At 63.5% G+C, this 57,671-nt stretch carries 49 protein-coding genes (2 of these 49 running past the window's edge); 19 read left to right on the forward strand and 30 right to left on the reverse strand.

Going from position 1 to position 57,671, the window contains the following annotated elements:
* Positions 1–140 carry the 5' end (the start) of a WD40 repeat domain-containing protein gene (locus IB277_RS17835; protein WP_090297962.1) on the reverse strand. The gene continues 850 nt to the left of window position 1, outside the view, so the window shows 140 of its 990 coding nt (coding positions 1–140); its start codon is at positions 138–140; its stop codon lies off the left edge, out of view.
* On the reverse strand, positions 140–1,255 hold the full coding sequence (locus IB277_RS17840; protein ID WP_090297959.1) for a GTP-binding protein: 1,116 nt from the start codon (positions 1,253–1,255) through the stop codon (positions 140–142). The genes IB277_RS17835 and IB277_RS17840 overlap by 1 nt, the downstream gene beginning before the upstream one ends.
* 187 nt (positions 1,256–1,442) lie before the next feature.
* Between IB277_RS17840 and IB277_RS17845 the strand changes: the two genes are divergently transcribed.
* Positions 1,443–2,534, forward strand: coding sequence for a glycosyltransferase family 1 protein (locus IB277_RS17845; protein WP_090297956.1), 1,092 nt, complete (start codon positions 1,443–1,445; stop codon positions 2,532–2,534).
* A gap of 15 nt (positions 2,535–2,549) precedes the next feature.
* Here the strand turns inward: IB277_RS17845 and IB277_RS17850 are convergent, their stop codons facing one another.
* The 3 genes from IB277_RS17850 to IB277_RS17860 all read right to left on the reverse strand — a co-directional run bounded on the left by IB277_RS17850 (position 2,550) and on the right by IB277_RS17860 (position 5,771).
* Positions 2,550–3,428, reverse strand: a complete 879-nt coding sequence (locus tag IB277_RS17850; protein WP_060517551.1) for a glycosyltransferase family 2 protein — start codon at positions 3,426–3,428, stop codon at positions 2,550–2,552.
* Between the two features lie 77 nt (positions 3,429–3,505).
* Positions 3,506–4,900, reverse strand: a complete 1,395-nt coding sequence (locus IB277_RS17855) for a hypothetical protein (RefSeq protein WP_090297953.1) — start codon at positions 4,898–4,900, stop codon at positions 3,506–3,508.
* Positions 4,901–4,979: 79 nt separating this feature from the next.
* Positions 4,980–5,771, reverse strand: coding sequence for a creatininase family protein (locus IB277_RS17860; protein WP_090297948.1), 792 nt, complete (start codon positions 5,769–5,771; stop codon positions 4,980–4,982).
* Positions 5,772–5,884: 113 nt separating this feature from the next.
* Between IB277_RS17860 and IB277_RS17865 the strand changes: the two genes are divergently transcribed.
* From IB277_RS17865 to IB277_RS17875, 3 genes are all read left to right on the forward strand, one after another.
* Positions 5,885–6,382, forward strand: a complete 498-nt coding sequence (locus IB277_RS17865) for a MarR family winged helix-turn-helix transcriptional regulator (protein WP_034786917.1) — start codon at positions 5,885–5,887, stop codon at positions 6,380–6,382.
* Positions 6,383–6,550: 168 nt separating this feature from the next.
* On the forward strand, positions 6,551–7,573 hold the full coding sequence (locus IB277_RS17870) for a LacI family DNA-binding transcriptional regulator (RefSeq protein WP_034786913.1): 1,023 nt from the start codon (positions 6,551–6,553) through the stop codon (positions 7,571–7,573).
* A 27-nt stretch (positions 7,574–7,600) separates the two neighbouring features.
* Entirely contained in the window at positions 7,601–8,566 is a 966-nt protein-coding gene (locus IB277_RS17875; protein WP_090297945.1) for a 2-hydroxyacid dehydrogenase, read from the forward strand.
* Between the two features lie 42 nt (positions 8,567–8,608).
* Here the strand turns inward: IB277_RS17875 and IB277_RS17880 are convergent, their stop codons facing one another.
* Positions 8,609–9,367: a gamma-glutamyl-gamma-aminobutyrate hydrolase family protein gene (locus IB277_RS17880; RefSeq protein WP_090298089.1), complete on the reverse strand. Its 759-nt coding sequence runs from the start codon at positions 9,365–9,367 to the stop codon at positions 8,609–8,611.
* Between the two features lie 429 nt (positions 9,368–9,796).
* On the opposite strand from IB277_RS17880, the gene IB277_RS17885 reads away from it, so the two are divergent.
* From IB277_RS17885 to IB277_RS17910, 6 genes are all read left to right on the forward strand, one after another.
* Entirely contained in the window at positions 9,797–12,106 is a 2,310-nt protein-coding gene (locus IB277_RS17885) for a bifunctional diguanylate cyclase/phosphodiesterase (protein WP_090297941.1), read from the forward strand.
* Between the two features lie 232 nt (positions 12,107–12,338).
* Positions 12,339–13,112, forward strand: coding sequence for a hypothetical protein (locus tag IB277_RS17890; protein ID WP_090297938.1), 774 nt, complete (start codon positions 12,339–12,341; stop codon positions 13,110–13,112).
* Positions 13,113–13,346: 234 nt separating this feature from the next.
* Entirely contained in the window at positions 13,347–13,571 is a 225-nt protein-coding gene (locus IB277_RS17895; RefSeq protein WP_034786900.1) for an aa3-type cytochrome c oxidase subunit IV, read from the forward strand.
* 387 nt (positions 13,572–13,958) lie between these two features.
* On the forward strand, positions 13,959–15,104 hold the full coding sequence (locus IB277_RS17900) for a Re/Si-specific NAD(P)(+) transhydrogenase subunit alpha (protein WP_090298086.1): 1,146 nt from the start codon (positions 13,959–13,961) through the stop codon (positions 15,102–15,104).
* Positions 15,104–15,514: an NAD(P) transhydrogenase subunit alpha gene (locus IB277_RS17905; protein WP_034786897.1), complete on the forward strand. Its 411-nt coding sequence runs from the start codon at positions 15,104–15,106 to the stop codon at positions 15,512–15,514. The genes IB277_RS17900 and IB277_RS17905 overlap by 1 nt, the downstream gene beginning before the upstream one ends.
* Before the next feature lie 10 nt (positions 15,515–15,524).
* Positions 15,525–16,925 carry an NAD(P)(+) transhydrogenase (Re/Si-specific) subunit beta gene (locus IB277_RS17910; protein WP_090298083.1) on the forward strand — a complete coding sequence of 467 codons (1,401 nt, stop codon included), beginning with the start codon at positions 15,525–15,527 and terminating at the stop codon, positions 16,923–16,925.
* Positions 16,926–17,037: 112 nt separating this feature from the next.
* Here the strand turns inward: IB277_RS17910 and IB277_RS17915 are convergent, their stop codons facing one another.
* The 3 genes from IB277_RS17915 to rpsU all read right to left on the reverse strand — a co-directional run bounded on the left by IB277_RS17915 (position 17,038) and on the right by rpsU (position 19,013).
* Positions 17,038–17,514 carry a DUF992 domain-containing protein gene (locus tag IB277_RS17915; protein WP_034786890.1) on the reverse strand — a complete coding sequence of 159 codons (477 nt, stop codon included), beginning with the start codon at positions 17,512–17,514 and terminating at the stop codon, positions 17,038–17,040.
* Positions 17,515–17,649: 135 nt separating this feature from the next.
* Positions 17,650–18,537 carry a tetratricopeptide repeat protein gene (locus IB277_RS17920; RefSeq protein ID WP_034786887.1) on the reverse strand — a complete coding sequence of 296 codons (888 nt, stop codon included), beginning with the start codon at positions 18,535–18,537 and terminating at the stop codon, positions 17,650–17,652.
* A 263-nt stretch (positions 18,538–18,800) separates the two neighbouring features.
* Positions 18,801–19,013 (reverse strand): 30S ribosomal protein S21, encoded by a 213-nt coding sequence (rpsU, locus tag IB277_RS17925; RefSeq protein ID WP_034786884.1) that lies wholly within the window; start codon positions 19,011–19,013, stop codon positions 18,801–18,803.
* 324 nt (positions 19,014–19,337) lie between these two features.
* Between rpsU and IB277_RS17930 the strand changes: the two genes are divergently transcribed.
* Genes IB277_RS17930 through soxG form a run of 4 tightly spaced genes read left to right on the forward strand, consistent with a single transcriptional unit; the run spans position 19,338 to position 24,471 of the window.
* A complete protein-coding gene (locus tag IB277_RS17930) occupies positions 19,338–20,591 on the forward strand; it encodes a sarcosine oxidase subunit beta family protein (protein WP_090297934.1) in 1,254 nt (417 codons plus the stop codon).
* A gap of 10 nt (positions 20,592–20,601) precedes the next feature.
* Positions 20,602–20,937 carry a sarcosine oxidase subunit delta gene (locus IB277_RS17935; protein WP_034786877.1) on the forward strand — a complete coding sequence of 112 codons (336 nt, stop codon included), beginning with the start codon at positions 20,602–20,604 and terminating at the stop codon, positions 20,935–20,937.
* The gene (locus IB277_RS17940; RefSeq protein WP_090297931.1) at positions 20,934–23,927 is read left to right on the forward strand and encodes a sarcosine oxidase subunit alpha; all 2,994 of its coding nucleotides are present in this window, start codon (positions 20,934–20,936) and stop codon (positions 23,925–23,927) included. The genes IB277_RS17935 and IB277_RS17940 overlap by 4 nt, the downstream gene beginning before the upstream one ends.
* On the forward strand, positions 23,920–24,471 hold the full coding sequence (soxG, locus tag IB277_RS17945; protein ID WP_090297929.1) for a sarcosine oxidase subunit gamma family protein: 552 nt from the start codon (positions 23,920–23,922) through the stop codon (positions 24,469–24,471). The genes IB277_RS17940 and soxG overlap by 8 nt, the downstream gene beginning before the upstream one ends.
* A gap of 67 nt (positions 24,472–24,538) precedes the next feature.
* Here the strand turns inward: soxG and nudI are convergent, their stop codons facing one another.
* From nudI to IB277_RS18015, 14 genes are all read right to left on the reverse strand, one after another.
* Entirely contained in the window at positions 24,539–24,988 is a 450-nt protein-coding gene (nudI, locus tag IB277_RS17950) for a nucleoside triphosphatase NudI (RefSeq protein WP_200949884.1), read from the reverse strand.
* A gap of 37 nt (positions 24,989–25,025) precedes the next feature.
* Positions 25,026–25,565, reverse strand: a complete 540-nt coding sequence (locus tag IB277_RS17955) for an N-acetyltransferase (protein ID WP_090297926.1) — start codon at positions 25,563–25,565, stop codon at positions 25,026–25,028.
* Positions 25,566–25,588: 23 nt separating this feature from the next.
* Entirely contained in the window at positions 25,589–26,077 is a 489-nt protein-coding gene (locus IB277_RS17960) for a MaoC family dehydratase (protein ID WP_034786863.1), read from the reverse strand.
* 74 nt (positions 26,078–26,151) lie between these two features.
* Positions 26,152–28,116, reverse strand: coding sequence for a glycogen debranching protein GlgX (gene glgX / locus IB277_RS17965; RefSeq protein ID WP_090297923.1), 1,965 nt, complete (start codon positions 28,114–28,116; stop codon positions 26,152–26,154).
* Between the two features lie 293 nt (positions 28,117–28,409).
* Positions 28,410–30,038: an alpha-D-glucose phosphate-specific phosphoglucomutase gene (locus IB277_RS17970; protein ID WP_034786858.1), complete on the reverse strand. Its 1,629-nt coding sequence runs from the start codon at positions 30,036–30,038 to the stop codon at positions 28,410–28,412.
* 6 nt (positions 30,039–30,044) lie between these two features.
* On the reverse strand, positions 30,045–31,487 hold the full coding sequence (gene glgA / locus IB277_RS17975; protein WP_090297920.1) for a glycogen synthase GlgA: 1,443 nt from the start codon (positions 31,485–31,487) through the stop codon (positions 30,045–30,047).
* Positions 31,488–31,494: 7 nt separating this feature from the next.
* Positions 31,495–32,757 carry a glucose-1-phosphate adenylyltransferase gene (gene glgC, locus IB277_RS17980; RefSeq protein WP_034786853.1) on the reverse strand — a complete coding sequence of 421 codons (1,263 nt, stop codon included), beginning with the start codon at positions 32,755–32,757 and terminating at the stop codon, positions 31,495–31,497.
* 112 nt (positions 32,758–32,869) lie between these two features.
* Positions 32,870–35,080, reverse strand: coding sequence for a 1,4-alpha-glucan branching protein GlgB (gene glgB / locus IB277_RS17985; protein ID WP_090297918.1), 2,211 nt, complete (start codon positions 35,078–35,080; stop codon positions 32,870–32,872).
* Positions 35,077–37,539, reverse strand: coding sequence for a glycogen/starch/alpha-glucan phosphorylase (locus tag IB277_RS17990; RefSeq protein WP_034787265.1), 2,463 nt, complete (start codon positions 37,537–37,539; stop codon positions 35,077–35,079). Before IB277_RS17990 ends, glgB begins: the two co-directional genes overlap by 4 nt.
* 207 nt (positions 37,540–37,746) lie before the next feature.
* Positions 37,747–39,069: a pilus assembly protein TadG-related protein gene (locus IB277_RS17995; protein ID WP_192371329.1), complete on the reverse strand. Its 1,323-nt coding sequence runs from the start codon at positions 39,067–39,069 to the stop codon at positions 37,747–37,749.
* Positions 39,070–39,247: 178 nt separating this feature from the next.
* Positions 39,248–40,126, reverse strand: coding sequence for a transglutaminase family protein (locus tag IB277_RS18000; RefSeq protein WP_034786844.1), 879 nt, complete (start codon positions 40,124–40,126; stop codon positions 39,248–39,250).
* Positions 40,127–40,128: 2 nt separating this feature from the next.
* Positions 40,129–42,537: a circularly permuted type 2 ATP-grasp protein gene (locus IB277_RS18005; RefSeq protein ID WP_090297912.1), complete on the reverse strand. Its 2,409-nt coding sequence runs from the start codon at positions 42,535–42,537 to the stop codon at positions 40,129–40,131.
* Entirely contained in the window at positions 42,538–45,864 is a 3,327-nt protein-coding gene (locus IB277_RS18010) for a DUF2126 domain-containing protein (RefSeq protein ID WP_090297909.1), read from the reverse strand. It lies immediately after the preceding gene.
* Between the two features lie 162 nt (positions 45,865–46,026).
* Positions 46,027–47,061, reverse strand: a complete 1,035-nt coding sequence (locus IB277_RS18015; RefSeq protein WP_034786838.1) for an aldo/keto reductase — start codon at positions 47,059–47,061, stop codon at positions 46,027–46,029.
* A gap of 129 nt (positions 47,062–47,190) precedes the next feature.
* On the opposite strand from IB277_RS18015, the gene IB277_RS18020 reads away from it, so the two are divergent.
* Complete coding sequence (locus tag IB277_RS18020; RefSeq protein ID WP_034786836.1) at positions 47,191–48,102, forward strand: LysR family transcriptional regulator; 912 nt, start codon at positions 47,191–47,193, stop codon at positions 48,100–48,102.
* Here the strand turns inward: IB277_RS18020 and IB277_RS18025 are convergent.
* From IB277_RS18025 to IB277_RS18040, 4 genes are all read right to left on the reverse strand, one after another.
* Positions 48,074–49,891 carry a GGDEF domain-containing protein gene (locus tag IB277_RS18025; RefSeq protein WP_110819347.1) on the reverse strand — a complete coding sequence of 606 codons (1,818 nt, stop codon included), beginning with the start codon at positions 49,889–49,891 and terminating at the stop codon, positions 48,074–48,076. The two genes, IB277_RS18020 and IB277_RS18025, sit on opposite strands and share 29 nt — an antisense overlap.
* A 452-nt stretch (positions 49,892–50,343) precedes the next feature.
* Entirely contained in the window at positions 50,344–51,111 is a 768-nt protein-coding gene (locus IB277_RS18030; protein WP_034786835.1) for a VOC family protein, read from the reverse strand.
* 129 nt (positions 51,112–51,240) lie between these two features.
* Entirely contained in the window at positions 51,241–51,717 is a 477-nt protein-coding gene (locus tag IB277_RS18035) for a DUF1579 domain-containing protein (RefSeq protein ID WP_090297903.1), read from the reverse strand.
* A gap of 100 nt (positions 51,718–51,817) precedes the next feature.
* Positions 51,818–52,546: a thioredoxin family protein gene (locus IB277_RS18040; RefSeq protein WP_110819348.1), complete on the reverse strand. Its 729-nt coding sequence runs from the start codon at positions 52,544–52,546 to the stop codon at positions 51,818–51,820.
* Between the two features lie 71 nt (positions 52,547–52,617).
* Here IB277_RS18040 and IB277_RS18045 point away from each other — a divergent pair, with 71 nt between their 5' ends.
* Positions 52,618–53,064, forward strand: coding sequence for a MarR family winged helix-turn-helix transcriptional regulator (locus IB277_RS18045; RefSeq protein WP_060517600.1), 447 nt, complete (start codon positions 52,618–52,620; stop codon positions 53,062–53,064).
* Between the two features lie 11 nt (positions 53,065–53,075).
* Here IB277_RS18045 and IB277_RS18050 read toward each other — a convergent pair whose 3' ends face one another.
* Positions 53,076–53,549, reverse strand: coding sequence for a MarR family winged helix-turn-helix transcriptional regulator (locus tag IB277_RS18050; protein ID WP_090298080.1), 474 nt, complete (start codon positions 53,547–53,549; stop codon positions 53,076–53,078).
* 95 nt (positions 53,550–53,644) lie between these two features.
* Between IB277_RS18050 and IB277_RS18055 the strand changes: the two genes are divergently transcribed.
* Both IB277_RS18055 and IB277_RS18060 read left to right on the forward strand, forming a co-directional pair.
* The gene (locus IB277_RS18055; protein ID WP_034786827.1) at positions 53,645–54,052 is read left to right on the forward strand and encodes a GFA family protein; all 408 of its coding nucleotides are present in this window, start codon (positions 53,645–53,647) and stop codon (positions 54,050–54,052) included.
* 141 nt (positions 54,053–54,193) lie between these two features.
* Positions 54,194–54,598, forward strand: a complete 405-nt coding sequence (locus IB277_RS18060; protein ID WP_090297897.1) for a GFA family protein — start codon at positions 54,194–54,196, stop codon at positions 54,596–54,598.
* Between the two features lie 18 nt (positions 54,599–54,616).
* Here IB277_RS18060 and IB277_RS18065 read toward each other — a convergent pair whose 3' ends face one another.
* Positions 54,617–55,045 carry a lipocalin-like domain-containing protein gene (locus IB277_RS18065; RefSeq protein ID WP_034786824.1) on the reverse strand — a complete coding sequence of 143 codons (429 nt, stop codon included), beginning with the start codon at positions 55,043–55,045 and terminating at the stop codon, positions 54,617–54,619.
* A gap of 160 nt (positions 55,046–55,205) precedes the next feature.
* Entirely contained in the window at positions 55,206–57,044 is a 1,839-nt protein-coding gene (ilvD, locus tag IB277_RS18070) for a dihydroxy-acid dehydratase (RefSeq protein WP_034786822.1), read from the reverse strand.
* Positions 57,045–57,345: 301 nt separating this feature from the next.
* Here ilvD and IB277_RS18075 point away from each other — a divergent pair, with 301 nt between their 5' ends.
* A protein-coding gene (locus IB277_RS18075) for a hypothetical protein (protein ID WP_034786821.1) crosses the window boundary here: on the forward strand, positions 57,346–57,671 show its 5' portion. 166 nt of this gene lie beyond the right edge of the window; the window shows 326 of its 492 coding nt (coding positions 1–326); its start codon is at positions 57,346–57,348; its stop codon lies off the right edge, out of view.

Here is a 57,671-nt window from a genome sequence, read left to right on the forward strand (position 1 = left end):
CCTTCGTGGACCTCCGTCGTCTTGTGGCCGAGGTCGAGGCGGTGGATGGCGCCGGTGGCTTCGGCGAAGAAGGGGACGCCTTTGAGAAAGGACACGCCGACGACGTGACCTTCGAGATCGAGGGGAGCGACAGTCGGCATCAGTTCGGCTGCGCCTCGCAGGCCTTGAAGGTGCGCTCGAGCTTTTCGCGGTCGAGGTCACGGCCGATGAAGACGAGGCGGCTTTCGCGCTTTTCGCCTTCCTTCCACGCACGCTGGTGATCGCCCTCGATGATCATGTGCACGCCCTGAACGACGTAACGCTCGGCGTCGCCAGCAAAGGCGATGATGCCCTTCAGGCGCAGGATGTTCGGGCCGTCCGTCTGGGTGATCTTCTGGATCCAGGGGAAGAAGCGATCCGGGTTCATCTCGCCGCCGCGCAGCGAGATCGACTGCACCGTCACGTCGTGGATCGGCGAGGGGGCATCGTGGTGGTGATGATGGTCGTGATCGTGGTCATGATCATGATGATGGTGGTCGTGATCATGATCATGGTGGTGATGGTGATGATCGTGGCCGCAATCCGGACCGCAGGTGTGATCGTGTTCGTGATCGTCCTGGTCGAGGAAGTGCGGATCGTTTTCCAGCGCCTTTTCGAGATTGAAGGCGCCCTGGTCGAGGACCTTGGCGAGATCGATCTCGGAGCGCTGGGTGCGATAGATGCGGGCCGACGGATTGATGACGCGCACGGTCGCCTCGATGCGCTCCAGTTCCTCGGGCGTGACGAGGTCGGTCTTGTTGAGCAGCACGACATCGGCGAAGGCGATCTGGTCTTCGGCCTCGCGGCTGTCCTTCAGCCGGAGCGGCAGGTGCTTGGCGTCGACCAGCGCGACGACGGCGTCAAGCTCGGTCTTGGCGCGCACGTCGTCGTCCATGAAGAAGGTCTGGGCGACCGGGACCGGGTCGGCAAGGCCCGTGGTCTCGACGATGATCGCATCGAAGCGGCCGGGGCGGCGCATCAGGCCTTCCACCACGCGGATCAGGTCGCCGCGCACGGTGCAGCAGACGCAGCCGTTGTTCATCTCGTAGATTTCCTCGTCGGATTCCACGATCAGGTCGTTGTCGATGCCGATCTCGCCGAACTCGTTGACGATGACCGCGTATTTGCGGCCATGGTTCTCGCTGAGGATGCGGTTCAAAAGCGTCGTCTTGCCGGCGCCGAGATAGCCGGTGAGCACGGTGACGGGGATCGGCTTCTGCGGGGATGTTTCGGTCATGGGAACCTCTGGGATTTCCGGATGCGGGAGCAGGCATCCTAGTCGCGTCTCATATAGGAGATGCGGCGGCGATGCGCAAATGGCGCAGGCGATTTTGCCGGTCGGGCGGCGTTGATCGCTGCGATCCCGATAACCCTCCTTTCATCAAGATCGGCGAGAGTGCGGGGCACATCGAAGGGGTGCGCACGTGAAGACGATTTCCATCAACGGCCGGTTCCTGACCCAGCCGCTTACGGGCGTGCAGCGCTTCGCCCGCGAGATGACCCGGGCGCTCGATCAGCGCATCGCTTCGGGTGCGGTGCCGCATGCGCTGAAGGGCGTGCGCTGGCGGCTCCTTGCTCCCGGCAAGGCTGTCGACGATCTCGGCCTCAAGGCGATTTCGGTGGAGCGCTTCGGCTCCGGCCCGGGCCATCTATGGGAGCAGGGGCCACTCTTCTGGCGGTCACGCCGCGACACGCTCATCGGCTTCGGCGGCAGCGGTCCGGTGCTGCATGGCGACCAGGCGGTAGTGATCCACGATGTCACGCTCTTTCGCCATCCCGCCTCGTTCGGGCGCGGATACCGGCTGTTCCACGGAACGCTCGGCTATCTTCTCACGCGGAGGGCCAAGATCGGCACGGTCTCGAACTTCTCGCGCAAGGAACTAGCCGACGTCTTCCGCGTGCCTTCGGCCGGTATCGATGTGATCTACAATGCGACCGATCACTTCGCCGGCCTTCAGCCGGACGACGGTGTCATCGCGCGGCTCGGGCTGACCGATACGCCCTTCTTCCTTCTGGTCGGCACGCTGAAACCCAACAAGAATGTCGAGTTTGCCGTGCGCGCCTTCGAGGCCTTGGGTGCCGGTGACCACAAGCTGGTCGTGGTGGGCGGCACCGATCCGTCGGTTTTTCGCGATATCGCGCCGACGTCGAAGGGCAACCTGATCTTTCCGGGGCGCCTGACCGACGCGGAGATCGCCGGGCTGCAGCGCCACGCCGTCGCCTTCGTCTTTCCGAGCCTCTACGAAGGTTTCGGCATCCCGCCGCTGGAGGCGATGACGCAAGGCTGCCCGGTGCTGGCCGCCGACATCCCGCCGGTGCGCGAGGCCTGCGGCGACGCGGTTCGCTATTTCGATCCGTTGAAGGCGGAAACGCTGGTCGAGGCAATGCGGATGATTTCGGCCGACGCGACTTTGCGTCGTGAGTTGACGCATGCCGGTTACGACAATGCCAAGCGCTTTTCCTGGGATGGAAGCGCGGTGGTGCTGCTCAACATGCTGGCTGCCAGCCGGGCTTGATGGCTGCGGAGGGCGTTAGAGGTCGAGCACGCGCATCGGGTCCAACCGTCCGCGCAGCATATCCAAGACGGCGATGACGTTGCCCTTCAGCCGACCGCGGCGGTCGACGAGGCCTTGCGACCTGACGCTGCCGAGGATGTTGGCAGCGACGTTGCCCCCCATCAGACGCAGCGCCCATTTGAGGCCGACCGTGCCCTTGTTGCGCAGATAGAGCGGATTGGCGACCTGCGAGTAGCCGAAACGCAAACCCGAGGTGCGGCCGCGCTTGTTGCCGAGATGGACGCCGCGCAATCTCGGCGACTTGACGATGCGCCCGCGTGACGCAAGTCGCCGGCAGAAATCGACGTCCTCCTGCCAGCCGTAGAGCGGCAGGCGCTCGTCGAAGCGGGTGTGCTCGACGGCGATCGCCGCAACACGGAAGGCCATGTTGCAGCCGTAGGCATTGAAGGCGGGTGTGATTTGATCCTCGGGCGCGGGACCGGCGTCGCCATCGAGGATCGCCTTCGCATCGGCCACCGAAATGCCGGGTCCGTGAATGCCGTCTGCCAGAACCAGGCCGGTTGCAACGACGATATCCGCCTCGCGCGCAAACAATCGCTCGGACTCTGCGAGAAAGTCGTGGTGTGGCAGGAAGTCGTCGTCGAAGAAGACGATTAGGTCGGCGGTCGTCGCGTGGTCGAGGATCGCATTGCGCTGCGCGCTCGAGCCTTTGCTGCCCTTAACGACGCGGACGTCGACTGCGAGGGCACTGAGGCGGTTTTCGTCGATGTCCTCGGGCGCGCTCGGGCAGACCAGGATGGAGTCCGGCAAGCGGGTCTGCCGCGTCAGATGCAGCAGGGTCTCCGAAAGGACTTCGCGGCGGCCTGCGGTCGCTATGCCGACGACGATGTTCATGGCGGACTCTCCGAACGTTTCGGCGGCGATCTAACCGGAAATTCGTGCAGTTTTTCTTAGCGCAATTGTTTCCAGCCCTATGGGGCCGGAGCCCGCATCATCAGCCGCAATTGGTTGAGTGCGAGCAGGCACAGGACGCCGCCCCCGAGGATGCCGGCGCCGATCGCGAGATAGCTGGTTTCGCCGGCGAGCGCGAAGGCGAAACCAGCCGTGGCGAGCCCTGCGGCGGCAAGAAGCACCGGCGACCAGGGGAGGTCGAAGGGAAGCACCGCCATCAGGCGCAGACCGAAGGCGGTCGCAAGGACCGCGCCGATCGCACCACCGGTCGCAAGCGCCGTATCGCTCGGGCCTGCGACAACCAGTGCCGCGAGCGCCCCGAGGTTCAGCAGCAGGCAGTCGATGACGGCGAGCAGAAGGATCAGCGCAAGACGCTGCTTCAGGTGCAGCGGCGTCGGCAACATGATCTGCGTCAGCGTGCGGGCAAGCGAAATGAGGATGATCGCGGGCGCCGTGGCGAGGAACCCCTGCTGCAGGTCCGGGCTGATGACGACCCACGTGACCGGCAGGAGCACTGCAAAGATGCCGGCCGCCATCATCAGCGCGAAGCTGGCAAGCAGGGCATAGTATTGCCCGAGCGTCCGGGCGAGGTCCGCGCGGTTGTCGGTCCGGTCGTGGGCGGCGACGATTTCGGGGTACTGGATCGCCTGAAGCGCCGAAACGATGAGCACGAAGGGCCGCTGCAAAAGGTCGAGCGCCAACAGCGCGCCGGCGGCACCCGTCGCTCCGAGAACGGACGTCAGCAGCGTCTTGAGGGCGAGCGGCGCGAACATGGCGGCCGTTGCAGCGCCGGCCGAAACGCTGCCATAGACGAGGTGCTTGCGGAAGCGCGCAGTCTCCAGTGCAACGGTCGGTCGCGCTGCCGGGCTGCGGGAAAGAACCGAGGCGAGCAGGCCGTAGGCAGCGTAGCCGGCCAGAAGCCCCGTGACCGTTGAGAGGAAGGTGGGCGAGGCCAATGCCCCGGCGAGCGTGCCGACTGCCAGAATTGTGGCGCGTGATCCCTGCAACACGGAAAAGGCGCGAAAGTCCTGACGAAACCGCAGCATCGTCAGATGCAGGTCGCTGCCCCCTTGCGCGATCGACACCAGACCGCCGACAAGGGCGACGACCGCCGGCACGCCGAAGAACACGGCTATCGAGGCTGCGGCCAGGCAGAGTGCTGCGCAGACCGTCGCTTCAACGAGGATCGTGCGCCGCTCAGCCGCCTCGCTGTCAGCGTCCGGCCCCGGATAGAAGCGGGTGCAGGCGAAGCGCACCCATTCGAAAGCGGCGATCGCTGCGAATTGGCAGATCGAGATGAACAACGAATAGCTGGCGTAGTCCGCAGGCGCCAGCCAATGGGCGACGATGATCAGCAGGCCGAAGGCGATGACGGCCTGATAAAAATAGGCGCCGAGCGCTATGATCTTCGCCATGGGTTCTCTGCTCTTCCAACGGACGTCCTTGATAGCGCAAAACCGCAAAGAAAGTGTTTGCCGGGCGTCGGTTCACGCGTCAGGCGAGTTCAGACGGGTCGAAATCCCTGACGTCTTCGAGCAGTTCGACAAGGCCTTTGACGGCATAGGCAAGCAGCGCCTCGCCGCGCGCAGCCGTTGCGGCTGACGCGTTGCCGGCAACGCCATCGGCGTTGAGGTCGCGCATCTTCCAGCCGAAGGCATGCGGGCCGTAGGCACGCAGATGCTTGAAGCGACCGGCAAAGTCGCGCTGACGCGAGGGGAAATCGGACGCTTTTGTCGTGTCCACCTTGTCGGGATGCAGCGCCAGCATCACCGAAGTCTCGATATCGCCGCCGTGAATGTCGAAGGCCTTGTCTTCTGGCGCGATCCAGCCGTCCGGCTGGCCGAAGCGGGTCCAGCTGGTCGCGACCGCCAGCATGTTCAAGCGCACGCGCGCTTCGGTCGCGACGATCGTCATCAACGGCGAATTGCCGCCGTGGGCGTTCAGCATCACGAGCTTGCGAATACCAAGGCCATGGAGATCCCCGGCGATGCCGAGCCAGCGCTCGACCGCCTCGCTGTAGCCAAGCGTGCGGCTGCCGGCGACATCCATGTGCTCGATCGAGTAGCCGACCGGCTCGACCGGCAGGAAGGTTACAGGCAGATCGGCGGGAAGCGCGGCGATGGTGCGCGAGACGATGCCTTCAGCAATCAGCGTGTCGGTTTCGAAGGGCAGGTGAGGTCCGTGCTGCTCATGCGCGCCGAGCGGCAGCACCGCGATCCAGTCGCGGCGGGCGTCAGGCGGAAGGTCGGCCGGATTGTCCTGCCATCGCGGCTCGGGCATCGACATTTCTCTTCGATCCTCCACGTCAATTGTCGTAAAATTGTTATTTGAGTCATACAGTTCGTAATCGCAAGCTGTATTGTTATAAGTGTTCGAGACGGGATTCGGCAGGAGGTCCAATGGGCAAGAAGAACAAGGCCGAAAAGAAGGGCAAGAACGGCAAGAAGAAGGACGAGCTCCTGATCGAGCCTCACGATCTTGCCGCCGTCCTTGTCCAGGCTGCGCGGTCGATGCGCACCGTGCTCTCCCGCAATCTGCTCGAAAGCGGCCTCTATGCCGGACAGGATGGCGTCATGCTGGCGCTGGCCGAGACCGACGGTCTGACGGCCGGCGGGCTCGCGGTCAAGCTCGGCGTCAAGGCGCCGACCATGACCCGCACCATCGGCCGCATGGAAGCGCAGGGCTTTCTCGAGCGGCGTCCGGACGACGATGATGCACGGCTCACCAAGGTCTATCTCACTGAGCCCGGCCGCAACCGGCTGCAGACGATCGCCGAGGCCGGTCAGCATTCTGAAAAGCTCGCGACCCGTGGTCTGACCGACAAGCAGGTTCGCACGCTGATGAAGCTGCTGCGCGCCGTTGACAGCAATCTCCAGGCTGCGCGCGCGGCCGATTGAACCTGATTTGCCGCATATTGCCGCGGCGATTTAAACAGTTTAAATAGGGATTTAAATTTATGGCACGCGTGCCGTCTCAAAGGCGCGCGAAGGATGTCGAACGGCTTGACGCACCGCTCCTGGCTGGGGTTCGTGCGGATGGGGCGAAACAGGCTTACAGGGGGCATCGTGGCGCAAAAGGTCAAGCTTTCGACGATCGCGGAAACACTCGGTCTTTCGACGGCGACGGTATCCCTGGCCCTGCGTGACAGCCCGCTGGTGGCGACCGTCACCCGCGACAAGATCAAGGAACAGGCGCGCGCGCTCGGCTATATCTACAACCGCCGCGCCGCCAGTCTCAGGACATCACGATCGGGCATCATCGGCGTCGTCGTGCACGACATCATGAACCCGTTCTACGGGGAAATCCTGAAGGCGATCGAGGCCGAACTCGACCGCGACAAGCAGACCTTCATTCTTTCCAATCACTACGATTCCGTCGACAAGCAGCGCGATTTTATCGAGACGCTGCTGCAGCTCGGCGGTGACGGCGTCATCATGTCGCCGGCGATCGGCACGCCGCTGGAGGACATCCAGCTCGCCGAGGACAACGGCATGCCGGCGATCCTGATCGCCCGCTCGATCGAGGGCGTGGACGTGCCGATCTTCCGCGGCGACGACGCCTACGGCATCTCGCTTGCCGCCAACCACCTGATCGGCCTTGGCCACCGCTGCATCGCCATGGTCGGCGGCACGGACGAGACCTCCACCGGACGCGACCGCTACCAGGGCTACGTCAACGCGCTGCGCAAGGCCAACATCGAGGTCGATCCGGAACTGCGCATTCCCGGGCCCCGCACGAAGCAGGGCGGCTTCGAGGCCGCAGTGCACCTGCTTTCGCTGCCGCAGAAGCCGACCGCGGTCGTCTGTTGGAACGACCTCGTGGCGATCGGCATGATGAACGGCATCGCGCGCGCCGGTCTCGTGCCAGGCGTCGACATCTCCGTGACCGGCTACGACGACCTGGAAGAGGCGTCGATCGCGACGCCGGCGCTCACCACCGTCTGGAATGGGCAGGCCGATGTCGGCCGCAGTGCTGCCCGCGCACTACTCGACAAGCTCTCCGGCAGCCATGAGCCGGATGGAATTCACCTGATCAAGCCGGAGATGCGCATCCGGCAGTCGACCGGCCCCTTGCGGGTCATCGCCTGAGGTCCATCACCCGCAAGGAAAATTGCCATGTCTGCCTGCATTCGCGTTCTCGTGCCCGGAAAAATCAATCCGCGGGTGATCGATCGTCTGGCGGAACGGTTCGAAGTGGTGCGGATCGAAGGTGCCGATGCGACGCTGGTGACGCCGCAGATGCAGGACGTCAAGGCGATCGCCGTTTCCGGGCGCGTGCCGGCTGCACTGATGGACGCCCTGCCGCAGCTTGAGATCATCGCCAATTTCGGCGTCGGCTACGACGGGGTGGAGGTCGGGCATGCCGCGGCCAAGGGAATTGCCGTCAGCAACACGCCCGACGTCCTGACGGAAGAAGTGGCCGATACCGCGGTCGGGCTGCTGCTCAACACGCTCCGTCAATTGCCGCAGGCGGAGCAATGGCTGCGCCAAGGTCGCTGGAGCCGCGAGGGCGCCTTCCCGCTATCGCCGCTGTCGCTGCGGGGTCGAAGCGTCGGTCTTTACGGTCTCGGGCGCATCGGTCTTGCGATTGCCAAGCGGCTCGAAGCCTTCGGCGTATCGATCGCCTATCATACGCGCAGCCCGCGCGAAGGCCTTGTCTATGCCTACCATTCGACGCTGACGGGGCTCGCAGCTGCGGTCGATACGCTTGTTGTCATCGTACCCGGCACCGAGGCGACGCGGCGGACGGTCAATGCCGAGGTGCTTGCCGCGCTTGGCGGCAATGGGGTGCTGATCAATGTCGGACGCGGCTCGACGGTCGACGAACAGGCCTTGATCGCGGCGCTTCAGGCGGGCGTGATCGCCGGTGCCGGTCTCGATGTCTTCGAGAACGAGCCGCAGGTGCCGGAGGCGCTTGTGGCGCTGCCGAATGTTTCGCTCCTGCCGCACGTGGCCTCTGCCTCGGTGGTGACGCGCAACGCCATGGCCGACCTCGTCGCCGACAACGTCGTGGCGTGGTTCTCGACCGGCAAAGCGCTGACGCCCGTGCCGGAAACACCGTTCACGCGACGCGCGGACTAAGGCCCGACGTCGACGCGCCAGGCGCAAGGTCAAACAGATAGCTCAGGCGGCCAGACGAGCGGCGGCGTAGGTTCTGACCGCATCGCCGAACGCCTTGAACAGGCTCGCGGACGGCGTGTCCGTGCGCACCCAATATTCCGGATGCCATTGCACGCCGACGGCAAAGGCCTTGGAGCCGATCACCGAGACGGCCTCGATCGTGCCGTCGTCGGCAACCGCTTCGACCGCAAGACGGGGCGCGGCAGCGCCGATCGCCTGGCGATGGAGCGAGTTGACGCGGATGCGGCCGGCGCCGAGCACCGGCGCGAGGCAGCTTCCTTCCTTGACGATCACGTCCTGGCGGATGCCGTAGGCGACGTCGAGTTCCTTCACGTCGGGCTTGCGGTGATCCCAGATGCCCGGCAGGTCCTGAATTTCGGATGCGAGCGTGCCGCCGAGCGCGACGTTGAGTTCCTGAATGCCGCGACAGATGGCGAGAAGCGGCACGCCGCGCTCCAGCGCGCGGGTGATGAGCGGCAGGCTGGTCGCGTCGCGGCCGGGATCGAAGGGGCCGTCGCTCTCCTTGGCCTCGGCTCCATAGAGCGAGGGATGGACGTTCGAGCGGGCGCCACTTGCCAGCACGCCGTCGACCCGGTCGAGGATCTCGTCGATGTCGTTGCCGGTCTCGAGTGCCGGGATGAGGAAGGGCATGACGCCGGCGCCTTCGACGGCGGCGCGGACATATTGATGGGCAACGACATGCCAGACATTGCCGTCGAATTCGCGGAAATCGCACGGGATGGCAACGACAGGTTTCGACATCATCAGGCTCCGTTGGATGCTTGAGAAAAGCCTTGCCTTCAGTTGCAGATGAAAGTCAACTGAGAAGGTGGTGAGCGCGATCGTCGCGCCGATCCCGGGCAGCGAGACAGGAGGAGCGATCCGAAACGGCAGGAAATCGCAGGTATTTCTTCAAGAACGAGTAACCATCACAGGCGCAAGTTTGGGATCATCTACGGGCGTCGCAGAATTGTCGAAGTTGCGATCAAGCCGTTTCATTGTGTGAATGCCTATGTTTGGTTGTAGAAACCGAGTATTGTCCCGTGCGGTTCGCACTACTGAGTTGAACTCTTGGGCGATGCCGGCGAAGACCCGTGGTTTTGCTGGGATTCGGTACATTTTTCGGGGCGTTAGACGAAATCTTTCGTTAAGTGATCACCCCTAACAATCCGGTAAACCGGAGCTTGGTTCATGATGCGACTTGGACAGAGCGCTCTTCCGACTGACGTGTATCTGTCATCCGTGAGCTCGCTCTACGAACATCGCAAAACGCTGGTGATCGGCATGCTGTCGCATGTCGTGACGTTCCTGCTCGTCTATCTGAAAACCAGTGATCCGCTCTATCTCGCCTGCTCCGGTGTGATCTTCGTCCTCTGGGCGCTGCGCAATCTCGACATGGCGCGGTTCGACCGGCAGGATTTCTCCAATGCTGATCGGGCGATGGTCCGCAAGTGGGAGAACCGCTACATCGTCGGCGGCGTCAGCGTCACGCTCACCTGCGGTATTGCCTGTGGCTACGCCATCGCCATCAGCCAGGACTCCTTTTCCGAGCTCGCCACCATTTCGGTGACGCTTGCGTCGATGATTTCGCTCGTCGGTCGCAATTACGGCTCCGAGCGGGCCGTGCTCCTCTTGTCTTCCTCGGCCTGCCTGCCGATCGTCATCGGCCTGATCACGCTGCAGGACGTGTTCATGCTGGCGCTTGCCGTGCTGATCCTGCCCTTCATCCTGTCCACCTGGATGATGGCCAACAATGTGCGCGCCTTCCTCTATGAAAACGTGATGGCAGCGCGCGAGATCGCCACGATCGCCGGCCAGTTCGACACGGCGCTCAACAACATGACGCATGGGCTGTTCATGCTTGATGCCGATGGCCGGGTGGTCGTCGCCAACGAGCGGGCCTGCGAACTGCTGGCCCTCGGCGACCGCACCGAACTCAAGGGCTGGCTGCTCGATGATGTGATCCGGCGCGGCGCCCGGCGCATGCGGCTCGATCCGGACAAGACCAAGGCCATTTCGCGCCAGCTCGACCTTCTGCTCAAGGGCAAGCGGCCGCAGGTGCTGATCCCCGTCAGCGAAGAGCTGCATCTGGAATTTTCGGCGAGCCGCCGCGATAACGGCGACACGGTGCTGATTTTTGAAGACGTGACCGCGCGCGTCCAGGCGGAAAAGCAGATCCTGCATATGGTGCGGTTCGACAAGCTGACGCAGCTGCCGAGCCGCGACTATTTCGGGGAGCTGGTGCAGGCGACGGTGAGCGCGGACGACACGGCCGAACGGTTGGTCGGGTTGATGGTTCTCGACGTAACGGAATTCAAGCACGTCAATGACATGCGCGGCCATATCGTCGGCGACAGACTGCTTCATGCGATTGCCGGCCGGCTAAGGGTGCTTGCCGGTGACGATGCGATCGTCGCGCGGCTGATGGGCGACGAGTTCGTCGTGTTCATTCCCGATGGCAGTGACGCTATTGCACTCGAAGAGCGGATGCGCGGACTTCATGCCGATCTGCGCGACACTTACGAAGCCGGCGGCTTCACCTTCAGCATGACGATGAGCGCTGGCATCGTCATCGCTTCGAGCCTCGACCTCAAGCTCGAGGACTTGCAGATCAAGGCGGATCTTGCGCTTTCGGAAACAAAGCTGCGCAACCGCGGCGGCTGCACGGCCTTCGAGGCCGAGATGGATGCGCGCTACGTCGATCGCCAGAAGCTGAAGGCGGACCTGCGCGAGGCGATCAACGCCCGCTGCCTGACGCTCTCCTACCAGCCGATGTTCGCCCCGAACGGCGGGCGCGTGGAGTGCTGCGAGGCGTTGGCGCGGTGGACCCATCCGGAACGCGGGCCGGTGCCGCCGAACGTATTCATCCAGCTTGCCGAAGAGCTCGGGCTGGTCACGGAAATCACCCGCTTTGTTCTCGATCAGGCGTGCCGGGACTGCATGAACTGGCCGGGCGACGTATCGGTGTCGGTCAACCTGTCGGTGCTCGACCTTCGCAGCAGCGAAATCGTGGTCATGGTCACGGACGCACTTCGCGGAACCGGTCTCGATGCCGCGCGGCTGCATCTGGAAGTGACGGAAAGCTGCCTGATGGACGAGCCGCTGAAGGTGCAGGCGATCCTGCGCGAACTGCGCGGACTGGGCATCACCATCGCCATCGACGATTTCGGCACCGGCTACTCGAGCCTCAGCTATCTCGATGCCCTGCCGGTCGACATCATCAAGATCGACCGTTCCTTCGTGCGCAACATCCGCGAGGATTCTCGGCGCTTCAAGCTTCTGCGCGGGACCGCCAACCTTGCCCGCGCGCTCGGCCTGCGCATCGTCGTCGAAGGTGTCGAGACGGCGGACCAGCTACAACTTATCAACGAGCACAATTGTGCCGATCTGATACAGGGCTTCGTCTTTGCCGCGCCCATGCCGGCTTCGGCCATTGCTACGCTTTGCAAGAATGGTGTGCCAAAACGAGGCACAAAAACCACCAGCAAGCGCATCGCCTAACCCCTGAAATCTTCTTAAAACTGTCCTGTTTTGCTGCTGGTTTTCCGGTAGCAAGTCATTGATTAGGTGCGCCAAATTGATCCCGCTTTGGTGCGCTTGATTTCAAATCGAGCAAATAAGTTCACGAATTTTTATGGTTAACGAAAAGTTAACGGTGAACTGTTTCGATTTGCGGTTGCCGCCTCATCACCCGTCAATAGGTTAACGATTTGTTAACCATGAGGTGTTGAGTATGGGTGAGAAGGTTCACCAGGCTGAGCCTGGGCGCTTTTCTGAAAAACTGATGCAATTGCTCGATCGCGTCGAATACCGGCGGGTCGAAACCGGCGAGGACATGGAGGACATCGCGCGGCTGCGCTACAAGTCCTACAAGTCCGTCAATCTGATGGAGTTGACCGGCTCGACGCTGATCGACGATCTCGATTTCGACAGTCACGCCTATGTCTTCGGTCTCTATCTCGACGAAGTGCTTGTCAGCACCGTGCGCGTTCATCATGTGACGTCGGATCATCGCGCCAGCACGTCGGGCATGATCTTCGCTCCCGAGATCGACGCGTTCCTCGACGCCGGCATGGTGCTGGTCGATCCCGGCCGGTTGGCGGTCGATCCTGACGTGATCGGCGACGAGATGCGGGCGCTTCCCTATCTGACGCTGCGACCGGTCGCGATGGCGTGCGAGTATTTCGCTGCCGACCGCTGCCTGACGGCCTGCCGTCCGCGACACGCGGCTTTCTACAAACGCATCTTTGCGTCGGAGACGGTTGTCGCCAAGCGCGAGAACCTCGGTGTCTACAATGCCGACGGCGCGCTTCTGGTGGCACAGGTGCGGGGGCAGCGGCCGTCGATCCTCGACCGCTACCCGGTCTTCGATTCCGAACCGTTCGAACGCCGCATGATGTTTGCCGACCGCAGCGAGGTGCCGTTTGCGCCGCTGACGATCCTGCCGACCGCGCGCATGGCGCAGACCGGCTACGGCCGCTCCTACCGGACGTCCGTCTTCCGGTAAGCGGCCTCGATTGCGAATGCGAATTCGGGGCGCGTCGAGGCGCGCCGCACCTTGCTGTGTGGCGTGACATTTCGCCCCATCAGGTATGGCTAAAGAACGGGTTTTCGTTGCGCCAGCCGTGCGCATTGTGTAAGGGCAGCTATAAGGGTTTCGCGGCTTTTCGCGAGACCGTGCTTCGATAGGGCGGCGATGACCCCAAGGTGGCGCCGCGGCATTCAGGGAGAATTTTGAACGATGGCTGAGCATCATTCTGGACCGGTCGATGTGGGCGCTCCGATGGACTATCCGGAACACGAGAAGACCTACCTCATGTTCCTGAGTGCCTCGAAGTACGGCACGCTTTTCTGCGTCGCCCTGCTGATCGCGATGGCTGCCGGCTTCTTCACGACGATGGGCCTGATCTCCTCGATCGTGCTTTTCATTCTGATCAACGTCGCCGGTTTCTTCTTCCTTCGCTAATCGGCGCGACCAAACCGACCGTTGAGGGAGCGCAGACCGTGCTTCCTCGGCGACCGGGCGTTTGCCCGGAAGAAGTTGCATGTCGCCGGCTGGAGGTGCCGACGCATATGGCTTGAGGCCCGGATGCCCGTCGGAGGGCAGGGGCGGATAATCCTCACCCGAGTGAGGGAGGAGTGGACAGCAGGCCCGCAGAGCCCGGTTGCGGCTCGATGCCGGTGGATCGCCAAAGGTCCCGCATCCAGGCGATGGCTTGCTCCAGACGATTGCGCCGGGCACAGGTGTGCCGCGCACATGAGGGCGTGTCGGCCCGGTAGGCCACCCGCTTTGCAGTCGGAGAGAATGCCCGCATTCCGGCCCTGGCTCGATTGCGGCCAGGAGGGGGGACTTGTGAGCGAGATCGTCTTCGTCGCCAAGGAAACGGATCCGAACGAGGGTCGCGTTGCCGCATCACCGGATACTGTGAAGAAACTGAAAGGTCTCGGCTTCGACGTCGTCGTCGAGGCGGGCGCCGGGTTTCTGTCGCGCATTCCGGATGCCGAGTTCGAAAAGTCCGGCGCCCGGATCGGCACGACGGCAGACGCCAGGGCGGCGGATGTCGTGCTCAAGGTCCGTCGGCCGACGAGTGTCGAGATTGCCGGCTACAGGTCCGGCGCCATCGTCATCGCCATCATGGATCCCTACGGCAACGAGGCGGCGATCGCCGAGATGGCGAATGCCGGATTGACCGCTTTTGCGATGGAGCTGATGCCGCGCATCACGCGCGCGCAGTCGATGGACGTGCTGTCCAGCCAGGCCAACCTCGCCGGCTATCAGGCGGTCATCGACGCGGCCTACGAATATGACCGGGCGCTGCCGATGATGATGACGGCGGCCGGCACGGTTCCTGCCGCCAAGGTCTTCGTCATGGGCGCCGGCGTTGCCGGTCTGCAGGCGATCGCGACGGCCCGCCGTCTCGGGGCCGTGGTCTCGGCAACCGACGTGCGTCCCGCCGCCAAGGAGCAGGTCGCCTCGCTCGGGGCCAAGTTCATCGCCGTCGAGGACGACGAGTTCAAGGCGGCTGAGACCGCCGGCGGCTACGCCAAGGAAATGTCCAAGGACTATCAGGCCAAGCAGGCAGCACTTGTCGCCGAGCATATCGCCAAGCAGGACATCGTTATTACCACGGCGCTTATCCCCGGCCGCCCGGCGCCGCGGCTCGTTACCCGCGAGATGCTGAAGAGCATGAAGCCCGGTTCGATCGCGGTCGACCTTGCGGTCGAGCGCGGCGGCAACGTCGAGGGGGCAGAGGCCGGCAAGGTCGCCGAGGTCGAAGGCGTCAAGGTTATCGGCCATCTCAATGTGCCGGGCCGCATCGCCGCTTCCGCCTCCGGGCTTTATGCCAAGAACCTCGTCACCTTCCTGGAGACGATGGTCTCCAAGGAGACCAAGGCGCTCGCGCTCAACATGGAAGACGAGCTCGTCAAGGCGACGGCGCTCACCCATGGCGGTCAGGTCGTGCATCCGAACTTCGGCGCCAGCAAGGGGGACAAGTGATGGCGAATGAACTTCTCGACAAGGCGCTCGCCGATCTCGACCGGGCGGTAGAAGCGGTCCGCACCGCGGCCGAATACGTGCCGGATGCGGCCGGTGCCGTCGCCCATGGCGCCACCGGCGGTGCGATCGACCCCTTCGTCTTTCGCCTGGCGATCTTCGTGCTGGCGATCTTCGTCGGCTACTACGTCGTCTGGTCGGTGACGCCGGCGCTGCACACGCCGCTGATGGCGGTCACCAACGCGATCTCCTCGGTCATCGTCGTCGGCGCCCTGCTGGCGGTCGGCATTTCCGCCTCGGGCCTTGCGACCGGCTTCGGCTTCATCGCGCTGGTGCTCGCCTCCGTCAACATCTTCGGCGGCTTCCTCGTCACCCAGCGCATGCTCGCCATGTACAAGAAAAAAGACAAGTGAGGCCGGCCTGATGAACGCCAACTTCGCAGCCTTCCTCTACCTCGTCTCGGGCGTCCTGTTCATCATGGCGCTGCGCGGCCTCTCGCATCCGACCACCAGCCGCAAGGGCAATACCTACGGCATGGTCGGCATGGGCATTGCCATCGTCACGACGCTGCTGCTTGCCAAGCCGAGCTTCGGTGGCCTGATGCTGATCGTGCTTGGCCTTGCCATCGGCGGCGGCGTCGGTGCCGTGATCGCCCGTCGCATTGCCATGACGTCGATGCCGCAGCTGGTCGCCGCCTTCCACTCGCTGGTCGGTCTTGCCGCCGTCATGGTGGCGGCTGCCGCCATGTATGCGCCGGAAAGCTTCGGCATCGGTACGATCGGTGACATCCACGCGCAGGCGCTGGTCGAAATGTCGCTCGGCGTCGCCATCGGCGCGATCACCTTTACCGGCTCGGTCATCGCCTTCCTAAAGCTCGACGGTCGCATGTCCGGCAAACCGATCATGCTTTCGGGTCGCCATGCGATCAATGCCGGCCTGGCCGCCGCGCTCGTCGTGCTGGTGATCATGCTGGTCCTGACCCAGAGCACGACGGTGTTCTGGCTGATCGTCGTACTGTCGCTGGCGCTCGGCGTGCTGATCATCATTCCGATCGGCGGCGCCGACATGCCGGTGGTGGTCTCGATGCTCAACTCCTATTCGGGCTGGGCCGCGGCCGGTATCGGTTTCACGCTCGGTAACCTGGCGCTGATCATTACCGGGGCGCTCGTCGGTTCGTCCGGTGCGATCCTCTCCTACATCATGTGCAAGGGCATGAACCGCTCGTTCATCTCGGTCATCCTCGGCGGCTTCGGCGGTGAGACAGCAGCGGCCGCAGGCGAGGACGGTGTCCAGCGCACGGTCAAGCAGGGCTCGGCCGATGACGCGGCCTTCCTGATGGCGAACGCCTCCAAGGTGATCATCGTGCCCGGCTACGGCATGGCGGTCGCCCAGGCACAGCATGCGCTGCGCGAAATGGCCGATCAGCTGAAGGCGGCCGGCGTCGAGGTCAAATATGCGATCCATCCGGTCGCGGGCCGCATGCCCGGCCATATGAACGTTCTGCTGGCTGAAGCAAACGTTCCCTATGACGAAGTGTTCGAGCTCGAGGATATCAATTCCGAGTTCGCGCAGGCCGATGTCGCCTATGTCATCGGCGCCAACGACGTCACCAACCCGGCGGCGCGCGACGACAAGTCCTCGCCGATCTACGGCATGCCGATCCTCGACGTCGACAAGGCCAAGACCTGCCTGTTCGTCAAGCGTTCGCTCGGCTCCGGCTATGCCGGCATCGACAACACGCTGTTCTACAAGGACGGCACGATGATGCTGCTCGGCGACGCCAAGAAGGTGACGGAAGACATCGTCAAGGCGCTGCACGCCTGAGGGCTGCTCGCATCGACCGATAAAGAAACGCCCGCCTTTCGGCGGGCGTTTTGCGTTGAAGGACATGCGCGCGCCGTATGCGGCGATGTGTCGAGCTTTAGTCCAGGTCGACTTAGCCAGCCGGTGCCAGTGTCAGCTCGTCAATGCCGACGGCGAGGTTCAGGCCTTCCTGCACCTGGACATTGACCGGCTGTAGCATAAACGCCTTGTTGGTGCCGCCGCCGATCACCTTGGCGCCACCGCCGACGGCGAGACTCGCATCGGCGCCGACGCCGTAATACTCACCGGCAAGCGCGAATTCGCTGATCGGTGTGCCTGTCTTGGCAAGCACGTCCCAGATCATCGTGCTCTTTCCCGTCTTGCCGATGTCGATGCCGATCTTGCGGATCGTGCCGGCATAGACGGCCTTCGGTGCGCCATTGGTGGGCGTGAAGGTGCACATCAGGTTCTTGGTTGAGGTCAGGATCATGCCAGTGCCGCCTTCCGAACCACAAACGAGGCGGCCAAGGGCGACATAGTTTTGCGCGGCGGCCGGGCCCGTGGCAAGCGCGGCGAGCGCCAGCGCAGTGACGAGGGTTCGTTTGATCATGGCTAGTCTCCGTTCTTGATGCTTCAAGCAAACGGATGGCGGGCAGGAAGGTTCCGCTGTGCAGGGGGCAATGCCTGCAAACGAAAACGCCCGCGATGCGGTCGCGGGCGTTTCGAAATGCGTGATCGGGTTGGCTCAGGATGCCTTGACGCGGGCAAGGCCTGCGCGGGCCGGCTCGTATTTCGGGTCGAGCTGCAGCGCGTGCGAATAGGATTTCGACGCTTTGGCCTTGTCGCCCTTGCGCTCGTAGATCAGCGCCTGGTTGGCCCAGGATTCGGCGACCTTGCCGTTCAGGTTGATCGCGGTGTTAAAGTCGGAGAAGGCGTTGTCGTCGTCGCCTTGCGCGACATAGGAGATGCCGCGGCCGTTATAGGGTTCCGGCGAGCTCGGCGACAGCGAGATCGCGGTCGAGAAGTCTTCGATCGCCTGGCCGTGCTGGTTGCGTGCCTGGTAGATCAGGCCGCGATTGTGATAGGCGCGCGGATCGGTGGTATCGAGCTGGATGGCCTTGTTGAAATCGTTGAAGGCGGAATCGAGCTGGCCGGCCTGGCGATAGAGATTGCCGCGGCCGATATAAGCGACGTCGTAGTTGGCGTTGAGCTGCAGGGCCGTGTTGTAGTCGGCAAGCGCTGCCTGGGTATTGCCCATGTTGCGATGAACGAGCGCCCGGTTGGCATAGGCCTGGTAGAAGCGCGGGTTCAGCTTGATCGCCTGGTCGAAATCGGCAATCGCGCGGCGGTATTCGCCGGCGCGGCCGTAAGCCGAGCCGCGGACATTGTAGCCTTCCGGATCGCTCGGGTTGGAGGCGATGACGCTCGAAAGCGAGGCGATGTTTTCCTGCGAGCCCTGTTCGCGCTCGACCTTGTTGGTGACGGAGTCCGGACCGTCGGTCGTGCAGCCGGCGATGAGGAGGGCCGAGCCGAGAAGCAGCATGGCGGCAAGCCTCGGCTTGCGCTGGTGGCGGCGAGACGCCTCATGGACATTAAAACCGGAGACGTCCGCAGTCATGGCAGCAAGTGTCAAAGGTTGATCCCTCAAATCGACAAGGTCTCGAAAGCCATCGGCTTTCCGTTTCTGGAGCCGCTGAACTCCCCGCGGGCTCCTCAAGCCGGGCCAAAGTCGGCCTTGGCAGACCACCGGTCCAAACACTCCGGTCGGTCGTCCGTCGGTGGCAGCGTCGAGCACGCTAGCCTGTCGGCGGAAAAGATGTCCATACCAAAAAAAGGCGGTGGCGATATTTCGCCCCCGCCACGACTTACATCGAATAGCGTCGAAAAAACGACAAATCAGCGAGCCAGGAGGCCTTCGCGCTGTGCACGCTTGCGTGCCAGCTTGCGGACGCGGCGAACGGCTTCAGCCTTTTCGCGAGCGCGCTTCTGGGACGGCTTCTCGTAGTAGTCACGCATCTTCATTTCGCGGAAAATGCCTTCGCGCTGCATCTTCTTCTTGAGAGCGCGGAGCGCCTGATCGACATTGTTATCGCGGACTAGTACCTGCACGTGAATCCCGTTCCTTGGTTCGTGTTGTTTGCTGCTCCGTCAGGTGCGGAGGCAAAAGAGTGACATTCGCTAAGCTGGAAGCTTTACGATTAGATGAGCGGATACCAGATCATCAGGCGAAAGTCCAGCGACGACATGAGGCGGCGCTGAAAAAAACCTGAGATACGAGTGTCGCGCGACTTATCCCGCGCCGCTTAACCGATCCATAGTCATGTCGCAACTGCGCGCAAGTCCACGCAAATGCGTCGCAAAAGAAACGTTGCGCAGGTCTCGGATTTGCGATTTCTAACTCCAACGAGAATGATCACCGGGAGTAACGGGCCGATGCGCAAATATTCAGTTTTCGCCGTGGCGCGCGAGGCGCTGCGCGGCCACAAGGGATGGGGCCCGCACTGGGCATCGCCGGAGCCACGCAAGGAGTATGACGCCATCATCATCGGCGGCGGCGGCCATGGCTTGGGAGCAGCCTATTACCTTGCCAAGGAGCACGGCATCTCAAATGTCGCGGTGCTCGAAAAGGGATGGATCGGCGGCGGCAATACCGGCCGCAACACGACGATCATCCGGTCCAACTATCTCTATGAAGAGAGCATGGACATCTACGAGCATTCGCTGAAGCTCTGGGAAAACCTCTCGCAGGATCTGAACTACAACGTCATGTATTCGCCCCGCGGCGTGATGATGCTGTCGCACAACATCCATGACCAGCAGTCGTTCAAGCGCCACATCAATGCCAACCGTCTCTACGGCATCGACAACGAGTGGCTGACGCCGGAGCAGGCCAAGGCCTATTGCCCGCCGCTCGATATCGCCAAGACTGCGCGCTACCCGATCAACGGGGCGGCCCTGCAGCGCCGTGGCGGCACGGCCCGCCACGATGCGGTTGCCTGGGGCTATGCGCGTGCGGCCTCCGACCGCGGCGTGCACATCATCCAGAACTGCGAAGTGACCGGCATCCGCCGCGACGAGACCGGCCGGGTCGTCGGGGTCGACACCAATCGCGGCTATATCGGCGCCAAGAAGGTCGGCATTTCCGCCGCCGGCCACACCTCGGTGCTAATGCAGATGGCCGATGTGCGCGTGCCGCTGCAGAGCCAGCCGCTGCAGGCGCTGGTCTCCGAACCGCTGAAGCCGATCTTCCCCTGCGTCGTCATGTCGAACTCGGTGCATGCCTATATCTCGCAGTCCGACAAGGGCGAGTTCGTCATCGGCGCCGGCACCGACCAGTACAATTCCTATTCGCAGACCGGCGGCCTGCAGATCATCACGCACACGCTGGACGCCATCTGCGAGCTCTTCCCGATGTTCCGCCGTGTCAAGATGATGCGGCAGTGGGGCGGCATCGTCGACGTCACCCAGGACCGCTCGCCGATCCAGGGCGTCACGCCGGTTCCGGGCCTCTACCTGAACGCCGGCTGGGGTACGGGCGGCTTCAAGGCGACGCCGGGCTCGGCCCATCTCTTCGCCCATCTGATCGCCAAGGGCGAGCCGCATCGTCTCGCCGCAGGGCTGACGCTGGAGCGCTTCCGCACCGGCCGGCTCATCGACGAAGCGGCTGCCGCCGCCGTTGCGCACTGAGGATTTCGAGATGCTTCTGATCTACTGCCCCTATTGCGAGGAAGAGCGTTCCGAGCTCGAGTTCCGCGGTGCCGGCGACGCCCATATCGCCCGCCCGGAAAACATCGCCGACATCACCGACGAACAGTTCGAGGAATATTTCTTCCTGCGTCAGAACCCCAAGGGTCTGATCTTCGAACGCTGGCGCCACATCCATGGCTGCGGCCGATTCTTCAACGCCGCCCGCGACACGGTCAGCGACCGTTTCTACACCACCTACAAGGCTGGCGAACCGAAACCTGACATCGCCACCATTCTTCAAAGCGAGCAGGACAAGAACGGCCAGGATAAGGGAGCCGCGAAATGATGGGCGCCAATCGCATTCCAGGCGTCGGCCGCCTGACCCCCGCCCGCACCGCGCGCTTCACCTTCGACGGCCGCACGCTGACGGCGCTCGAAGGCGACACGGTCGCTTCGGCGCTGCTTGCCAACGGCATCCATCTCGTCGGCCGCTCGTTCAAGTACCACCGTCCGCGCGGCATTCTTTCGGCCGGTGCCGAGGAGCCGAACGCGCTGCTTGACGTCTCGCGGGATGCCGCCCGGCGCCAGCCGAACGTGCGCGCCACGGTGCAGGAAGTCTTCGACGGCATGAAGGTGGAATCGCAGAACCGCTGGCCGTCGCTCGCCTTCGACATCGGCGGTCTCAATGACCTGATGTCACCGTTCTTCGCCGCCGGCTTCTACTACAAGACCTTCATGTGGCCGAAGGCCGCCTGGCACGCGATCTACGAACCCTTCATCCGCCGTGCTGCCGGCCTCGGCGTTACGCCGACGGAAGCCGATCCGGATCACTATGCCAGCCGCTACGCGCATTGCGATGTGCTTGTCATCGGTGCGGGTGTTGCCGGTCTATCCGCAGCACTTGCCGCTGCCAAGGCCGGCGCCAAGGTGATCATCTGCGACGAGCAGCCGGAAGTCGGTGGTGCGCTTCGCTACGAGAGCGGCACGACCATCGACGGCAAGGATGGCTGGGACTGGGCGCAGGAGGCCGCCAAGACGCTTGCCTCCATGGACAACGTCACGGTGCTCACCCGCACCACCGGCTTCGGCTACTACAACCACAATTTCGTCGGCCTCGTCGAGCGCGTGACCGATCATCTGGCGGCCCTCGACAAGTCGCTGCCGCGCGAGCGACTTTGGCAGGTGCGCGCCAAGAAGGTGATCCTCGCCAACGGCCAGATCGAGCGGCACATGGTGTTCGCCAACAACGACCGCCCGGGCATCATGCTCGCTTCGGCCGGCCGCACCTATCTCAATCACTTCGGCGTCGCAGTCGGCTCCAAGGTTGGCGTCTACACGGCGCATGACTCGGCCTATGAGGCGGCCTTCGACCTGAAGCGGGCCGGTGTTTCGGTTCCTGTTATCGTCGACTGCCGCGAAAATCCGGGCGAGGCGGTGCTGGCGGAAGCGCGCAAGCTCGGCATCGAGGTGCTGACCGGGCATTCGGTGATCAAGGCCGGTGGCAAGCTCCGCGTCAACTCGATCAGTGTCGCCCGCAATGGCGGCGGCTCGGCCCGCAAGTTCGCCGTCGACGCGCTTTTGGTCTCGGCCGGCTGGACACCGTCGGTGCACCTGTTCTCGCAGTCGCGCGGCAAGGTGAAGTTCGATGCGGCGACGCAGCGCTTCCTGCCAGGCACGTACCTGCAGGATTGCCTGTCGATCGGCGCCTGCAACGGCACCGACGACCTGCAGGCAACCATCGACGAGGCGCTTGCGGCCGGCGAACTGACCGCGCGTGCGGCCGGTACAGAGGGCGGTGCGCAGGTGACGCTTTCGGGCGAAAACCGCTACGGCTGGACCGGCGGCATGATCGGCGCTGCAGAAGGCGCCGGGCCGGACACCACGGTCAAGGCCTTCATCGACTTCCAGCACGACGTCTGCGCCAAGGACATTCGTCTGGCGGTGCGCGAAGGCATGCACTCGATCGAGCACATCAAGCGCTTCACCACCAACGGCATGGCGTCCGACCAGGGCAAGCTTTCCAACATGCATGGTCTGGCGATCGCCGCCGAAGCGCTTGGCAAGGACATTCCGCAGGTGGGTCTGACGACCTTCCGCCAGCCCTACACGCCGGTGACCTTCGGAGCGATCGTCAACCACTCGCGTGGTGCCCTGTTCGACCCCGCGCGCAAGACGCCGATCCATGCCTGGGAGGAGGCGCATGGCGCCGAGTTCGAGGATGTCGGCAACTGGAAGCGTGCCTGGTTCTACCCGCGCTCCGGCGAAGACATGCATGAGGCGGTCGCGCGCGAGTGCAAGACGGTGCGCGACGTGGCTGGTGTCTTCGACGCCTCGACGCTCGGCAAGATCGAGGTTGTTGGCCCGGATGCGGCGCAGTTCCTCAATCTCATGTACACCAACGCCTGGGACAACCTGAAGCCCGGCCGCTGCCGCTACGGCATCATGCTGCGCGACGACGGCTTCGTCTATGACGACGGCGTGGTCGGTCGCCTGGCGGAGGATCGCTTCCACGTGACGACGACGACCGGCGGTGCGCCGCGCGTCATGAACCACATGGAAGATTATCTGCAGACCGAGTTCCCGCACCTGAAGGTGTGGCTGACCTCGACGACGGAACAGTGGGCCGTCATCGCCGTGCAAGGACCGAAGGCGCGCGAGATCATCGCGCCGCTCGTCGAGGGCATCGACCTCTCCAACGAGGCCTTCCCGCACATGAGCGTCGCCGAGGGCAGGATCTGCGGCGTGCCGACACGGCTCTTCCGCATGTCGTTCACCGGCGAGCTGGGCTTCGAAGTCAACGTGCCGGCAGACTATGGCCAGGCGGTATGGGAAGCGATCTGGGCACGGGCCGAGCCGATGGGCGCCTGCGCCTATGGCACGGAAACCATGCACGTGCTGCGCGCCGAGAAGGGCTATATCATCGTCGGCCAGGACACCGACGGGACCCTGACGCCGGACGATGCCGGTCTTTCCTGGGCCGTCTCGAAGAAGAAGCCCGACTTCGTCGGTATCCGCGGCCTGAAACGCCCGGATCTCGTCAAGGATGGCCGCAAGCAGCTTGTCGGTCTTCTCACCAAGGATCCGAAGGTGGTGCTGGAGGAAGGCGCGCAGATCGTCGCCGACCCGAACCAGCCGAAGCCGATGACCATGCTCGGTCACGTGACGTCGTCCTACTGGTCGGCAAACTGCGGTCGCTCGATTGCGCTGGCCATGGTGGCCGGTGGCCGCGAGCGCCTCGGCCAGACGCTCTACGTGCCGATGACCGATCGCACCATTGCCGTCGAAGTGAGCGACATGGTGTTCTTTGACAAGGAAGGGGGCCGCCTCCATGGCTGACCAGGTTACTGCAAGCCGCAAGGCGGCACTCACCGCGCGCGGGGGCTCGGCCGAGGCGATCCTGACGCCTGCGCCGGCAGCAACGCGCATTTCGCTGCGCGCCGGCGCCGACGCACTGCCGGCCCTTTCGGCCGCACTTGGCGTGACGCTGCCGACCCGGCCGAAGACCTCGGCTTCTTCCGGCCCGCGCCATGCGCTGTGGATCGGCCCGGACGAGTGGCTGGTCATCGATGAGAGCCAAGCCGACCTGATGGCGGCAGCGGCCTCAAGCGGCACGCTGCATTCGGCGGTCGACATTTCGCATCGCAACGTCGCCGTCATTGTCAGCGGTCCGGGCGCCGACGTGGCTATCAACAGCGGCTGCCCGCAGGATCTGTCGCTGGCGATCTTCCCGGTAGGTGGCTGCTCGCGCACGATCCTCGGCAAGGCGGAGATCATCCTCTTCCGCACAGCTGAGGATCAGTTCCGGGTCGAGTGCTGGCGGTCGTTCTCGCCCTTCGTCTTCGGACTGCTTTCCGAGGGCGCTGCTGACGCCGGCCACTAAATGAAAAAGCCGGGAGGTGCGAGCAAGCACCTCCCGGCATTCGAAGACTGTTTGAAACAGCTCGCTCTCATTGCCGAGCGAGCAAGATGCCTTTTTCGAGGAGCGTGCGCTTCGTCGCGTCGTTCAGGTCGTAATCCTGAAGGTGCTCGGGTTCGACCCAGGCATGTTCGACGAACTCGTCGTTGAGGCTGACCTCGCGATTTTCGGCCTCACAGTCAAAGATCAGATAGATCATATGAAGCTGCTCGGTTGAGCCGTCGGCATAGGACTTTGTCCGGATGTCGTCCCGGAAGGTCCAGGGCTTGATCGTTCCGATCTCCAGACGGTCTCCGAGCTCTTCCCGGATTTCACGGCGCAAGCCCTCATCGAGACGTTCGCCCGGCTCGAGGCCGCCACCCGAAAGCGCCCATTGCCCGGGAAACACGCCGCGATCGGGCGGCATCTTGCAGAGCAAGTAGGCGCCCCTGTTCTGAATGAGCGGGCAGACGATGATACGCTGGCGCAATGACTTCTCCATTTACTGATCTTGCGACCACGACAGCCGCCTTGCTTTTTTACGCGAAGCGCAAGTACCAGAAGAGCGCAATCTCGTGCGTTCCCGGCGTCAATGCCGAATAGAGGTGTCGGTCGTGGCCGGCGAGCTCGAAGCCGTAGCGCTCGTAAAAGCGGCAGGCGGCGACATTGTTCGATTGGGTCTCAAGCCTGATCCCCGGCAGGCCCCGTTCCCGCGCCCAGGACACTGCCCTGTCCATGAGAGCTCGCGCGACGCCGGCGCGGCGCGCGTCCTTGTCGACGGCGATATCGTCCACCTCGGCATAGCCGTTCCACGCCTTCGAGAGTGCAATGTAACCGGCGAGCCGGCCGTCGAGACGCGCTGTGAAGAGGGCGGCATCCGGCCCAGCCGCGGTCTCCACAAGCTCGTCCGGGTCGGATCCATAGGTCTTGATGTAGCTCTCGACCAGAGCGACGTCGCCGAGATCGGGGCCGATGAAGGGCGGCCGTGCCTCGGACGTAACCTCGAAGGAAAAGTCGCAGCCGGCAAAGTCGCTGACGAAACGCCCGTCGGCCGGCTCGACGATGACTGCTACTGTCATGGGATCTGCCTGCTCAAACCGCCTCAGGCATCGGCGGGGCGATCCTTGGGATCGAACTGGATGATCGTCTGCCAGGTTGCCGTCAGCGCCGGCTTGCGCTCGCCTTCGATCTCGACGCTGACGTCGTAGGTGATCATCAGCATGCTGGCGCCGCGGAAGCGGGCATCGGCCATGGTGAAGTGGCCGCGCACCTTGGCGCCGCTCTTCACCGGCGCGATGAAGCGCACTTTCTCGAAGCCGTAATTGATGCCCATGGTCTGTTCGCGGATTTTCGGCAGGCAATTGTAGTTCATCGCGGAGAGCAACGAGAGCGACAGGAAGCCATGCGCGATCGTGCCGCCGAAGGGCGTTTCGGCAGCGGCCCGCACCGGGTCGACGTGAATATACTGATAGTCGCTGGTTGCCTCGGCGAATTTGTCGATTGTTTCCTGCGTGACCGTGATCCAGTCGGAAACGCCGACCTCCTTGCCGACCAGCACCTTGATCTCAGAAAGTGAAATGTCGTGCAGCATGTAAACGCCTCGAAACAAGCCCCCCAAGCGATCTATAGGCTCGCCCGTTGCAACCTGCAAGTGGTGGAAAAGCTTTAGAAAACCTCGACGAAGAAGGCAACGGAGCGCGGCGCCACGTGATCGGCGGGGGATGACGCTGCGAGCGCATCCTGCCATTTTCCATTGACGCTGTCGGGCAGGCGGAGGGGATGCGGCGCATGGCTGCGATTGATGACGACGGCAAGCCGCGTTGCCCGCTTCTGGGTGCGGTCGGGGGTGGTCAGCACCATTGTCAGATTGTCCGTTGCCGGATGCTCCCAGTCGGTCACGGTCATCGGGTGACCGTCGAGACGGCACCACTCGACGTCGCCGTTTCCTGTCAGGAACGTGGTCTCGTCGAAAACGCCGAAGCGGGAGCGCATGGCTGACAGGGCCTCAGTATGGGCGACGATCTCGTCGTCCATCGCCGTCCAGTCGAGCCAGGTGATGGCGTTGTCCTGGCAGTAGGCGTTGTTGTTGCCCCGCTGGCTGCGCCCGGCTTCGTCGCCGGCGGTCAGCATGATCGTGCCGCGGGTGGCAAAGAGCGTGCCGATGAGCGCCATCACGTCATGGCGGCGAGCCGCCTTGATTTCCGGATCCGCCGTCGGCCCTTCGGCGCCATTGTTCCAGGAATGGTTCTCGTTGTGGCCGTCGCGATTTTCCTCGCCGTTCGCCTCGTTGTGCTTGCCGGCATAGGAGACGAGATCGGCCAGCGTGAAGCCGTCATGGGCGGCGATGAAGTTGACCGTGCGCGTGCCGCTCTCACCCCAGCGGGCGAAACTGCCTGAGGAGCCGGCAAGCGCTGTCGCCAGCGCGCCAATCGAATGGCGGTCGCCGCGCCAGTAGATGCGGAGGTCGTCGCGGGCGCGGTCGTTCCACTCGAGGAAGGGCGCGGGGAAATTGCCGAGCTGGTAGCCACCGGGACCGATATCCCAGGGCTCGGCGATCAGCACCCGGTCGGCAAGCAGCGGATCGGCCGCAATCGCCTGAAAGAGTGGGGCATCGCGGTGGAAGCCGCCCATGTCGCGGCCGAGGATCGAGGCGAGATCGAAGCGGAAGCCGTCGACGCCGGCAGCGCTGACGAAGTGGCGCAGGCTGTCGAGGATCAGTGCCTCGACCACCGGATTGTCGCAGGCGATCGTGTTGCCGCAGCCGGTATCGTTGATCAGCTCGCCCGGGCGGTCGGTGGCGTGACGATAATAAGTCAGGTTGTCGAGGCCGCGCATCGACAGCGTTGTGCCGAAGCGATCGCTTTCACCGGAGTGGTTGAAAACGAGATCGAGGATGACGCCGATGCCGGCCTTGCGCAGCGCCTCGACGGTCTTTCGCAGCTCCTTGATGCCGCCCGGCACCAGGCGCGGATCGAGTGCCATAGGGGCGATCGGATTGTAACCCCAGCCGTTCTTCAGACCGAGCGGTGGCAGATGGCGTTCGTCGATCCAGGCGACGATCGGCATCAGCTCGATGGCCGAGACGCCGAGGCGCTTCAGATGTTCGATGATGGCGGGCTCGGCGAGGGCGGCCACCGTGCCGCGCTTGGCTTCGGGCACGTCGGGATGAAGGATGGTGAAAGGCTTGACGGCGATTTCGTAGACAAGGCCGCCGGCGCGAAAGAGCGGCGCCTTCACCTTGGCAGCCTTCACCTCGGTGACGATCGCTTTCGGTACGAGGTCGGCGGTGTCTTCGCCAAAGATCGTCAGGCGCGGATCATGGCCAAACGGACGGTCGAGTTCGATGGCATAGGGATCGACGAGAAGCTTGGACGGATCGAACCAGAGACCGTGATCGGGCGAATAGACGCCATCGGCCCGGAAGCCGTAGCGCGTTCCTTTCGGCGCGTCGGCAACCTTCAAGCTGTGAATGTCGCCGTTCCGCGTCATCGGCAGCTGGCGCAGCTGTTTGGCGCCTGATTTGTCGAAAAGGCAGAGATCGATACGGGCGGCATTGTGCGACCAGACCGAAAACACGGTGCCTTCGGAGGTGATGATGGCACCGAGGGGTGGGTTTCCTTTGGTCGGCATGAAGGCGGCCCTCTTCGTGGTGTCGTCGGTGTGTGTGTGTGACCCACCCCCCTCTGCCCGGCCGGGCATCTGCCCCACAAGGGGGAGGTTGACTTGTGGCATCCTCCCATTCCACCGATAAACCGATGCGTTGGTTTACGGGCGAGGGGATCCCTGCGACGTCAACGCCATCTTAGGGCAAGGCCGTGCCGCAGATCGATCTCCCCCTTGTGGGGGAGATGCCCGGCAGGGCAGAGGGGGGTAAGCGGCAAACGAAAAAGGGCCGCATCAAGCGGCCCCGATAGTGCGGTATCTCAGGTAATGACGCTCGGCTCGGTGCGGCCGGTGCGGGTCTTGATGCTGGCGATCTCTTCGGCAACGGCGATGAGATCGGCGAGCGCCGTCTGCGTCTCGATATCGTGACGCGAGGCGTCCGGCTCGAAGCGCTCGATATAGACGCGCAACGTTGCTCCCGATGTGCCGGTGCCCGACAGGCGGAAGACGACGCGGGAGCCGCCTTCGAACAGGATGCGGATGCCCTGGTTCTTGCTGACGGAATGGTCGACCGGATCGTTGTAGGCGAAGTCGTCCGCGGTCGCGACCTTGAGCGCGCCGAAGGACTTGCCGGGCAGCGTGGCAAGCTGGTCGCGCAGGTTGGCGATCAGGCCATTGGCCGCATCAGAATCGACCTCTTCGTAGTCGTGGCGCGAATAGTAGTTGCGGCCGTAGGTCGCCCAATGGTTCTTGACGATGTCGAGCGCGCTTTCCTTGCGCACCGCCAGAATGTTGAGCCAGAGCAGGACTGCCCAGAGCCCGTCCTTCTCGCGCACGTGGTTGGAGCCGGTGCCCGCACTTTCCTCGCCGCAGATCGTCGCCATGCCCTCGTCGAGCAGGTTGCCGAAGAACTTCCAGCCGGTCGGCGTCTCGTAGATGCCGATGCCGAGCTTTTCGGCGACACGGTCGGCAGCACCACTGGTCGGCATCGAACGGGCGATGCCGGCAAGACCCTTGGCATAGCCGGGTGCCAGATGCGCGTTGGCGGCGAGCATGGCTAGACTGTCGGACGGTGTGATGAAGATGCCGCGGCCGATGACGAGGTTGCGGTCGCCGTCGCCGTCGGAAGCGGCGCCGAAATCCGGTGCGTCGGGCGCCATCATCGTCTCATAGAGCGCGCGGGCATGAACCAGGTTCGGGTCCGGGTGGTGGCCGCCGAAATCGGGCAGCGGGATGAAGTTCATCACCGAGCCCTTAGGCGCGCCGAGTCGCTTTTCGATGATCTCCTTGGCATAGGGACCGGTAACGGCGCTCATCGCATCGAAGACGACGCGGAAGCCGCCTTCAATCATTTTGCGGATCGCGCCGAAGTCGAACAGGCTTTCCATCAACTCGGCATAATCGGCGACGGGATCGATGACGGTGATCGTCATGCCGTCGATGTCCTGCGTGCCTTCGGCATCAAGGTTGATGTCGGCGACATCGGAGATCTTGTAGCTGTCGATCACCTTGCTGCGCGCGAAGATCGCGTCAGTGATCTTCTCCGGTGCCGGGCCGCCATTGCCGATGTTGTACTTGATGCCGAAGTCTTCGGTCGGGCCGCCAGGATTGTGGCTGGCCGACAACACGATGCCGCCAAAGGCTTTGTACTTGCGGATGACGTTGGAGGCAGCCGGCGTCGACAGGATGCCGCCGCGGCCGACGAGCACGCGGCCGAAGCCGTTGGCCGCCGCCATCTTGATGGCGATCTGGATGACTTCGCGGTTGTAGAAGCGACCGTCGCCGCCGATGACAAGCGTTTCGCCCTGAAAGCCTTCGAGCGAATCGAAGATCGACTGGATGAAGTTCTCGGCATAGTTCTTCTGCTGGAAGACCGGGACCTTCTTGCGCAGCCCTGACGTGCCAGGCTTCTGGTCGCCGTAGGGGGTTGTGGTAACCGTTCTTATCATGCTGACTTAACCTTTCCCGAGAAGTCCGGAATAAAGAGAGACGTAACGCTCGGCACTTGTGGCCCAGGAAACGTCCGATTTCATGCCCTGGGTCTGAATTTTCGACCAGACTTTGGGCTCGCTGTATGCACGCAGCACCCGCCGGATCGCAAGCCGCAACCCATCGGCATTGACAGGCGTGAACTGGAAGCCGGTCGCGACCTTGGCCGCAAGCCCGGCCTCGTTGGCGTCGATGATGGTATCGGCAAGGCCGCCGGTGCGGGCGACGACCGGCACGCAGCCGTAGCGCAGGCCATAGAGCTGGGTAAGCCCGCAGGGCTCGAAGCGCGACGGAATGAGGATGGCGTCGGAGCCCGCCTGCATCAGATGCGACAGCGGCTCGTTGTAGCCGGTGACCATGCCGATATGGCCGCGATGGCGGGAGGCAGCGGCGAGCAGCGCGCCTTCGAGCGCCGCGTCGCCGGAGCCGAGCACCACGAGCTTGCCGCCCATGGCGACGAGCTCGTCGGCGATCTCGGCGACCAGATCCATGCCCTTCTGCCAGGTGAGCCGGCTGACAACGCAGAAGATCGGGCCGTTGCCTTTTTCAAGGCCGAAGCGTTCCTCGAGCGCACGCCGGTTGGCCGCGCGCTGCTTCAGGCTCGTTGCGCTGAAATGCTGGGCGATGTGCGGGTCGGTCTGCGGATCCCAGATGTCGGCGTCGATGCCGTTGACGATGCCAGAGAGGTCGGCGACGCGGCTCTTCAACAGGCCTTCGAGGCCCATGCCGAATTCGGGCGTCAGGATTTCCTGCGCATAGGAGGGGCTGACGGTGGTAATGGCGTCGGCGGTCTGCAGGCCGCCCTTCAGGAAGCCGACGTCGCCGTAATATTCGACGAACTGCATCGAGAAGGCTTCGGCGGGAAGGGCAAGCTCGGGGAAGACTAAGGCGCCGAACTGGCCCTGGAAGGCGATGTTGTGGATCGTCATCACCGTCGGCGTTGCGGCCGCCGGGCCGAAATGCATGTAGACCGGCGTCAGCGCGGTCTGCCAGTCATGGGCGTGAACGATATCGGGTTTCCAGCCCGAGACGACATCGCCGCCGGCAATTTCTGCCGCCGCAAGCGAGAGTGCGGCAAAGCGGCGGAAATTGTCGACGTAGTCGCGGCCGGTGGCATCGACATAGGGGCCGCCGTCTCGGGCGTAGAGTTCAGGCTGGTCGAGGACCAGCAGATCGAGCCCGTCGATTTCGGCGGCGAGAACTGTCGCCGGATTGCCGAACAGGTTTTCGAAACTGCCGACCTTCTTTTTCTTCTTCAGCTTCTGCAGCACGGCCGGATAGCCGGGCACCAGCGTGCGGGTCTTGACGCCGTGCGGCAAAAGCGCTGCCGGAAGCGCGCCGACGACATCGGCGAGCCCCCCGGTCTTGATCAGCGGATAGACTTCGGACGCAACGGACAGGACGTTCATGAAGTGCCTACATTCCCAGTTTGTCGATCATCGTTTGCGTGATCAGGCAGACGCCGTTTTCCGAACGCCGGAAACGCTTGGCATCGAGCACCGGATCGTCACCGACGACGAGGCCCTCGGGGATCACGACACGGCTGTCGATGACCACGTTGCGCAGCGTCGCGTGGCGACCGATCTTCACATCGGGAAGAACTACGGCATTCTCCAGACGGGAATATGAATTTACGCGGACACCTGTGAACAACAGGCTGCGGTTGAGCGCGGCGCCTGAGATAATGCAGTCGCCGGAGATCAGCGACGAGGTTGCCGAGCCGCGGCGGTTTTCATCGTCATGCACGAATTTCGCCGGCGGCTTGATCTCGGCAAAGGTCCAGATCGGCCAGGTGCTGTCGTAGATGTCGAGCTCCGGCGTCACGTGGGTCAGGTCGATATTGGCCTGCCAATAGGCATCGATCGTGCCGACGTCGCGCCAGTAGGCCTCGCGCTCGAAGTCCGACCGCACGCAGGACTCTGCGAAACGGTGGGCGACGGCTTTGCCGTTATCGACGATGTAGGGGATGATGTCCTTGCCGAAGTCGCGGCTCGATTTCGGATCGGCGGCGTCGCGGCGCAGAAGATCCATCAGGAACTTTGTGTGGAAGACATAGATGCCCATGGAGGCAAGCGCCATCTCCGGATTGCCGGGAATGCCCGGCGGATCGGCCGGCTTCTCGACGAAGGCGATGATGCGGTCCTTTTCGTCGACATGCATCACGCCGAAGCCGGTTGCTTCCATGCGCGGCACCTCGAGGCAGCCGATGGTGACGTCGGCGCCGGAATCGACGTGCTGCTGCAGCATCAATTCGTAGTCCATCTTGTAAATATGGTCGCCAGCAAGGATCACCATGTATTCGACGCCATGGTCCTCGATGATGTCGATGTTCTGGTAAACGGCGTCGGCCGTGCCTTCGTACCATTGCGTTTCGGAAACGCGCTGGCTGGCCGGGAGAATATCGAAGCTTTCGTTTCGCTCCGGGCGGAAGAAGTTCCAGCCACGCTGCAGGTGGCGGATCAGCGAATGCGCCTTGTACTGGGTGGCGACGCCGATGCGGCGGATACCGGAGTTGAGCGCGTTCGACAGCGCGAAGTCGATGATACGGGCCTTGCCGCCGAAATAGACCGCCGGCTTCGCCCGTCGGTCGGTCAGTTCCTTCAGGCGACTGCCGCGACCGCCGGCGAGAACATAGGCCATGGCATCACGTGCCAGAGGTTGCGTACGCTTTTCCACCATTTGTCCTCCCCATTCATTGACCTTAAGGGGTCGTCACGGCGGCCTTCTGCGACGCCTTGCGGCCCTCGATATTTGCAGTCTTCCGCCGCCTTCGGCTGGCGGGTCGGATAAATTACTCCTGTTCCAGAATCAGTGTCGCGAGCGGCGGCAGGGTGATGTTGGCCATGATCGCTCCCGTGCTGTTCTTCTCGGCAAAAACCGCGCCGCCATTGCCCTTGCCGCTTCCTCCATAGATTTCCGCGTCGCTGTTGAGGATCTCCTTCCAGCGACCCTTGACCGGCAGCGGGATGGCGTAGCTTTCCCGGTAGACGGGGGTGAAATTGGTGATGACGGCGACCAGTTTTTCGCCGGGCGCCTTGCGCAGCCAGGCAAAGACCGAGTTGTCGCGGTCGTCGGCCAGCAGCCATTCGAAACCTTCGCCTTCGCAATCGCGCGCATGCAGCGCCGGCTTGGCGCGGTAGGTGCCGTTCAAGTCACGCACCAGCCGTCGCATGCCCTCGTGCAGATGGTATTCGAGCAGGTTCCAGTCGAGCGCTCGATCCTCGGACCATTCGCGCCATTGCGCGAACTCCTGACCCATGAACAAGAGCTTCTTGCCGGGATAGCCCCACATGAAGGCATAGTAGGCCCGGAGATTGGCGAACTTCTGCCAGTCGTCGCCGGCCATCTTGGCGATCAGCGAGCCCTTGCCGTGCACGACCTCGTCATGGGACAGCGGCAGCACGAAGTTCTCGTTGAAGGCATAAAGCAGGCCGAATGTCAGGTCGTTGTGGTGGAACTTGCGGTGCACCGGCTCGCGCGACAGATATTGCAGCGTGTCGTGCATGAAGCCCATGTTCCACTTAAAGCCGAACCCGAGACCCCCCGCATGGACCGGATGGGAGACCTTCGGCCAGGAGGTCGATTCCTCGGCAATCGTCAGGATACCCTTGTGAGAGCCGTATATTTCCGTGTTCAGCGTCTGCAGGAAACGGACGGCCTCGAGGTTCTCGTTGCCGCCATATTCGTTCGGCACCCACTCGCCGTGCTTGCGCGAGTAGTCGAGGTAGAGCATCGAGGCGACCGCATCGACGCGCAGGCCGTCGACATGGAATTTTTCCGCCCAGTAGAGCGCATTGTTGACGAGGAACGACAGCACTTCCTGGCGGCCGAAATTGTAGATCGCCGTGTTCCAGTCGGGGTGGAAGCCTTGGCGCGGATCCTCGTGTTCGTAGAGTGCGGTGCCGTCGAACCAGCGCAGGCCGTGCTCGTCGGTCGGAAAATGTGCCGGCACCCAGTCGAGGATGACGCCGATGCCGACCTTGTGGCAGCCGTTGACGAAGCGGGCAAAACCTTCGGGCTCGCCGAAACGGGCGGTCGGCGCATAAAGACCGGTTGTCTGGTAGCCCCAGGAGGGGTCGAAAGGAAACTCCGAGATCGGCAGAAACTCGATATGAGTAAAGCCCATGTCGACGCAGTAGGGGATCAGCCGGTCGGCAAGCTCGTCCCAGGAGAGCATCTCGCCATTGTCGCGGCGCTGCCAGGAACCGGCGTGCACTTCGTAGATCGAGATCGGTTGCCGTCTTGCGTCGGCCGAGGCCCAATGCTTGCGGTGTGCCTCGTCGTCCCAGGTCTGCGCGATTTCCGGCGTGGTCATCGAGGCCGTGTTCGGGCGTAGTTCGGAGCGCCGGGCAAAGGGATCGGCCTTGAGCGGCAGACGCGTGCCGTTGCGGTCGAGGATCTCGTACTTGTAGACAAGGCCCGCATCGACGCCGGGAATGAAGATTTCCCAGATGCCGGTGTCGGTGCGCAGCCGCATGACGTGGCGACGGCCGTCCCAGTCGTTGAACTGGCCGACGACCGAAACACGCTTCGCATTCGGTGCCCAGACGGCGAAATGGTAGCCGCTGGCACCGTCATGCTCGATCGGGTGCGCCCCCATCTTGTCGAAGAGCCTGAGATGCGAGCCTTCGCGAATGTAATAATCGTCCATCGGTCCGAGAACCGGACCGAAGCTGTAGGGATCGACGACCACCCATTCGCCGCCCTGATTGCGGGCGCGGTAGCGGACGGGCTGTGGCTTCTTCAGCGCCACCGGGCCTTCGAAGAAGCCGGCATCGTCGCGCCGTTCGATCGCCCCCAGGTCCTTGCCCGAGAGCGTTTCGACCGTCACCGTCTCGGCATCGGGGACGAAGCAGCGGGCAAGGACGGTCTTGCCGACGGGGTGCACGCCAAGAACCGCAAAGGGGTCGTCATGCGTGCCCTTGAGGATGGCCGCGATATCCGGGGCTGACAGCAGACCTGAAGCTGCGGGTTCCGGGTCCTTGCCGGCCGAGGGCGTCATCCAGCTCTCCAGATTTCCCCGGCATATTGCCGGATGGTGCGATCGGACGAGAACCAGCCCATCCGTGCGGTGTTGCGGATTGCCTGCGCGTGCCAGTCGGACGGCGTCGTCCAGAGCTGGTCGAGCTCGCGCTGCGCCTTGGCGTAGGCTTCAAAATCGGCAGCGACCATGAACCAGTCGTGATTGTAGAGCCCTTCGACGAGGCTTGCGAAGCGATTGCGGTCATCGGGCGAGAACACGCCGGACGCAATCGCCTGCAGCGCCTGCGACAGCTCGCGCGAGCCTTCGATGATGGCGCGCGGATTGTGACCTTCGGCTCGTGCCCTGGTCACCTCTTCGGCGGTCATGCCGAAGATCTTGATGTTTTCCTCGCCGATCCAGTCGCGCATCTCGACATTGGCGCCGTCGAGCGTACCGATCGTCAAGGCGCCGTTCAGCGCGAACTTCATGTTGCCGGTGCCCGATGCTTCCATGCCGGCCGTCGAGATCTGCTCGGAAAGGTCGGCAGCCGGAACCATGATCTCGGCGAGCGAGACGTTGTAGTTCGGCACGAAGACGATCTTCAGGAGGCCGCGCACCGCCGGATCGTTGTTGACGACACGGGCGACGTCGTTGGCCAGTTTGATGATCAGCTTGGCATTGTGATAGCTCGGCGCCGCCTTGCCGGCAAAGAGCTTGACGCGCGGCACCCAGTCGAGCTCCGGATGGGAGCGGATCTGGTCGTAGAGCGCCACGGCCTCGATGATGTTGAGGAGCTGGCGCTTGTACTCGTGGATGCGCTTGATCTGGATGTCGAACATCGCCGACGGATCGAGCCGGATGCCGAGGCGGCTCTGCACGAGCTGCGCGAGGCGCACCTTGTTGGCGCGTTTGACCGCGGCGAAATGTTCCTGGAAGTCCGCCTTGTCGGCGAAGACGTCGAGCGCCTGCAGCGCCTCGGTATTGTCCATGAACTCGTCGCCGATCGCGTCGCGGATCAGTCCGAAGAGACCGGGATTGCACTGCATCAGCCAGCGGCGCGGCGTAATGCCGTTGGTCTTGTTGTTGATGCGGTCCGGGTAGAGCTTGTGCAGGTCGGCAAACACCGTTTCCTTCATCAGCTCGGTGTGCAGTGCCGAAACGCCGTTGATCGAGTGCGAGCCGACAAAGGCGAGATTGCCCATGCGCACGCGTCGTTCGCCGCTTTCGTCGATCAGCGAGATGTTGCGGATTTCGTCGTCCGTGGCGCCCTTCTGGCGGCGGGCCTCGATCAGGATCTTGGCGTTGATCGCATAGACGATCTGCATGTGGCGCGGCAGCAGGCGCTCGATCAGCGGTACCGGCCAGCTTTCGAGCGCTTCGGGCAGAAGCGTGTGGTTGGTGTAGGAGATCGTGCGGCGGGTGATGTCCCAGGCCTGCTCGAAATCGAGGCCGTGCAGGTCGGTCAAGAGCCGCACCAGTTCGGCAATGGAAATGGCTGGATGGGTGTCATTGAGCTGGATGGCGACGGCGTCCGGCAGCGAGTTGAAATCCGGGTATTGCTGCAGGTGACGGCGCAGGATGTCCTGCAGCGAGGCCGAGGAGAAGAAGTATTCCTGGCGTAGGCGCAGCTCCTGGCCCGCTGGCGTCGCGTCGGCCGGATAGAGAACACGCGTCAGGCTTTCCGCCTTGTTGCTTTCGCGAAGGGCGCCGATGTGGTCGCCGGCGTTGAAGGCGGCCAGCAGGATCGGGTCAATCGGCTGCGCGGTCCACAAGCGCAGCGTGTTGACGCGTTTTGCCCGCCAGCCGACGGCGGGCGTGTCGAAGGCGGTGGCGATGACGCGCTCGGCCGGTTTCCACACGAAACGCTGGATTTCCTCGTCGACATTGGCGGTTTCGACCACGCCGCCGAAGCCGATTTCGTAGGAGCTTTCGCGGCGTTCGAATTCCCAGGGGTTGCCGTGGGCAAGCCAGGTTTCGGGTAGTTCCACCTGCCAGCCATCGGCCATCTGCTGGCGGAAGAGGCCATGCATGTAGCGGATGCCGTAGCCATAGGCGGGTACGTCGACGGTCGCCATCGATTCCATGAAACAGGCAGCCAGCCGTCCGAGACCGCCATTGCCGAGGGCCGCATCCGGCTCGAGCTGGGCGACGACATCGATATCGACGCCGAGGGAGGCGAGTGCGTCGCGCATCTCGTCCATCAGGCCGATATTGGTCATCGCATCGCGCATCAGCCGGCCGATGAGGAATTCGAGCGAGAGATAATAAACGCGCTTGGCGCCGGTTGCGTAGGTCTTGCGGGTGGAGTCCATCCACTTGTCGGTGATGCGGTCACGCGCAACCAGGATCGCCGCCGTCAGCCAGTCATGGGGCTTGGCGACCTTCGGGTCCTTGCCGATGCGGTACTTCAGACGTTCGAGGATTTCGACGGCGAGCTGGCTAGGTTCAGACGACCTTGGGGCGGGCTGCGGCACGTCGTTGGTGGAGAGCCTGTTCATCATGAAACTGTCTTTACCCTTTTGCGTTGGGAGATCGCAGGCCGGACCCGACCGGGGATAAAGCCAATTTATGCATCGATCCGAAGCGCTTGCAACAGATGTTTTTAAATGGATTAGACTTGTCTCAGACGGTGGAGAACGTATCCCGCCGAAACGCAAAATGCCGCCCAGCGGGGCCGGGCGGCATCGTCAGCGATGTGGTCTGTCTTACCTTGTCAGGCGTGCCATCTTGCCCGAGGTGGTGGCGCCGATTTCACCGAAAACCTTGACCAGAGCTGCGGCATCTTCCGGCGACTTGTAGTCGGCTGTGCTGCTGGCGCATCGGCTGAGCACCGATTTTCCCTGGATCGGCGCCATGAAGGCGATGGTGAAGACGCGAATGCCGGCGTCCTTGGCATCCTGGCACGCCTTGAGCGTTGCCGTGTCGGATTTGGAATCCTGGGCTTTGTATTTGTCGAGTTCCGGTTCCGGCTTTGGCGCCGCCGGGATGGTCAACGCCTTTCCTTCGAAATGTGTGTTCGCCCCATCGGTCATGAAGACTATGTACTTTTTCGGCGTCAGGCCGTTGGATGCCGTGTGCGCGTCGTTTTCGCCCTTGAGCTTCAGATCCGTGACGGCCTTGGCGAAGGCGCCGCTCGAATCCGTGCCGCCGTTCGCCTCCAGGTTCTTGACGTAGGTACTGGCCTTCGTCGTGCCCCAGGCCAGTTTCTCTTCCGGGAAGATGGAGCTGCTATAGGAAACAGCGCCGACACGGACATACTTGTTGTCGGGGTCCATCTCGGTGAGTGGCTTCAGCAGCGTCTCAACCGCGGATTTCAAGGTCGTGATCTTGTCGATCATGCAAGGGCTGGTCTCAGAGATGCTCTTGCCCCAGTTCTCCGCCGTCCAGTTCTTGCACTTGGTGCGCTTCTCGTCCTTCACATTCGTCACGAAGGCCATCGAGCCCGAGTGGTCGAGCACGAGATACATCGACATGGCGTTCTTGGTTTCCGTCGCGCTCTCGGCAACGGCTACCGTTTCCAGATTGACGGACTTCTGTCCGAGCAACCGCGTCATGGGGTTGAGCTGAATTGTCTGCTTGTTGACGATCGTGACCTTGAAGGCCTTGTCGCTCTTGCCGACAGTCGTCATGACGATGTCGACCGTCGGCTGAACCTGGGTCTCCGTCGGGTCGGTCACGCCGCCCGCGGAAGCGCTGCTGGTGCCCGGGTCGCTGCCGCCGGCTCCACCGGGCAGATCGGTCGAGCTTGCGCCCGACTGCGCCTTCAGGAAGTTCAAGGCGATTTCCTTGGCCTTCTCGGTCGCCAGCGTATCCTTGTTTGCAACCAGTGCGGACGCAGCCGCAAGTGCTGCCGCGTCGGCTGCATCCTGCATCTGGTTTTTCGTCGTGATCATGGTGGCCAGATCGACGGCGACGCCGCCGGCTGCCAACACCAATGGCGCCGCGAGTGCTGCCATGATGCCAAAATTGCCACCCCGGTCCTTGAGCATGGCTGCGAAGGACCGGCCTACCGTGTATCGTCTTCCCATCTTTGCACACCCCAAAGGAACACGTTGCAAGCTTGGGGGCATCAATAGCGGCGATGGCTTACGATATCGTTCCGGCAATCCTTGCAATTTTAATGGATTGCCGGAAAACCGGTTGTTGTAAGGGGTTCTGCGGCACCCTGTCTGTTCCGAAGCGGGAATCGGCCTGTGCCAAATCGGGTCACGGTACCGGAATGACGTCGACCGCCTGTTTCGTCGTTTGGCTGCCGTAGCTTTTCAGGACCCCGATGACGGGCGCGACATCGCCGTAGTCGCGGCCATGGCCGACGACGATATGGTCGGTTCCAGCCGGAATATTGTTGGTCGGATCGAGTTCGAGCCACCCACCGGTTGTGCCGCACCAGACGCGCACCCAAGCGTGCATGGCATCGGCCCCCTCCAGGCGCTCCTTGCCGGGCGGAGGGATCGTCCTTAGGAAACCGCTAACATAGCCGGCAGGGATGCCGAGGCTTCTGAGCGCCACGATCATGACATGGGCGAAATCCTGGCAGACGCCGCGCTTGAGCTTGAACGCTTCTGCCGGCGTCGTGTTCACGGTTGTCGCCTCGCCGTCATAGGCGAAGTCGCGATGGATGCGGTCACACAGTGCAACGGCGATCTGGCGCACGGTCATCGTGTCGGTAATGGTGTCACGCGCGTAGGCGGCAATGTCGGCGACCTCGGGCAAGAGTGGGCTCGGGCCGGCGAAGTGATGCGGCGCGTCGGCATCGACGGACCAGCAGGCCGCAAGCTCGGCCGGCAGGCCGGTGAGGTCAGGGGAGAAGTCCGCGGTCAGGGCCTGTGCTTCCACCTGCACGCGCGCCTGCATGCGGATCGTCAGGTCTGCATGCGAGTTGCGAAAGAGAATCGACGTAAACGGGTTGGCGAAGAAGTCGATGCTCTCGGTACGTTCGGCCGGCATGGGATGGCAGCTGAGCGAGCCGACGACGAGACGTTGGCGACCGGGCAGCGTCGCCGGCAGCACGCGCACGAGGTGGCGGCCGCCGGACACCGGCACTTCGTAGTCATAGATGATCTTCAGGCTGATGTCGTAAAGCATGGCTAGCCGAGATAGGTGCGCGCGAGCAGATCGGACAGGCTTTCGAGATCCCGCTCCAACCGATTGTAGACGCCGAGGTTCATGGCTTCCGGTGTCATCACCGCCAGGCCCGAATGCAGCCGCATCGCCTCGCGGTAGAAGGGGGACATCTGGCCGTTGACGAAGGCGTTCGGCAAGAGCTCGACCTCGGTCTTGATCTCATTCAACTGGTAAAGCACCGAGCGCGGATTGAGCGGATCGAGCGCCAGGAGGTCGGTGACGGTCAAGGCGGCGGTGCTGACATTGTAGCGCCGGCGATGGGTCATGACGCTATCGCCGATTTCGAGCAGCATGTCATAGGCGCCATCGGGCGCATCCGGCCCCGACATGTGGCCGAGCAGCCGGGTCATGTGCAGGCCGCGCTCGATATAGCGGCCGATCGAAAGAAAGCGCCAGCCGGTGAAGCGGTACATGTTTTCATGCACGAGACCGGCAAAGCCGGCGAGCTTGCGCAGGAGCACGGTGATTGCGCGGGTCGCGTCGTCGCCGGCCTGCACCGTCGCGTGGAACTTGCGCGCCGTCTGCGACAGGTCGTTCAGTGCCAGCCAGCCGTCCGGCGAGAACCGGTCGCGGATGTTGCCGGCGCTGAAGAGGGCGCTTGCGATATTGGCGAGCAGGCTGTCGGGCACAGGCTGGCGCGCATCGATGTCGAGGGCTGCGAGATAGTCGCCGACATCCTTAAGGAGCGGCAGGTCCGGATCGGCGGTTTCGGCGAAGCGGCCATGCCAGGCGCGCAGGATGCGAAGCGCCCCTTCCGCACGCTCGATATAGCGGCCGAGCCAGAAGAGATTGTCGGCCGCCCGGCTCGGCAGGCTTCCCGGCATGTTGCGGGTGAAACTTTCCTCGGCCGGAAGCAGCGTCGTGCGCTCGACCGGTCGGTCGCTGACGATCCAGACATCGGCGGCGGTGCCGCCCGCCTGCATCGCGATCGCGGCGACATCGTCGCCGGAGCCGATGCGGGCAAAGCCCCCTGGCATGATCTGCCAGCCGTCGCGGGTGCGTGCCGCAAACACCCGCAGGCTCATCGGCCGCGGGGTCAGTCGGCCACGCACCCAGGCCGGCGTGGTCGAAAGCGTGACCACCTCCTGGCCCACGAGCTTGCCGCCCTCGGCGCTAAGCCAATCTGCGATCGAGGCTCGAGCCTTCTCATCAAGCGTACGGCCGAGTACCGACTGGCCATTGTCGTCGAAGAAAGGGCGGGTCTGGTAGGCGGGGCCGATGACCATGCGGTCGAGGTTGGCGGCGACCTGTTCGCGTTCGGCGCCCTGGCCGCACCACCAGGTGGCGATCGAGGGCAGCTTCTGTTCCTCGCCCAGCAGATGGCGGCAGATCGCCGGCATGAAGGCGAGGAAGGCGCGGGTTTCGACGATGCCGGTGCCGAGCGCGTTCACGATTGAGACCGAGCCGGCTCTGAGCGCCTCGACAATGCCCGGTGTGCCGATATGCGAGGACTGATTGAGCTCGAGCGGATCGGCAAAGGCCGCGTCGAGACGACGCCAGAGCACGCCGATGGGCTTGAGGCCGGCGACGGTGCGCACCATCACCCGGCCGCCGATCACGGTCAGATCCTCGCCTTCGAGCAGCATGAAGCCCAGATAGCGGGCGATATAGGCATGTTCGAAATAGGTCTCGTTGGCGATCCCCGGCGAAAGAACGGCGATGCGGTCGTCCGGGTGCAGCCGGCGGCTCTGCAGCGTGTCGCGGAACTCGCCAAAGAAGCCGGCCAGCCGGTGGACGTGGCTTTCGGCATAAAGATTGGAGAAGGCACGCGTGGTCGCGACCCGGTTCTCCAGGGCGAAGCCGGCGCCCGAAGGTGCCTCGGTGCGATCGGACAGGACCCACCAGTTACCGTCGGGTCCACGGCCGATCTCGAAGGAGACGAAATGCAGGAAGTGGCCGTCGGCCGGTTTCACGCCGACGAGAGGGCGCAGGAACTCCGGATTGGAGGCGACCAGCGCCGGCGGCAGCAGCCCTTCGCGCACCAGCCGGTTCTCGCCATAGATGTCGGCGACCACCTTTTCCAGAAGTTCGGCGCGCTGCACGAGGCCTTGCGAGACGTGCGCCCATTCCTTTTCGTCGATCAGAACCGGAATGTGCGACAGCGGCCAGCTTCGCTCGGAACTCTCCTTGGCGCCATAGACGCGATAGAACACGCCGGCGTCGCGCAGATAGCGGTCGGCGCGCGCGAAGCGGTTGGCAAGTTCGGTCTCGTCGAGCCGCCCAAGCGTCGCGAGCAGCCGCTGCCAGACCGGGCGGACATTGCCGTCCTGGTCGAGCATTTCGTCGGCAATGCCCGGTAGGGCACGGTAGCCGAAGACCGGATCGTCGTCGGTGCCCGGATGGTTTGCGGCCGCTGTCTGCTTCTTCGGCATTTACGCTCCTGGTGGACGCCTGAGATCAAGCGTCATCGGGAATTCCGTCGACGGGCTTTCGGGGCGCAGCGGATAGCCTCCCGGCGTATGGCCCCAAGGCTCGAACCGCGCCAGGCGTCGCGCCTCCGCCTCGTTGCCGTTGACCGGAAACGTGTCGTAGTGGCGCCCACCCGGGTGGGCGACATGGTAGATGCAACCGCCGATCGCCCGATTCGACCATGTATCATAGATATCGAATGTAAGGGGAGTGTTGACCGGTAGCACCGGGTGTAGCCCTGAGGCCGGCTGCCACGCCTTGTAGCGGACGCCGGCCACCGCCGTGCCATTCGAACCAGTGCGTGTGAGCGGCAAGGGCCGACCGTTGCAGGCGACCGTATATCGCTCGGGATTGGCGGTATCGAGCTTGACCTGCAGCCGTTCGATCGAGCTGTCGACATAGCGCACGGTGCCGCCGATCGCGCCCTGTTCGCCCATCACGTGCCAGGGTTCGAGCGCCTGACGGATTTCGAGCTTTGCCCCCTCGTATTCGACCTCGCCGCAGAAGGGGAAGCGGAACTCGAGCTGAGCCTCGAACCATTCCGGCTTCAGATCGAAGCCATGCGCCCGGAGATCGGCGAGCACGTCGAGAAAGTCCTGCCAGACGTGATGCGGCAGCATGAAACGATCGTGCAGCGCGGTGCCCCAGCGCACGAAGCGACCGTCGACCGGGTGCTTCCAGAAACGGGCGATGAGGGCGCGCACCAGCAATTGCTGGGCAAGCGACATGCGGGCGTTCGGCGGCATCTCGAAACCGCGGAACTCGACGAGGCCGAGACGGCCGGTGGGCCCGTCAGGCGAAAACAGCTTGTCGATGCAGATCTCCGCCCGATGGGTGTTGCCGGTGACATCGACGAGCAGGTTGCGGAACAGCCGGTCGACGAGCCAGGGCAGGGGCGGCGGCGTTGCAGAGCCCGGCATCGGCACCTGCGCCAGGGCGATTTCGAGTTCATAGAGCTGGTCGTGCCGGGCTTCGTCGATACGCGGCGCCTGCGAGGTCGGGCCGATGAAGAGGCCGGAGAACAGGTAGGAGAGCGAGGGATGCCGCTGCCAGTGCAGCACCATGCTTTTTAGCAGATCCGGGCGGCGCAGGAACGGGCTGTCATTCGGATTGGCGCCGCCGACGACCACGTGATTGCCGCCGCCGGTGCCGGTGTGACGGCCGTCGATCATGAACTTGTCGGCACCGAGCCGGCTCTGGCGCGCCTCCTCGTAGATCGCCGTGGTGATATCGACGCAGTCCTGCCAATGGGCGGCCGGATGAATGTTGACCTCGATGACGCCCGGGTCCGGCGCAACGCGGATGACGTTGATGCGCTCGTCCTGCGGCGGTGCATAGCCTTCGATGTGCACGGGCAGGCCGATCGCAGCGGCAGCGCGCTCCGCAGACGCGATCAGATCGAGATACTCCTCGACGCTTGTCGTCGGCGGCATGAAGACGCAGAGCCGGCCGTCGCGCGGCTCGACGCTGATGGCGGTGCGCACCAGTCCGGCGATCTCGTCGCGCGGCGCCGGGAGCGGTGTTTCCGGAACTTCCGAGGCCTGGAAGCGTGCATGCTGCGTGCGGGCGCTGCTTTCGCTGAAGTCCGGCAAATCGTCGCGCGGGACCGTCGGATCGACCGGATGGATATAGGGGTAAGCGGAGGGCGCGACATAGGGTAGGGCGCCGAGCGGAAGGCGATAGCCGACGGCGCTGTCGCCGGGAACGAGGAAGATGCGGCCACGGCGCGTCTGCCATTTCTCGCTCATCCACTTCACGCCGGTGGCGCGCGTGTTCCAGGCTTGCACCGGCAGAACATAGCCGGTCGGCGCCGTCAGGCCGCGCTCGAACACGCGGGCCATGCGGCTGCGCTCCTCGGGATCCTTCAGCTTGGAGTTGGCAGGATCGACGTTGTCGGGGAGGTTTGCCTCCTTCAGCAGCCAGTCGGCCGGGTCTTCGAAGGCCGGCACGACCATTTCGGTCGGCACGCTCAATTCGCCTGCGACCAGATGCAGCAGGCGTTCGGCATCCGCTACCGTCACGTCGTGGCGGCCGGTCTCCTCGGCGATCAGGTCCGGCCGGCGCCAGATCGGCACGCCGTCCTTGCGCCAGTAGAGGGAGAAGGTCCAGCGCGGCAGGGTTTCGCCCGGATACCATTTGCCCTGGCCATAATGCAGGAAGCCACCGGGGGCGAAGCGTTCGCGCAGCCGGCGGATCAGTGTGTCGGCCTTCTCGCGCTTGGTTGGTCCGACGGCCTCCGTGTTCCATTCCTCGGACTCGAAGTCGTCGATCGAAACGAAGGTGGGCTCGCCGCCCATCGTCAGGCGGATGTCGTTTTCCTCAAGCTCCCGGTCAACCTTCCCGCCGAGTGCATTCAGCGCATCCCAGCTTTCGTCGGAGAAGGGTTTGGTGATGCGCGGGTGCTCGGCGACGCGCCTCACCTTCATGTCGAAAGCGAAGTCGGTGCGGGTCTCGGGATCGCCGAAAAATTCTCCGGAGATCGGCGCGGCGTTGCGGTAATGGGGCGTTGCGGCAAGCGGAATGTGGCTCTCGCCGGTCAGCAGGCCCGAGGTCGGGTCGAGCCCGACCCAGCCGGCGCCGGGCAGGTAGACTTCGGCCCAGGCATGCAGGTCGGTGAAGTCGTGGTCGGTGCCGGAGGGGCCGTCGAGGGCTTTCAGATCCGGCGTCAGCTGAATGAGATAGCCGGAGACGAAGCGGGCGGCGAAGCCGAGATTGCGCAGGATCTGTACGAGCAGCCAGCTGGAATCGCGGCAGGATCCTCTTGCCGATGTCAGCGTCTGCTCCGGGTCCTGCACGCCCGGCTCCATGCGGATCACATAGCCGATTTCCTTCTGCAGGCGTGCGTTGAGCCCGACGACCATGTCGATGGTGCGCTGGCGGGAACGGTCGACCGTTGCCATGAAGGCGGAGAGCGCCGGGCCGAGCGGCTCCGGCGTCATATAGATCCGGAGATCGTCGCTGAGATCCTCGGGGTAGGGGAAGGGCCAATGCTCGGCCTCTTCCTCGACGAAAAAGTCAAAGGGGTTGTAGACGGTCATGTCGGCGACGAGATCGACTTCGATTTTCAGCTCGCTCACCGGATCGGGAAAGACGAAACGGGCGAGGTAGTTGCCGTAGGGGTCCTGCTGCAGGTTGACGAAATGGTTGCCGGGCGAAACCTTCAGCGAGTGGCTGATGACCTTGGTCTTGGAATGGGCAGCGGGCTTCAGCCGGATGATCTGCGGCGAGAGGCTTACGGGACGGTCATAGATATAGTGGGTCAGGTGATAGATACTGGCCTTGATCGACATGCCGGATTTGATCCCCTTCGTGGCGGGTCTGACGCCCCCCATCGCCACGAAGTTTGTGCAATGCAAATCGAGAATGCAAGCGCGAAAGCGCCCGCAGAAAATCAGGGCGGCGCAACGCCTTCGCACGCCCGGACGGGCGTGCGAAACATTGGCCATCCTCGGTCAGACGATCGGCGGATTGATGCGGGCAAAACCCTCCTGGCGGTAGTAGGGGAAGTAGGGGTAGGCCGGCGTCGTTCGGCTCGCCGCGTCGAGTCGGGCGATCTGGTCCGCTGACAACGACCAGCCGACGGCGCCGAGGTTCTGGCGAAGCTGCTCCTCGTTGCGGGCGCCGATGATGACGCTCGAGACCGTCGGGCGCTGCAGCAGCCAGTTGATGGCGATCTGCGGGATCGTCTTGCCGGTTTCCTCCGCGAGCTGGTCGAGCACGTCGACGACATCGTAGAGCTTCTCATCATCGACCGGTGGGCCGAAGGCCGCAGTGTCGTGCAGGCGGCTGCCTTCGGGCCACGGCTTGCCGCGGCGGATCTTGCCGGTGAGACGCCCCCAGCCGAGCGGGCTCCAGACCAGAGCGCCGACGCCTTGGTCGGCGCCAAGCGGCATCAGTTCCCATTCGTAGTCGCGTCCAACCAGCGAATAGTAGACCTGGTGGGCGACGTGGCGCACGAGGCCGTGCTTCTCCGAGACAGCCAGCGATTTCATCAATTGCCAGCCGGCAAAGTTCGAGGCACCGACGTAGCGCAGCTTGCCGGCGGCAACCAGACTGTCGAGTGTCGAAAGCACCTCCTCGACCGGCGTTCCCGCGTCGAAGGCGTGCAGTTGCAAAAGGTCGATGTAGTCGGTGCCGAGCCGCTTCAAGGCATCGTCGACGCCCTTGACGAGACGCGTGCGCGACGTGCCGGCGTCGTTCGGTCCGTCGCCCATCGGCAATGCCATCTTGGTGGAGAGAAGCACGGCATCACGCCGGCCCTTGATGGCCGCGCCGAGCACGCTCTCGGACGCACCGTCGGAGTAAACGTCTGCGGTATCGAAGAGATTGACGCCGGCTTCGAGCGAGATGTCGATCAGCCGCCGGGCTTCCGCGGCGTCGCTGTTGCCCCAGGCGCTGAAGAGCGGCCCCTTGCCGCCGAAGGTGCCGGCGCCGAAGCTCAAGGCAGGCACTTTCAGTCCCGATGATCCAAGCCGTCTGTATTCCATGTCGTCAAACTCCTCGTTGGTTTTGTCTTTGCGAGAGCGGAAGTCCGCTCGCCCACCAGGAGAAGGTGGTATCGCGGCCATTTGCGATGTAGACCGGATGAAAGAACATCATTTGTGAGTTGAAGTCACATGTCGCGCTTGTCTATCAACCGTTCGGGGGAGATGGCGGTTTTCGCCAAGGCGGTGGAGCTCGGCGGCTTCTCGGCCGCGGCAAAGGTCTGCTGCATGACACCCTCGGCCGTCAGCAAGCTCGTGCAGAGGCTGGAGGAAAGGCTCGGCGTCCGGCTCATCAACCGCTCGACGCGGCGGCTGCAGCTGACGGCGGAAGGCTGTGCCTTCTATGAGCGGGCGGTGCGCATCCTTGCCGATATCGACGAGGCGGAGCGCGAGGCGGGTTCAGGCGAAACGCCCGAGGGCCGCGTGCGGCTAAACGTCAGCGCTTCCTATGCGGTGCATGTGCTGATGCCGGTGCTGCCGGAGTTTCTCTCGGCCTTTCCGTCGGTCTCGCTCGATATCCTGCAGACCGACGCCGTGGTCGATCTGATGGCGGAGCGGGCCGACATCGCCGTGCGCGCCGGTCCTCTGAAGTCTTCGAGCCTGATCGCCCGCAAGCTCGGCAGCACGTCGATGACGATCGTGGGCGCGCCGTCCTATCTTCAACGGTTCGGCATGCCCGAGAGTGTCGGCGACCTCGAAGCGATGAACAGGCTGAGCCATAGCTATGCGCGTTCGATCGATGGCTGGCCGCTCCTGTCGAACGGGGAGCCTTTCACGCTGGCGCCGACGGAGCAGGTCCGCGTGAGCGACGGCGAGGGTTTGCGCCAGCTTACGCTCGCCGGTGTCGGGCTGGCGCGACTGCCCACGTTTACGGTCAAGGAGGATATCCGTTGCGGTCGGCTGACGGCGGTCGCCGAGCACTTGAACCCGGGCGACATCGAGGCATTCCATGCGGTGTTCCACGGGCAGGGTGGAGCCCTGCCGGCGCGCGTGCGGGTGGTACTTGATTTCCTGGCTAAGCGCGCGCGGATTTCATCGCCTTGAACGGCTGGTGCGTCGCTTCGGCCGGCTGGCCGCAGACGCGATTGCGGCCCTCGGACTTGGCGCGATAGAGCTCGTTATCGGCAAGTTCGATCAGGTGCTTCCAGCCACCGTTCGCGCTGCGGCCTTCGGCCACGCCGAAGCTGGCGGTGACGTTCAGCTTCCGTCCGTCGGCAAGGACGATCGGTTCGTGCGCGAGGTTGACCCTGATCCTTTCGGCAAGGGCAAGGGCGGACTCGATGCTGTCGCCGGGCGTGATCACGGCAAACTCCTCACCGCCGAAGCGGGCGACGAGATCGGAATTGCGCACGGAATTGCGGATGATGCGGGCGGTTTCCTGAAGCACGATGTCGCCGATCAGATGGCCGTGGGTATCGTTGATCTGCTTGAAATGGTCGATGTCCATCAGGATCAGACAGGCGTCCTGATCCTTGCCGTCCGTGTCTTCCGCGCCGCCGATCAGCTCCAGCGCGCGGCGGTTGAGCAGGCCGGTCAGTTCGTCGGTTTCCGCCTGGCGTTCGAGATGCTGCATCAGCAGCGTGCGCTCGTCGAGGCGCTGGCGCAGGATGTCGATCGCATCGAACAGGCGCCCCATTTCGCCTTCTCCGCCCTTGCCCTGAAGGCGCGCGATCGGGCGATCATTGGCAAGCTCGATGATGCTGTGGCGCGCAAGAAGCAGCGGTTCGAACACCAGCGATCGGGCGCGCCGCATCAAGATCAGCAACATCAGGAAGAGCGAGAAGGTCGCAAGGCTCGCCACGGCGAGCTTGATCGACGCGCGGGTCTTGTTGGCGGACAGGCGCTCGACGGTCGAATCCATGAAGGCGCGACGCAGATCTTCGAGCGGTTTCATCTTCGGGACGAAAAGGTCGGTGAGCTGTTCGGCGGTCATCGGGTAGTCGCCCGAGCGTTTACCGACGGCGACGATGTTGTCGATGATCGCAAAACCTTCGGCAAAGAACTCGCGGTCGATCTTGGCGAGATCGCCGATCTTCGACGGATCCAGGCCTGGAAGCGCGCCCGGCTTGCCGACGATCGCCCAGACCTCCTGCAGCCTGCCGCGCGTGCGCTCGCTGTCGGCCAGATTCTTGATCGCGAGCGGCTTGCCGACGGCAACGGGCGCCATGACGTGCGAGCCGAGGCGACCGCCGTCCTCGCGCAGATTGGCGAGCATCTGGGCTGCAAGGGCAATGCCCGCAAGGTTCGGGTCGGTGTTGGTCAGGCGCTGAATGTTCCAGTCGATCGCGGGGCGAAGCGCATCGATCACGCCGAACATGGCCTCGATCGTCGCTTCGATTTCGGCAAGGTTCCGCCGTTCCGGCGGAAGGGCCGCAATGCGATCGACTTCCGCACGCGCAAGCATCAGCCGACGATGGACCTCGACTAGGATGGGCGAAAGCGCGCCGGCCGGTTCGGAGCGGCTGGCATTGTCGATGTCGGCGGTGATCTGAGCCAATGCCGCGTCGCTGCGGGCACGAAACTCCGCCAGCCGCGCCTGGACAGTCGAGCCGGGCGCTACGCCAAGGCCGAGCACACCGTTGGACGGGCCACGTTCGGCCGAGAGGTAGTTTGCGGCGTCGAGGACGCGGCAAAAGGCCATGACTTCCGTCAGGTTGCGGCGCGCGACGACAAAGTCGCTATAGGATGCGGCGATGATTTCGGTCGCAAGAATGCCCGTGCAGGCAACGACGATCGCCACCAGCCATTGGAGCTTGCGTCGCAGGGCCCTGGCCGTACGCGCTTCCCCCACGCCCATCTGAGGGGACGCATAGGTGCTGCCCTTATTGCTCATATGCGCGAAGTTGCTCCACTCATGTCGCCGCCCGTCTGCTCGACAATCGCGACAAATTCTTGCCACCCGACAAGAAACCCATCCGAAATCAGTGTGCTTGCCGCCCCTGCTATCGTATAAGATGTTAAATAAGCTTGAAATACCCTGAAATACTAGGGGCTAATCCGCAACCGAGGGATGCGCCCGGCGCACGGCAGACCCCAGCTTTGCGGCCCCCGTATTCGCTTTCCGGTCCATGATCGCAATAAATCCGGCCCGCCTTCTTGCCGAAAGCGGGCCTGGACTTGGTTGGTCGTCATTTTACTTCAGCAACTCTTCACGGCAACGTGATCTGTGCTGCGGCCTAAAGCGTCGCGCGTCTTATCAGACGGGCTAAGGTCGCTGTAACACTTTGATTTTCTGCAAGTCTGTTCCCTTACGTCGAGGACGATTTAAGGAGACATGCAGTCGTCTCAGCGCTTCGGCCCGACCAGTGCGAAGAGGGCGCCCTGCGGGTCGAGCGCCTGAACGATCCAGGCGCCTCCGGGGACCTCCATCGGCTCCAGCACGATCTTGCCGCCGCCAGCCTTGATGCGTTCGATGGCGGCATCGATGGCCGGTACGTTGATGTAGTAGAGCCAGTAAGGCGCGGGCACTTCCTTCGGCTTGGTCATCATCCCGCCGATCGGGGCGCCGCCATGGGCGAAGATCTGGTAGATGCCCATTTCGCCCATGTCCATGCCCTGGTCCTTCGTCCAGCCGAAGAGTTCGGAATAGAAGGGAAAGGCGGTGTCGAGGTCGCCCGAGGCAAGCTCGTGCCAGCCGATCAGTCCGGGGGCCATCGGGTCGGTGACCGGCGGCGGATCGCCCGTACCCTTGAAGATCGAGAAGACCGCGCCGTGCGGATCGGTGACGACGGCGAAGCGCCCTATACCCGGGATATCGTCCGGCGCCCGGTGCACCTTGCCGCCCTTGGCGGCGATGCTGGCGGCGCTCACATCGACATCGTCGACGCCGACATAGCCGAGCCAGGCGGGCGGCACGTTCATTTCGAGCGCGCCTTCCGGCATGGTCATCAATCCCGCCACCGGAATCTCGCCGACGTTGAACAGCGTGTAGCTGATACCGGCCATGCCGGCATCGCTGGCGGCCCAGCCGACCACGTCCTTGTAGAACGTCTCGGCGGCCGCCATGTCGGTGGTCATCAGTTCGTACCAAACGAATTTGCCGTGATCTGCCATTGCCTTCCTCCGGTTTTGCTCTGGCGCGGCGTATCTGGCGCCACTTGTTTGCCTGTTCGAATGAACTGTCGTCGGGTCAGCCTGACATGATGCATGGCCGAACAGCCAAGGCCGTCGTCAGCGCGGCTTTCAATCCCGACGTAGGTATTCCGCCGTCATCAAGTCTTTCCAGTTTCCGTCCGCTGTTTGCGCCTGCGCCGTCAGCAGCCGACGGGATGGCCCGGCAAGCGTGATGACGTCGCGGTAGCGCATGGTCCTGCCGGGTTTTTCGAAATCTGGCCCTTCGCAGTAGAGGGAGAGGGACGTGCCGTCCGCGTCCAGTTCTCCGTCATAGATCCATATGTGGGTCATCATCGAACCGACCCAGGTGCCGACGTAACGTTTCGTCTGCGGATTGAAGCCGAGCGTCATCAGCGTCTGGCCGAAGCTGCCGCCCGGCATCGTTCCCTGACCCTCGCAGACGATCCAGAGGCCTTCGAGTGACCGGACATGCTCGGTCCAGGGCCCGCTGCCATCGGGCTTGCCATCGGAGCCGGCCGTGCGAACGTGCCAGTCGCCCAGCAATTGCTCGAGCCAGCGGTGCGCTTCTTCCGGTTCTGCTCTCACGGGATTTCCTTCTTGACCGGGCGCAGACGTTCGGCCCGGCACGCGAGCGTTCTCAAAACGATTTTGCGGGCGAAAAGTTCCGTCCGCCGGGATGCGGAATTCAGCCCGCCTTGCGTCCGGGCTCCCGATCATATTCGTCGTGGCGGCGAACGAAGCTCATGGTCCCGTCCTCGTTGCGCCCCTTGGGTGTGCGGTCGAGCAGCATCAGTGTGCCCACGAGTTCCTCGAGCCCGCGAGCATAGGACGAATAGGTGTGGTAGATCGTGCCGTCCTCGCCCTTCTGGAAGGCGCTGAGACCGGGCAGTTCCTCATGCGCATTGGCGCTTTCTATGTCGGTGAAGTTGTACCCGACCTTGCCGCTTGCGAGCTCGTCTGGCGAAAAGGCCACGTGGAAGTCATGGTTGAAGCCGTTGCCTTCCGCCGAGACCCAGGGGAAATCCCACTCCATGCGTTTCTTGTAGGTTTCGATCTTTGCGAGCGGCGCGTTCGATGCGGCGACCAGCGTCACGTCGTGATGGTTGAGGTGCGGCAGCATGCCGGCGAAATGATCGACCAGGAAGGAGCAGCCGGGGCAACCGGCCTCCCAGGTGGGGCCGAACATGAAATGGTAGACCATGAGCTGGCTGCGGCCGTCGAAAAGCTCGGACAGGGATTTGCGGCCCGCCGGCGTATCGAAGACGTAGGTCTTTTCCATCTTCACCCAGGGCAAGGCCAGCCGAGCGGCATTGACCTTGTCGCGTGCGTGGGTGTGTTCCTTTTCCAGCGCAAGCAGATCTTTGCGCGCTTTCAGCCACTCTCCAGGCGATACCACTGCGTGATCCTGTCTCATGCCCGTTCCTCCTTCCAACGTTTTCCAACGTTGCACTTGACTATTTACGTTGATATCAACATTAATCGGGCATGTCAAAAATGCCGCTTGTTTCGTTCGACACTACCCTGCATGTGAAGGACACCTGCCTCTGCCTGCATGTGCAACGCGCCGCGCGCGCCATTGCCCGCCGGTTCGACGAGGCGCTGCGCCCGCTCGATATCACCAACGGACAGTTCTCTCTCCTGATGTCGCTCAACCGCCCGGCGCCGCCCAATATGGGCTCGGTGGCGTCGCTTCTCGCCATGGACCGGACGACCTTGACCGCGGCGTTGAAGCCGCTGGAACGGCGCGGCCTGGTCGAAAGCTTCCCGGATGCCGACGACCGGCGGTCGCGGCGATTGCGGCTGACGACCGAAGGGCAGGCGCTGCTGGCGCGCGCCGTGCCGATCTGGCGGAACCTGCATGAGGCGCTCGATCCGGTGCTCGATGACGGCGGTTCGGACCGCCTGCGTGCCGATCTCTTAAGGCTGGCTTGACGGGCGGCCGGTCAGTCCTCGGACGGCTCTGGCGCGGGGCGCTCCTTGAGCACCTCGATCACCTCGGCGATCAAGGCAGAGGCCTGCCGCAGCCGTCGTTCGCCGAGTGCGCCGCCCAGGCCGTCCGCCCAGGCCGCCTGCCGCTCCTTGATGTCGTGCAGTGCCGTTTCTCCCGCCGCAGTCAGAACCATGAGCTTTGCCCTCTGGTGGGTCGGGTTGTCCCTGTAGGCGATCAGCCCTTCGGCCTCCAAGAGATCGGCGATGCGCTGCACCCCCTGGCGCGCAAGGCCGAGCGCGCGTGCCGCATCGGCAACTGACATCGGCGCATGGTTTGCCGCGGCCAGCACCTGCCAGCGGGCGCTCGTCTGTCCGGAAGGTTTGGCGAGTGCGTCGCCGGCCTGCGTCAGCGGGCCCGCTAGCCGCAGTACCGATATGGCGAACTCCGCAAAGGCGTCTCCGACGGGTGTCCGATCGGGATCTTTCATGTTGACAGCACCACCGTCGTGTGAATGTTTGTATGACATCATGTTGTCATGATTCGGTCGTTTCAGCAAGTCAATTTAGCAAGGGAGATGAGAGCATGGCGAGAAGGACTTACAGCGGCGGTTGCCATTGCGGCAAGGTCAGATACGAAGCGACTTTCGATCTCGATGCGGGGACGACGCGATGCAATTGCTCGTTCTGTGGCAAGGCCCGCTACTGGGGTGCACAGGTCCAGCCGGAGGATTTTCGCCTCCTGTCACCGGAAGATCAGGTTGGGCTCTATCAGTTTGGCGCCAAGGTTGGCAACCACCGCTTCTGCCCTGCCTGCGGCATCGCCTCCTATAGCCATGGTTATGTCGAGGAACTCGGCGGCGCCTATTGCAGCATCAATGTCGCAACGCTGGACGATGTCGATCCGACGGTCCTGGCTAAGGTGTCGGTGCAATATCTGGATGGCCGGAACGACCGCTGGGATGAAACGCCTGCCGAATTCCGTCATCTCTGACGCGTGCGAGATCTCGCTCCTATTTGACAATATGTTGTCAATATGGCATATGGACTGCATGAGTTTCACCTGGCAGCATATCGCCTGCCGGGTGGGCGGCAATAGGGGGCCTGCCTGGCCCGCCACGCAGGAGCGACGGGTATGAAACTGACCTATAATGGAAGCTGCCATTGCGGAAACATCCGCTATGAGGCCGACATCGACCTCGATGCCGGCACCGGCAAATGCAACTGTTCGATTTGCTGGAAGCGGCGCTACTGGGGGGCGGTCGTGAAGCCCGACGCCTTCCGGCTGCAGTGCGACGAAGCCAATATCGCCGACTACCAGTTCGGCAGCGACAGCGTGCATCACCGCTTCTGCAGGACCTGCGGCGTTGCCGCCTTCGGCCACGGCTATATCGAGGAGATTGGCGGCGCCTATTACTCCGTCAACCTCGCCTGCCTCGACGACCTCGATCCGGCGGTGCTGGCCGAAGCACCGGTGCAGTACATGGACGGGCGCAACAACAACTGGTTCCACGCGCCAGCCGAGACCCGTCACCTCTAGAGCCCACAGCTAAGCTGGTTACATCTTGCGAAATTCGAGGTGGTAGATGACCTCCTCGCCGGTTGCCGGGTCCACGCCCGGCGCGCCGTAGATCACCAGCTTATCCCCTTGCAGGACAAAGGGGCGGATCAGGTCGGAGACGCCCCAGGCCGGGTTCCAGCTTGCCTCGACATGATGGATGATCCGGCCGTCCTTGAGCGAATAGGAGCCGGAATAGGCGAGCATGGAATCAAACAGTGCCGCCTTTTCGTCGTGAGACGGCACGAGTCCTTTGAGCTGCGGTCGATCGCGTTTCACCACAACGGCGGTCATCCGGCCATCGGGAAAGTACGAGAGATAGCCGATAGGATCAGGGCCCATGGCATCGGTGACCTCGCCAGTGGCGACGACCTCGCGCGTCCAGGAAAGCATCTTCCAGGTGCCGAGCAATCCAGACTCGTCCGCCATGACCCACCTGTTTGATTTTAGGGTAAACTAAAATAGCAGATGCTTCCTGTCCGGCAAAGCCGGGCGGATCCCTAGGATGAGATCAAAGAAAAGGGCCCCCGACGCGCGGGAGCCCTTCGCTGTTTCTTGCGCCGCTCGGGCCCTGCCCGAACGTAGCTGGTCAGTGTTCGCCGAGGTCGCGCACAGCACCGCGGTCGGCGGAGGTGGCAAAGGCGGCATAGGCCTTGAGCGCCGTCGTCACCTTGCGCTTGCGCTGTTCGGTCGGCTTCCAGCCCTGGGCGTCCTGCTCAGTGCGGCGACGGCTAAGTTCCGCCTCGTCGACGCGCAGGCTGATCGTGCGGTTCGGGATGTCGATGTCGATCATGTCGCCTTCGCGCACCAGGCCGATTGTGCCGCCATTGGCCGCTTCCGGCGAAACGTGGCCGATCGACAGGCCCGAAGTGCCGCCGGAGAAGCGGCCGTCGGTGATCAGCGCGCAGGCTTTGCCGAGGCCCTTCGATTTCAGGTAGCTCGTCGGATAGAGCATTTCCTGCATGCCCGGGCCGCCCTTGGGGCCTTCATAGCGGATGACGACGACGTCGCCAGCCTTGATCTCGTTGCCGAGGATCGCCTTGACCGACGCATCCTGGCTTTCGAAGACGCGGGCCGGGCCGGAGAACTTCAGGATGCTCTCGTCGACGCCCGCGGTCTTCACGATGCAGCCGTCGATCGCGATGTTGCCCTTCAAGACGGCGAGGCCGCCATCCTTGGAGAAGGGATGTTCGACCGAGCGGATGACGCCCTTTTCGCGGTCGGTGTCGAGCTCGTCCCAGCGCGCTTCCTGGCTGAAGGCCACCTGGGTCGGGATGCCGCCCGGTGCCGCGCGGAAGAAGTTGCGAACGGTTTCGCTGGTCGTGCGGGTGATGTCCCAGCGGTCGATGGCGTCGCCGAGCGTGGCGCTGTGGACCGTCGGGCAATCGCGGTTGATGAGGCCGCCCTTCTCGAGTTCGCCGAGGATCGACATGATGCCGCCGGCACGGTGCACGTCTTCCATGTGCACGTCGCTTTTCGCCGGAGCGACTTTCGACAGGCAGGGAACCTTGCGCGACAGGCGGTCGATGTCCGCCATGGTGAAATCGACCTCGCCCTCGTGGGCCGCGGCGAGAATGTGCAGCACGGTGTTGGTCGAGCCGCCCATGGCGATATCGAGCGCCATGGCGTTTTCAAACGCCTTCTTCGAGGCGACCTTGCGCGGCAGCACGTTCTCGTCTTCCTGCTCGTAATAGCGGCGGGCGAGATCGACGACCAGGTGGCCGGCCTCGACGAAGAGGCGCTTGCGGTCGGCGTGGGTGGCGAGCGTCGAGCCGTTGCCGGGCAGCGACAGGCCGAGCGCTTCGGTCAGACAGTTCATCGAGTTGGCGGTGAACATGCCGGAGCAAGAGCCGCAGGTCGGGCAGGCCGAGCGTTCGATGACCTTGACGTCCTCGTCCGAGACGTTGTCGTCGGCTGCGGCGACCATGGCGTCGACCAGGTCGAGTGCATGCGTCTTGCCGTGCAGCACGACCTTGCCGGCCTCCATCGGGCCGCCGGAAACGAAGACGGCGGGGATGTTGAGACGCAGCGCCGCCATCAGCATGCCGGGCGTGATCTTGTCGCAGTTGGAGATGCATACCATGGCGTCGGCGCAGTGGGCGTTGACCATGTACTCGACGCTATCGGCGATGATTTCGCGCGACGGCAACGAATAGAGCATGCCGTCGTGACCCATGGCGATGCCGTCGTCGACGGCGATGGTATTGAATTCCTTGGCGACGCCGCCAGCAGCCTCGATCTCGCGGGCGACGAGCTGGCCAAGATCCTTAAGGTGCACGTGGCCGGGCACGAACTGGGTGAACGAGTTCACCACCGCAATAATCGGCTTGCCAAAATCGCTGTCCTTCATGCCCGTCGCGCGCCAGAGGCCGCGGGCACCGGCCATGTTGCGGCCGTGGGTGGTGGTACGTGAGCGATAGGCAGGCATGGCATGTTCCTTCACGGACAAGGGGTATTGCTCGGGAATGGCGATCCCTGATCGCCACCGAAGGGGCTACCTAGCGCAAAATTGCGCGCGCGTCATCTTTTGCGTCAGATTATTTCGACGCTGCGCGCGCTGTCGCGCCAGGCTTTCGCCGCTTCGGAAATCAAATCTAGACCGCGGCCGGCGCCTTGGACAACACCCGCCGAAGCGCTTTACGGAAATCTTATGTCGAGCGCCTGAAGTCGCAATCGAAACTGGACGCCTGACGGGTCTAGCCTTGTCGCATCGAATAGGGATGCGTGCCATGTCTCTCCAGGATTTCAACATCAACCGTCATTTGCCCGGGGCTCTACGCGAGGTCGATGCGGGCCCTGAGCTCACCGGTGGCGAAAGGGCTCCGGAGGCGCTCGATGCGCTCATGCTGCGGCTCACCGGCGTTCGCCGCCTGCGCGAGCACCATGTCTGGGAGGCGGTGCGGGTGATCGCGGACCTGCCGGACCTGACGGCTGGAGAATGGCCGTCGCGTCGGTTCCGTGAACTGATGGCCGCCGATGCGCTGGTCGATGCCGTCATTCACCTGACGTCGGCGACCGAAGCGAAACTGTGCCTTCGAACGCTCAGTCACGAGTT

It is taken from the genome of Ensifer sp. ENS07 (genome assembly GCF_014852185.1).
Taxonomy (GTDB): domain Bacteria; phylum Pseudomonadota; class Alphaproteobacteria; order Rhizobiales; family Rhizobiaceae; genus Ensifer; species Ensifer adhaerens.

Bases quoted from the DNA above. Each gene is read 5' to 3' on its own strand.
- IB277_RS17840 (WP_090297959.1), bottom strand. From the start codon at position 1,255: ATGACCGAAACATCCCCGCAGAAGCCGATCCCCGTCACCGTGCTCACC.
- IB277_RS17850 (WP_060517551.1), bottom strand. From the start codon at position 3,428: ATGAACATCGTCGTCGGCATAGCGACCGCAGGCCGCCGCGAAGTCCTT.
- IB277_RS17855 (WP_090297953.1), bottom strand. From the start codon at position 4,900: ATGGCGAAGATCATAGCGCTCGGCGCCTATTTTTATCAGGCCGTCATC.
- IB277_RS17860 (WP_090297948.1), bottom strand. From the start codon at position 5,771: ATGTCGATGCCCGAGCCGCGATGGCAGGACAATCCGGCCGACCTTCCG.
- IB277_RS17865 (WP_034786917.1), top strand. From the start codon at position 5,885: ATGGGCAAGAAGAACAAGGCCGAAAAGAAGGGCAAGAACGGCAAGAAG.
- IB277_RS17875 (WP_090297945.1), top strand. From the start codon at position 7,601: ATGTCTGCCTGCATTCGCGTTCTCGTGCCCGGAAAAATCAATCCGCGG.
- IB277_RS17880 (WP_090298089.1), bottom strand. From the start codon at position 9,367: ATGTCGAAACCTGTCGTTGCCATCCCGTGCGATTTCCGCGAATTCGAC.
- IB277_RS17885 (WP_090297941.1), top strand. From the start codon at position 9,797: ATGATGCGACTTGGACAGAGCGCTCTTCCGACTGACGTGTATCTGTCA.
- IB277_RS17890 (WP_090297938.1), top strand. From the start codon at position 12,339: ATGGGTGAGAAGGTTCACCAGGCTGAGCCTGGGCGCTTTTCTGAAAAA.
- IB277_RS17895 (WP_034786900.1), top strand. From the start codon at position 13,347: ATGGCTGAGCATCATTCTGGACCGGTCGATGTGGGCGCTCCGATGGAC.
- IB277_RS17905 (WP_034786897.1), top strand. From the start codon at position 15,104: ATGGCGAATGAACTTCTCGACAAGGCGCTCGCCGATCTCGACCGGGCG.
- IB277_RS17910 (WP_090298083.1), top strand. From the start codon at position 15,525: ATGAACGCCAACTTCGCAGCCTTCCTCTACCTCGTCTCGGGCGTCCTG.
- IB277_RS17915 (WP_034786890.1), bottom strand. From the start codon at position 17,514: ATGATCAAACGAACCCTCGTCACTGCGCTGGCGCTCGCCGCGCTTGCC.
- IB277_RS17930 (WP_090297934.1), top strand. From the start codon at position 19,338: ATGCGCAAATATTCAGTTTTCGCCGTGGCGCGCGAGGCGCTGCGCGGC.
- IB277_RS17935 (WP_034786877.1), top strand. From the start codon at position 20,602: ATGCTTCTGATCTACTGCCCCTATTGCGAGGAAGAGCGTTCCGAGCTC.
- IB277_RS17940 (WP_090297931.1), top strand. From the start codon at position 20,934: ATGATGGGCGCCAATCGCATTCCAGGCGTCGGCCGCCTGACCCCCGCC.
- soxG (WP_090297929.1), top strand. From the start codon at position 23,920: ATGGCTGACCAGGTTACTGCAAGCCGCAAGGCGGCACTCACCGCGCGC.
- nudI (WP_200949884.1), bottom strand. From the start codon at position 24,988: ATGGAGAAGTCATTGCGCCAGCGTATCATCGTCTGCCCGCTCATTCAG.
- IB277_RS17955 (WP_090297926.1), bottom strand. From the start codon at position 25,565: ATGACAGTAGCAGTCATCGTCGAGCCGGCCGACGGGCGTTTCGTCAGC.
- IB277_RS17960 (WP_034786863.1), bottom strand. From the start codon at position 26,077: ATGCTGCACGACATTTCACTTTCTGAGATCAAGGTGCTGGTCGGCAAG.
- glgX (WP_090297923.1), bottom strand. From the start codon at position 28,116: ATGCCGACCAAAGGAAACCCACCCCTCGGTGCCATCATCACCTCCGAA.
- IB277_RS17970 (WP_034786858.1), bottom strand. From the start codon at position 30,038: ATGATAAGAACGGTTACCACAACCCCCTACGGCGACCAGAAGCCTGGC.
- glgA (WP_090297920.1), bottom strand. From the start codon at position 31,487: ATGAACGTCCTGTCCGTTGCGTCCGAAGTCTATCCGCTGATCAAGACC.
- glgC (WP_034786853.1), bottom strand. From the start codon at position 32,757: ATGGTGGAAAAGCGTACGCAACCTCTGGCACGTGATGCCATGGCCTAT.
- glgB (WP_090297918.1), bottom strand. From the start codon at position 35,080: ATGACGCCCTCGGCCGGCAAGGACCCGGAACCCGCAGCTTCAGGTCTG.
- IB277_RS17990 (WP_034787265.1), bottom strand. From the start codon at position 37,539: ATGAACAGGCTCTCCACCAACGACGTGCCGCAGCCCGCCCCAAGGTCG.
- IB277_RS17995 (WP_192371329.1), bottom strand. From the start codon at position 39,069: ATGGGAAGACGATACACGGTAGGCCGGTCCTTCGCAGCCATGCTCAAG.
- IB277_RS18000 (WP_034786844.1), bottom strand. From the start codon at position 40,126: ATGCTTTACGACATCAGCCTGAAGATCATCTATGACTACGAAGTGCCG.
- IB277_RS18005 (WP_090297912.1), bottom strand. From the start codon at position 42,537: ATGCCGAAGAAGCAGACAGCGGCCGCAAACCATCCGGGCACCGACGAC.
- IB277_RS18010 (WP_090297909.1), bottom strand. From the start codon at position 45,864: ATGTCGATCAAGGCCAGTATCTATCACCTGACCCACTATATCTATGAC.
- IB277_RS18015 (WP_034786838.1), bottom strand. From the start codon at position 47,061: ATGGAATACAGACGGCTTGGATCATCGGGACTGAAAGTGCCTGCCTTG.
- IB277_RS18020 (WP_034786836.1), top strand. From the start codon at position 47,191: ATGTCGCGCTTGTCTATCAACCGTTCGGGGGAGATGGCGGTTTTCGCC.
- IB277_RS18025 (WP_110819347.1), bottom strand. From the start codon at position 49,891: ATGAGCAATAAGGGCAGCACCTATGCGTCCCCTCAGATGGGCGTGGGG.
- IB277_RS18030 (WP_034786835.1), bottom strand. From the start codon at position 51,111: ATGGCAGATCACGGCAAATTCGTTTGGTACGAACTGATGACCACCGAC.
- IB277_RS18040 (WP_110819348.1), bottom strand. From the start codon at position 52,546: ATGAGACAGGATCACGCAGTGGTATCGCCTGGAGAGTGGCTGAAAGCG.
- IB277_RS18045 (WP_060517600.1), top strand. From the start codon at position 52,618: ATGTCAAAAATGCCGCTTGTTTCGTTCGACACTACCCTGCATGTGAAG.
- IB277_RS18050 (WP_090298080.1), bottom strand. From the start codon at position 53,549: ATGAAAGATCCCGATCGGACACCCGTCGGAGACGCCTTTGCGGAGTTC.
- IB277_RS18055 (WP_034786827.1), top strand. From the start codon at position 53,645: ATGGCGAGAAGGACTTACAGCGGCGGTTGCCATTGCGGCAAGGTCAGA.
- IB277_RS18060 (WP_090297897.1), top strand. From the start codon at position 54,194: ATGAAACTGACCTATAATGGAAGCTGCCATTGCGGAAACATCCGCTAT.
- IB277_RS18065 (WP_034786824.1), bottom strand. From the start codon at position 55,045: ATGGCGGACGAGTCTGGATTGCTCGGCACCTGGAAGATGCTTTCCTGG.
- ilvD (WP_034786822.1), bottom strand. From the start codon at position 57,044: ATGCCTGCCTATCGCTCACGTACCACCACCCACGGCCGCAACATGGCC.